The sequence below is a fragment of the Marinovum algicola genome, assembly GCF_900109145.1.
GTDB classification, from domain to species: Bacteria; Pseudomonadota; Alphaproteobacteria; order Rhodobacterales; family Rhodobacteraceae; genus Marinovum; species Marinovum algicola.
This window is the reverse complement of record NZ_FNYY01000031.1, coordinates 1-47569: the sequence shown is the minus strand read 5'-3', so window position 1 is coordinate 47569 and position 47569 is coordinate 1. Positions and strand designations below refer to the sequence as shown.

At 66.6% G+C, this 47569-nt stretch carries 47 protein-coding genes, 1 tRNA gene and 1 riboswitch; of the genes, 31 read left to right on the top strand and 17 right to left on the bottom strand.

The annotated features are described in order from the left end of the window. From BMW90_RS24130 to BMW90_RS24085, 10 genes are all read left to right on the top strand, one after another. The coding region (locus BMW90_RS24130; protein WP_074837180.1) for an IS5/IS1182 family transposase at window positions 1-316 on the top strand (316 nt) is incomplete at its 5' end. A gap of 369 nt (window positions 317-685) precedes the next feature. Then, window positions 686-1174 (top strand): hypothetical protein, encoded by a 489-nt coding sequence (locus BMW90_RS24125; protein WP_074840085.1) that lies wholly within the window; start codon window positions 686-688, stop codon window positions 1172-1174. Between the two features lie 77 nt (window positions 1175-1251). Then, on the top strand, window positions 1252-1803 hold the full coding sequence (locus BMW90_RS24120) for a hypothetical protein (protein ID WP_139211537.1): 552 nt from the start codon (window positions 1252-1254) through the stop codon (window positions 1801-1803). Window positions 1804-2324: 521 nt separating this feature from the next. Continuing rightward, on the top strand, window positions 2325-3089 hold the full coding sequence (locus BMW90_RS24115) for a FadR/GntR family transcriptional regulator (protein WP_083416194.1): 765 nt from the start codon (window positions 2325-2327) through the stop codon (window positions 3087-3089). A gap of 18 nt (window positions 3090-3107) precedes the next feature. Continuing rightward, on the top strand, window positions 3108-4079 hold the full coding sequence (locus BMW90_RS24110) for a tripartite tricarboxylate transporter substrate binding protein (RefSeq protein WP_074840081.1): 972 nt from the start codon (window positions 3108-3110) through the stop codon (window positions 4077-4079). 10 nt (window positions 4080-4089) lie between these two features. Next, window positions 4090-4572: a tripartite tricarboxylate transporter TctB family protein gene (locus tag BMW90_RS24105; protein ID WP_074840079.1), complete on the top strand. Its 483-nt coding sequence runs from the start codon at window positions 4090-4092 to the stop codon at window positions 4570-4572. 9 nt (window positions 4573-4581) lie between these two features. Next, window positions 4582-6081, top strand: coding sequence for a tripartite tricarboxylate transporter permease (locus tag BMW90_RS24100; protein WP_048533065.1), 1500 nt, complete (start codon window positions 4582-4584; stop codon window positions 6079-6081). A gap of 19 nt (window positions 6082-6100) precedes the next feature. Continuing rightward, the gene (locus BMW90_RS24095) at window positions 6101-6640 is read left to right on the top strand and encodes a 2,4'-dihydroxyacetophenone dioxygenase family protein (protein ID WP_048533064.1); all 540 of its coding nucleotides are present in this window, start codon (window positions 6101-6103) and stop codon (window positions 6638-6640) included. A gap of 62 nt (window positions 6641-6702) precedes the next feature. Continuing rightward, window positions 6703-7410 (top strand): SDR family NAD(P)-dependent oxidoreductase, encoded by a 708-nt coding sequence (locus BMW90_RS24090; protein ID WP_244526610.1) that lies wholly within the window; start codon window positions 6703-6705, stop codon window positions 7408-7410. 18 nt (window positions 7411-7428) lie between these two features. Beyond that, a complete protein-coding gene (locus BMW90_RS24085; protein ID WP_074840077.1) occupies window positions 7429-8442 on the top strand; it encodes a zinc-dependent alcohol dehydrogenase in 1014 nt (337 codons plus the stop codon). Between the two features lie 12 nt (window positions 8443-8454). Here the strand turns inward: BMW90_RS24085 and BMW90_RS24080 are convergent, their stop codons facing one another. Continuing rightward, window positions 8455-9363, bottom strand: a complete 909-nt coding sequence (locus tag BMW90_RS24080) for a LysR family transcriptional regulator (protein ID WP_074840075.1) — start codon at window positions 9361-9363, stop codon at window positions 8455-8457. A gap of 165 nt (window positions 9364-9528) precedes the next feature. Between BMW90_RS24080 and BMW90_RS24075 the strand changes: the two genes are divergently transcribed. From BMW90_RS24075 to egtD, 3 genes are all read left to right on the top strand, one after another. Beyond that, window positions 9529-10212 carry a type 1 glutamine amidotransferase domain-containing protein gene (locus tag BMW90_RS24075; protein WP_074840073.1) on the top strand — a complete coding sequence of 228 codons (684 nt, stop codon included), beginning with the start codon at window positions 9529-9531 and terminating at the stop codon, window positions 10210-10212. 221 nt (window positions 10213-10433) lie between these two features. Next, a complete protein-coding gene (egtB, locus tag BMW90_RS24070; protein ID WP_074840071.1) occupies window positions 10434-11696 on the top strand; it encodes an ergothioneine biosynthesis protein EgtB in 1263 nt (420 codons plus the stop codon). Next, the gene (gene egtD / locus BMW90_RS24065; protein ID WP_074840069.1) at window positions 11696-12646 is read left to right on the top strand and encodes an L-histidine N(alpha)-methyltransferase; all 951 of its coding nucleotides are present in this window, start codon (window positions 11696-11698) and stop codon (window positions 12644-12646) included. The genes egtB and egtD overlap by 1 nt, the downstream gene beginning before the upstream one ends. Window positions 12647-12686: 40 nt before the next feature. Here egtD and BMW90_RS24060 read toward each other — a convergent pair whose 3' ends face one another. After that, window positions 12687-14342, bottom strand: a complete 1656-nt coding sequence (locus BMW90_RS24060) for a mechanosensitive ion channel family protein (protein WP_074840067.1) — start codon at window positions 14340-14342, stop codon at window positions 12687-12689. A 109-nt stretch (window positions 14343-14451) separates the two neighbouring features. Further along, window positions 14452-14527, bottom strand: a tRNA-Lys gene (locus BMW90_RS24055). A gap of 107 nt (window positions 14528-14634) precedes the next feature. On the opposite strand from BMW90_RS24055, the gene dapF reads away from it, so the two are divergent. From dapF to BMW90_RS24020, 7 genes are all read left to right on the top strand, one after another. Further along, entirely contained in the window at window positions 14635-15471 is an 837-nt protein-coding gene (gene dapF / locus BMW90_RS24050; RefSeq protein WP_074840065.1) for a diaminopimelate epimerase, read from the top strand. Continuing rightward, window positions 15468-16721, top strand: a complete 1254-nt coding sequence (gene mtaB, locus BMW90_RS24045; protein WP_074840063.1) for a tRNA (N(6)-L-threonylcarbamoyladenosine(37)-C(2))-methylthiotransferase MtaB — start codon at window positions 15468-15470, stop codon at window positions 16719-16721. Before dapF ends, mtaB begins: the two co-directional genes overlap by 4 nt. Continuing rightward, window positions 16722-17351 carry an FMN-binding negative transcriptional regulator gene (locus BMW90_RS24040; RefSeq protein WP_074840061.1) on the top strand — a complete coding sequence of 210 codons (630 nt, stop codon included), beginning with the start codon at window positions 16722-16724 and terminating at the stop codon, window positions 17349-17351. Between the two features lie 43 nt (window positions 17352-17394). Then, window positions 17395-18000 carry a glutathione S-transferase gene (locus BMW90_RS24035; RefSeq protein ID WP_048533052.1) on the top strand — a complete coding sequence of 202 codons (606 nt, stop codon included), beginning with the start codon at window positions 17395-17397 and terminating at the stop codon, window positions 17998-18000. Window positions 18001-18281: 281 nt separating this feature from the next. Beyond that, complete coding sequence (gene petA, locus BMW90_RS24030; protein ID WP_048533050.1) at window positions 18282-18845, top strand: ubiquinol-cytochrome c reductase iron-sulfur subunit; 564 nt, start codon at window positions 18282-18284, stop codon at window positions 18843-18845. Between the two features lie 12 nt (window positions 18846-18857). Further along, window positions 18858-20201, top strand: a complete 1344-nt coding sequence (gene petB / locus BMW90_RS24025) for a cytochrome b (protein WP_048533049.1) — start codon at window positions 18858-18860, stop codon at window positions 20199-20201. Between the two features lie 18 nt (window positions 20202-20219). Beyond that, the gene (locus BMW90_RS24020; RefSeq protein ID WP_074840059.1) at window positions 20220-21014 is read left to right on the top strand and encodes a cytochrome c1; all 795 of its coding nucleotides are present in this window, start codon (window positions 20220-20222) and stop codon (window positions 21012-21014) included. Window positions 21015-21158: 144 nt separating this feature from the next. On the opposite strand, the gene BMW90_RS24015 is transcribed toward BMW90_RS24020, so the two are convergent. The 3 genes from BMW90_RS24015 to thiB are packed head-to-tail and all read right to left on the bottom strand — an operon-like array spanning window position 21159 to window position 24335. Beyond that, a complete protein-coding gene (locus tag BMW90_RS24015; RefSeq protein ID WP_074840055.1) occupies window positions 21159-21851 on the bottom strand; it encodes a thiamine ABC transporter ATP-binding protein in 693 nt (230 codons plus the stop codon). Beyond that, window positions 21844-23373, bottom strand: coding sequence for a thiamine/thiamine pyrophosphate ABC transporter permease ThiP (locus tag BMW90_RS24010; protein WP_074840053.1), 1530 nt, complete (start codon window positions 23371-23373; stop codon window positions 21844-21846). The genes BMW90_RS24015 and BMW90_RS24010 overlap by 8 nt, the downstream gene beginning before the upstream one ends. Further along, window positions 23349-24335 carry a thiamine ABC transporter substrate binding subunit gene (gene thiB / locus BMW90_RS24005; protein WP_074840051.1) on the bottom strand — a complete coding sequence of 329 codons (987 nt, stop codon included), beginning with the start codon at window positions 24333-24335 and terminating at the stop codon, window positions 23349-23351. Before thiB ends, BMW90_RS24010 begins: the two co-directional genes overlap by 25 nt. 35 nt (window positions 24336-24370) lie before the next feature. Next, a riboswitch (TPP riboswitch) is annotated at window positions 24371-24479 on the bottom strand. Window positions 24480-24571: 92 nt separating this feature from the next. Here thiB and aroC point away from each other — a divergent pair. Next, on the top strand, window positions 24572-25687 hold the full coding sequence (gene aroC / locus BMW90_RS24000) for a chorismate synthase (RefSeq protein ID WP_074840049.1): 1116 nt from the start codon (window positions 24572-24574) through the stop codon (window positions 25685-25687). 151 nt (window positions 25688-25838) lie between these two features. On the opposite strand, the gene BMW90_RS23995 is transcribed toward aroC, so the two are convergent. Both BMW90_RS23995 and BMW90_RS23990 read right to left on the bottom strand, forming a co-directional pair. Then, window positions 25839-28571, bottom strand: a complete 2733-nt coding sequence (locus BMW90_RS23995) for a [protein-PII] uridylyltransferase (RefSeq protein WP_083416193.1) — start codon at window positions 28569-28571, stop codon at window positions 25839-25841. Between the two features lie 28 nt (window positions 28572-28599). Next, entirely contained in the window at window positions 28600-29793 is a 1194-nt protein-coding gene (locus BMW90_RS23990) for a penicillin-binding protein activator (RefSeq protein WP_048533040.1), read from the bottom strand. 92 nt (window positions 29794-29885) lie between these two features. Between BMW90_RS23990 and rsmI the strand changes: the two genes are divergently transcribed. From rsmI to BMW90_RS23970, 4 genes are all read left to right on the top strand, one after another. Next, window positions 29886-30761, top strand: a complete 876-nt coding sequence (gene rsmI, locus BMW90_RS23985) for a 16S rRNA (cytidine(1402)-2'-O)-methyltransferase (RefSeq protein ID WP_244526612.1) — start codon at window positions 29886-29888, stop codon at window positions 30759-30761. Window positions 30762-30778: 17 nt separating this feature from the next. Next, window positions 30779-31183 (top strand): YraN family protein, encoded by a 405-nt coding sequence (locus BMW90_RS23980; RefSeq protein WP_074840047.1) that lies wholly within the window; start codon window positions 30779-30781, stop codon window positions 31181-31183. Window positions 31184-31253: 70 nt separating this feature from the next. Then, window positions 31254-32189 (top strand): glutathione synthase, encoded by a 936-nt coding sequence (gene gshB / locus BMW90_RS23975; protein WP_048533038.1) that lies wholly within the window; start codon window positions 31254-31256, stop codon window positions 32187-32189. Between the two features lie 5 nt (window positions 32190-32194). Next, on the top strand, window positions 32195-33085 hold the full coding sequence (locus BMW90_RS23970; protein WP_244526608.1) for an alpha/beta hydrolase: 891 nt from the start codon (window positions 32195-32197) through the stop codon (window positions 33083-33085). Here the strand turns inward: BMW90_RS23970 and BMW90_RS23965 are convergent. After that, on the bottom strand, window positions 33051-34565 hold the full coding sequence (locus BMW90_RS23965) for a YifB family Mg chelatase-like AAA ATPase (protein ID WP_074840043.1): 1515 nt from the start codon (window positions 34563-34565) through the stop codon (window positions 33051-33053). The genes BMW90_RS23970 and BMW90_RS23965 overlap by 35 nt on opposite strands. Window positions 34566-34644: 79 nt before the next feature. Then, window positions 34645-35517 (bottom strand): glutathione S-transferase, encoded by an 873-nt coding sequence (locus BMW90_RS23960; RefSeq protein ID WP_074840041.1) that lies wholly within the window; start codon window positions 35515-35517, stop codon window positions 34645-34647. A gap of 198 nt (window positions 35518-35715) precedes the next feature. Here BMW90_RS23960 and BMW90_RS23955 point away from each other — a divergent pair, with 198 nt between their 5' ends. The 6 genes from BMW90_RS23955 to BMW90_RS23930 all read left to right on the top strand — a co-directional run bounded on the left by BMW90_RS23955 (window position 35716) and on the right by BMW90_RS23930 (window position 42201). Then, a complete protein-coding gene (locus BMW90_RS23955; RefSeq protein ID WP_048533982.1) occupies window positions 35716-36594 on the top strand; it encodes an RNA polymerase factor sigma-32 in 879 nt (292 codons plus the stop codon). Beyond that, the gene (locus BMW90_RS23950; protein WP_074840040.1) at window positions 36591-37364 is read left to right on the top strand and encodes a ChaN family lipoprotein; all 774 of its coding nucleotides are present in this window, start codon (window positions 36591-36593) and stop codon (window positions 37362-37364) included. Before BMW90_RS23955 ends, BMW90_RS23950 begins: the two co-directional genes overlap by 4 nt. A gap of 71 nt (window positions 37365-37435) precedes the next feature. Next, entirely contained in the window at window positions 37436-38629 is a 1194-nt protein-coding gene (gene coaBC / locus BMW90_RS23945; RefSeq protein ID WP_074840038.1) for a bifunctional phosphopantothenoylcysteine decarboxylase/phosphopantothenate--cysteine ligase CoaBC, read from the top strand. A 61-nt stretch (window positions 38630-38690) separates the two neighbouring features. Next, window positions 38691-39128: a dUTP diphosphatase gene (gene dut, locus BMW90_RS23940; RefSeq protein ID WP_048533032.1), complete on the top strand. Its 438-nt coding sequence runs from the start codon at window positions 38691-38693 to the stop codon at window positions 39126-39128. After that, a complete protein-coding gene (locus BMW90_RS23935) occupies window positions 39128-40192 on the top strand; it encodes a HesA/MoeB/ThiF family protein (RefSeq protein ID WP_048533031.1) in 1065 nt (354 codons plus the stop codon). The genes dut and BMW90_RS23935 overlap by 1 nt, the downstream gene beginning before the upstream one ends. Beyond that, window positions 40189-42201: a M3 family metallopeptidase gene (locus BMW90_RS23930; protein WP_074840037.1), complete on the top strand. Its 2013-nt coding sequence runs from the start codon at window positions 40189-40191 to the stop codon at window positions 42199-42201. Before BMW90_RS23935 ends, BMW90_RS23930 begins: the two co-directional genes overlap by 4 nt. 10 nt (window positions 42202-42211) lie before the next feature. Here the strand turns inward: BMW90_RS23930 and BMW90_RS23925 are convergent, their stop codons facing one another. From BMW90_RS23925 to BMW90_RS23895, 7 genes are all read right to left on the bottom strand, one after another. Continuing rightward, window positions 42212-43189 (bottom strand): TraB/GumN family protein, encoded by a 978-nt coding sequence (locus BMW90_RS23925; RefSeq protein ID WP_074840035.1) that lies wholly within the window; start codon window positions 43187-43189, stop codon window positions 42212-42214. 21 nt (window positions 43190-43210) lie between these two features. Beyond that, a complete protein-coding gene (locus BMW90_RS23920; protein ID WP_074840033.1) occupies window positions 43211-43654 on the bottom strand; it encodes a hypothetical protein in 444 nt (147 codons plus the stop codon). A gap of 26 nt (window positions 43655-43680) precedes the next feature. Continuing rightward, complete coding sequence (locus BMW90_RS23915; protein ID WP_074840031.1) at window positions 43681-45162, bottom strand: protein adenylyltransferase SelO; 1482 nt, start codon at window positions 45160-45162, stop codon at window positions 43681-43683. 242 nt (window positions 45163-45404) lie between these two features. Next, window positions 45405-45920, bottom strand: a complete 516-nt coding sequence (gene msrA, locus BMW90_RS23910) for a peptide-methionine (S)-S-oxide reductase MsrA (protein ID WP_048533025.1) — start codon at window positions 45918-45920, stop codon at window positions 45405-45407. Beyond that, on the bottom strand, window positions 45917-46366 hold the full coding sequence (gene msrB / locus BMW90_RS23905; protein WP_074840029.1) for a peptide-methionine (R)-S-oxide reductase MsrB: 450 nt from the start codon (window positions 46364-46366) through the stop codon (window positions 45917-45919). Before msrB ends, msrA begins: the two co-directional genes overlap by 4 nt. 181 nt (window positions 46367-46547) lie before the next feature. Further along, on the bottom strand, window positions 46548-47345 hold the full coding sequence (locus BMW90_RS23900) for an ATP-binding cassette domain-containing protein (protein ID WP_244526607.1): 798 nt from the start codon (window positions 47343-47345) through the stop codon (window positions 46548-46550). Continuing rightward, the coding region (locus tag BMW90_RS23895) for an ABC transporter permease subunit (RefSeq protein WP_139211511.1) at window positions 47321-47569 on the bottom strand (249 nt) is incomplete at its 5' end. The genes BMW90_RS23895 and BMW90_RS23900, both read right to left, overlap by 25 nt.

Genomic DNA, 47569 nt, shown 5'->3' with positions numbered 1-47569 from the left:
CAGCGACTATATCGGTGCCCGCGCCTTGGTGAGCAGTTTGCCAAAGGTGGAATGGCTGCTCGGAGATCGAGGGTATGACGCCGACTGGTTCCGAGAAGCGTTGAAAGACAAAGGGATACGCGCCTGCATCCCCGGTCGCAAGCAGCGCAAGAAAACCGTCAAGTACGACAAGCGCCGCTACAGACGCCGCAATCGGATCGAAATCATGTTCGGCAGGCTGAAGGATTGGCGGCGTGTGGCGACCCGATACGACCGGTGCCCGAAGGTCTTCCTGTCAGCCATCGCTCTCGCCGCACTCGTCATTTACTGGCTATGAGTCCTGACCCTAAGATACCGCCGGTCGTAGCGGACGCCAATGCCCACCTCTTGCTTTTGAGGAAGTCTGGCAGGGTTCGCGCGGGACAGATTCCCTGACGATAAAGGTCATTTCAGTTTTAAGTTCAAAATCGTCCTGATAGTTTTCAATGGCTTATCCGAAGCCAAAAGGACAAAATCGGTGACTCTCGACAACAAGGCGCCCTTGCGGCGCCTTTTTTGCGCTTCGTGGTGCAGGTGAGCGAGACTTGGGCCCAAGGTGCACTCTCCGCTTCGAGCCCGAGGCAGACCTGCCTCGGCGACCAAATCGTTACATTTGTTGCGCACACAAGGTTTGCTGTTTAGCTTGCAGGCTGCAGGAGTGAGGGAATTGTTCAGACGAATTGTCATCTCATTAGCCGCAACGCTATTCGTCACGTTCACCGGGCCAGGCGGTGCGAACGCCGAGGGCGTCCTTGATGGCCGTTCCTTTTCAGGCATGATCGGGCCGATTGAAAATCCCGACATGGAAGACAGCTTGTTTTTCAACGACGGCCAATTCTGGTCCGATATCTGTACGCGTTGCGGTTTCGTTCCGGGACCCTACCACACGGAAGAGACCGCCGAGGGCGTTCGCTTCACCGGTATGCTTGAAAGCGAAAGCCGTGGCCGTTTCGACTACGATGGGCTGGTAAAGGGAGACGGGTCAATCCGCGTTTCGATCACCTGGGAGCGTCGTCGATGGTACTGGACGTCCCGACGCGAGATCGTCTTCATCGGAGAATCTGCGTCAGCGTTCGAGACGGCTTCGCCTGCGGACATCCTTCAGGATATGCAGTTGATGGACCCGGACGGCAATCCGTTGTGCGGGCGGTTTTGAAAGGTTTTTGGGCAAGGCGAAGAGCAATTGCATTTTACGGCCTGCTTTTGCTGGGGGGCTGGTATCTGGGTGACCTGTTGAAGGACCTGACCGTTCCAGACATGCGCCCGATGAATGAGCCATTGATCCATCGGATTGTGATGACGGCATTCGTGGCATTCATCCTTCTCGCTGCTATCCCCTTTGTTCCGGGCGCGGAAATCGGATTCGCAATGCTCTTGTTGTTTGGTGGGCAAGTTGCACCGCTTGTTTACCTTGGGATGGTCAGCGCGCTGGTCCTGTCATTCGCTGTCGCGCGGTTGATACCCGCAACGATCCTCGCAGGTCTGCTGAACTGGCTTAGACTGACCAGGGCCGCGGACTTCGTCGCCGAATATGACGCCGCCGCCCCGGTTGACCGAATGGAAGCGCTCTCCGGGATCATTCCGTCGAACCTCGGTCGAAGACTGATTGGCAACAGGCACTTGCTGCTCGCCATAGCGCTCAACACACCGGGAAACTCGCTCCTCGGCGGCGGAGGTGGACTGGCGTTCATCGCGGGTGCCTCGCGGCTATATTCCTTTTGGCCTTTTCTGGCGGTCGTCATCTGTGCCGTTGCCCCGGTGCCATTGTTCTTCTACGTGGCCTGAAACTTCTGTCCGGCATGGTCCGATTGCGAACCTTTCGGCCCAATCCCACGCAACGGCAGCTTTGTCCGGCTTAGCTGACATCGAACAGAGGCTCCCGAGGATTTTTCGGGCGCCTCTGCTGGACATGCCTTCGCACTCATAAAGGCCTTCTTCGGAGGCTGCGCCGCGAATCGCGAAGGGCTGGCCCTTGCGGCGTCGTTTGTTTTTTCGGGCCCCGGTTTCCGCCGCAGCTTGCGCAGGCGATGGCCTCTGCCTCGGCTGCCCTGCCGTTGGTCAGGCCCTTTTCCTGATCGAACTCCCTGATTTGCTGAGCGGCGCTCTGCGGTGCGTCACAGGCCCGGCGCTTGTTGGCCTGGGCCGGGGTGCGGGGTCTGGGCGCCGCCGTCGCCGCGTTTTTCGATATATGGTGTGATAAATGAAAACCATTAATCGTACCATTGACTGCGCTGGCGATTCGTCATACCAATCACCAAGAAGCATGGCGGCCCCTTCGCCGGGGCGAGTTGAAGAGGGAGGTGAAAATGGAAAAACCGAACATCACCGCTCAGAGCGCCATGCGTGCGGCCGGAGGCCGGCCGGCCAAGGTCTCGGAGGTGCTGGAGCTTCTCGGCCGGCGCGTCGTGACCGGCGACTACGCCGTCGGCGAAACGCTTCCGGTCGAGAAAGAGTTGATCGAAGAGCTGTCGGTCAGCCGAACCACGTTGCGGGAGGCGATCAAGACGCTGACGGCGCTGGGTCTGCTCGAGGTGCGCACGCGCCACGGCACGCGGGTCCGGCCACGGCAGGACTGGAGCCTGCTCAGCCGCGACGTGCTGCGCTGGATGCAGCCGGTGGAGGGGGTCAACGTCGAGCTGTCCTCGGCCATCGACGAGGCCCGCGAGGTGTTCGAGCCGGCAGCCTGCGCGCTGGCCGCTGTCCGCGCCGACCGGCGCGAGATCACCCGCATCCGGCTGGCCTATGAAGCGATGGAGCGGGCCGCCGAAAACGACGACGTGGAAGCGGCCATTCAGGCAGACAAGGATTTCCACCTCGCGATCCTGGCTGCCACCGGCAACCCGATCCTCGAGGCATTCGACACTGCCATCGATGCGGTACTGGGGCTGTTGTTCAAGGCCGCGATCGAACGGCACATGGAAAGTTTTCGCAAGAACCTGGCCAATCACCTGCGGGTTCTCGAAGCGATCGAACAACGCAGGCCGGAGGAGGCGCGACAGGCGATGCTCGACATGATTGGCTTTACGCGCCGAAACCTGGAGAATTACCAGATCATAAAACCAATCAGCTGAAATCAGGAGGAATTTTACATGCTGAAGAACACCCTGTTGGCGATGGCCGCAGCGGTGGCCACCACGACGATGGCCGCTGCACAATATCCCGAGAAACCCATCACCCTGATCGTGCCGTGGAATGCCGGCGGCGGCACCGACGCGATTGCGCGCACCCTGGCCAACGGTCTCGAGGCCGAGCTGGGCGTGCCGGTCTCGGTGGTCAACCGTTCGGGCGGCGCCGGCGTCGTCGGCCACAACGCGATGGTTACCGCGCCGACCGACGGCTACACCATCGGCTTTGCCACCGCCGAGATGCTGACCTATTACTGGACCGGCAATGCCGAGTTCCAGGCCGAGGATTTCACGCCGATCGCGCTGATCAACTTCGACCCGGCGGCCTTTCACATCGCCGCCGGCAGCGACTGGCAGAACGTCGAGGAGGCGGTGGCCGCGATCAAGGCCGATCCGCAGGGCACCTACAAGATGTCTGGCACCGCCGTGGGCGCGGCCTATCACCTGGCCTTCGCCGGCTTCCTGCAACAGCAGGGCATCGATCCGCTGAAGGTCACCATGGTGCCGTCACAGGGCGCCGCGCCCGGGTTCCAGGAACTGGCTGCCGGGGGCGTGCAGATCATCCCGTCCTCGCTGCCCGAAGGCAAGACGATGATGGATGCGGGCCTGTCGCGCGCCATCGCGGTCTTCTCGGAAGAGCGCAATGCCTCCTTCCCCGAGGTGCCGACCGCCTCCGAACAGACCGGCGAGCCGTTTGCCGGCGGCACATGGCGCGGGGTTGTCGGCCCGGCGGGCATGGATGCCGAGGCGGCAGCGCGGCTGGAAGAGGCGACCCAGGCGGTGTTTGACAGCGAGGCGTTTCAGGGCTTCATGTCCAAACAGGGCTTTGGCGCCGACTACCGCGGGTCCGAGGCCTTCGAGACCTTCCTGGCCGAAACCCAGCAAAGCGTTGGCGCGGTCATGAAGTCCATCGGCCTGTCGCAGCGCGAAAACTGAGGCCGGACAGATGCGGCTCCCCGATATCTGGACAGGATTGGGCTTCGCGTGTCTGGGCGGGTTCGTGGTGCTGCGCGCCACGACCTTCCCGGAACCGGCCGGAGCCGCATCCCCACGACTGTTCCCCTACATGATCGGCAGCGCCTTTGTGCTGCTGGGACTGGCCGTCGTCGCGCGCAGCCTGCGCGCCCGCCGGCATGACGACGGCCGCCTGTTCCGGCCCGTGGCCGAAGACTGGATGCGGTCGCCAAGGCGGATGGTCCGGGTTCTTCTGATCCCGCTGACCATCGTCGCCTTCGGCCTGCTCTCGCCGGCCTTCGGCACGCTTCTTGTGGCGACGCCGCTGATCTTTCTCAACGCGCTGGCCTGGCAGGAAAAACCGGTGCCGGCGCTGGTGTCGGCGGTGGTCATCTGCGTGGTGGTCACCGTGTTCTTTACGCGGGTGATGCGCGTTCCGCTTCCCACTGGGCCGTTTTTCGGCCCCTGGTTCTGAGGTTTCGCCATGGATGTGTTCCTGTCATCGCTTCAGATGGTCTTCACCTATCAGGTCATCGGCGTGATCCTTCTGGGCGCGGCCTTCGGCCTCTTTGTCGGCGCCACTCCGGGGCTGAGCGCGACGATGGCCGTCGCGCTGCTGGTTCCGGTCACCTTCTTCCTGTCGCCGGTCGCGGCCATCGGCGCCATCGTCGCCTGTTCGGCCATGTCGATCTTTGCCGGCGACATTCCGGGGGCTTTGTTGCGCATCCCCGGCACCCCGGCCTCGGCCGCCTACATGCGCGAGCTGGATGCGCTGACGCAGAAAGGGCGGCTTGACCTGTCGCTCGGGCTTTCGATGTGTGTCTCGGTCATGGGGGGGCTGGTCGGCACCGCGGTGCTGGTGATCGCCGCGCCGCAACTGGCGCGGGTGGCGCTCCGCTTCTCGAGCTACGAATATTTCTGGCTGGCGCTGCTCGGTCTGTCCTGTGCGACGATGGTGGCCGGCAAGGACAGGCTGAAGGGCACGCTGTCGCTGCTGCTCGGGCTGGCGCTGACGATGGTCGGGCTCGACGTGACCACCGGCCTGCCGCGGTACACCTTCGGGGTGATCGATCTTCAGGCCGGCGTCTCGCTGATCGCCGTCATGATCGGCGCCTTCGCGGTCGCGGAGATCCTGCGCTCGGCCGCGGCACCGCTGACGCAGCCCAGAAAGCCCGCCGCCGCCGGGTTCTCGATCCTCAAGGGACAGTTCGGCAACCTCTGGCGCTTCAAGCTGCCGGTGCTGCGCGGCAGCCTGATGGGCACGGTGATCGGTGCCTTGCCCGGGGCAGGGGCCGATATTGCCGCCTGGATCGCCTTTGCGGTCAGCCAGCGGTTTTCCAAGGTCAAGGCCAACTACGGCAAGGGCGAGCCCGAAGCCATCGCCGGCTCCGCCTCGGCCAACAACGCCGCGCTCTCGGGCAGCTATGTGCCGGCGCTGGTCTTTGGCATCCCCGGCGATTCGATCACCGCCATCGTCGTCGGCGTGCTGGTGCTCAAGGGCATCCAGCCGGGGCCGATGGTCTTTGTCACCTCGCCCGATCTGGTCAATGCGATCTACATCGTCTTTGTCCTGGCAAACCTGCTGATCATTCCGCTGGGGCTGGCGGCGGTCATGGGCGGGCGGCACGTGCTGGGGCTGCGGCCCGGCCTGCTCTATCCGGCGATCCTTCTGATGTGCGTATTGGGCACCTTCGCCACCAACAACGCGCTTTTCGACCTCTGGACGCTGGCCGCCATCGGCGTGCTGGTCTGGATCATGGAGGCCAACGATTATCCGGCCGCGCCGCTCGTTCTGGGCCTGGTGCTGGGCAAGATCGTCGAAGAGAGCTTCATGTCCAGCATGATCAAGGCAGACGGCAACCTGCTGACCTTCTTCGAACGCCCCATTGCCGGAACGCTGGGCGTGATCACCATCCTCGTCTGGATCCTGCCGCCCCTTGTCGCCATGTGGCGGCGGAGACGGCGCACCCCCGAGCTCACGTAATTCGACAAAGGAGACCCCCATGCCCGTCGAACCCGATAAAGTGGAAGCGCAGGACGATGCGCGTACCCCCTATCAACTGCCTTTTCCCAAGGATGCCGCGGAAGAGATCGTCGTTCCCGAGGCGATCGCCAGTGATGAACGCGTCTGGGTGCCGCAGACCGAAACGGTGTCCTTCCGGCCGCTCTGCCTCAATGCCTCGCAGGGCTACTGGATGAACCTGCTGCGGGTGCGCCAATCCGGCGTGCTGTCGCGTCACCGCCATCCGCAGCCGGTGCATGGCTTTGTCCTCAAAGGCCGCTGGCACTATCTGGAGCATGACTGGGAGGCCCGCGAAGGCGGCTATGTCTACGAGCCGCCGGGCGAGACCCATACGCTTGTGGTGCCCGAAGATGTGACCGAGATGATCACCTTCTTCCAGGTCAACGGCGTGATGCTTTATGTCGATCCCTACGGCAAGACCATGGGGTTCGAAGACGTCTTCACCAAGATCGAGATGTGCCGAAACCATTATGAAGAGGTGGGGCTGGGGGCGGATTACGTCGACCAGTTCATCCGCTGATGTCGGGGGCGGCAGACACCGGCGCCTGGGCGGCGCCTTTCCTTTCGGGCCGGCAAGTCCTGGTGACCGGAGGCTCCTCGGGCATCGGCCGCAGCATTGCGCAGGCCTTCGCCCAGGCCGGCGCCGAGGTGGTGGCGACCGGTGTGGCCGAAGCCGACGTCACGGCGGCTCGCGACTGGGCCGAGGCGGAGGGGCTGGGCGCCAGTCTCTCTTTCCGCCAGCTTGACGTGCGCGACGATGCGGCAGTGGCCCGAGAGGTCGGCGGCATTGCGGATCTCTTCGCATTGGTCTGTTGCGCCGGGGTGATCCGGCGGGGCGCCGAATTGGAGCCGGAGGTTTTCGCCCAGGTGGTCGACGTCAACCTCAACGGCGCGATGCGCTGTGCCCATGCGGCGAAACCGGCGCTGGCGCGCACCGGCGGCTCCGTGGTGATGACCGCCTCGATGCTGTCGTTCTTTGGCGGCGGGCTGGTGCCGGGCTATTCCGCGTCCAAGGGCGGTGTGGCGCAGCTCACCAAGTCGCTGGCCATCGCCTGGGCGGCAGAGGGCATCCGCGTCAACGCCATCGCGCCGGGCTGGATCAGGACACCGCTGACAGCCGGCTTGCAGGAAGACGCGGCGCGCGCCGAGGCGATCCTGTCGCGGACCCCGATGGGCCGCTGGGGCGAGCCGGGTGATCTGGCCGGTCCCTCGCTGTTCCTGACCACGCCGCTGGCCGGTTTCATGACCGGCACGATCCTCCCCGTGGACGGCGGCTATGCGGTCGCCTGACGTCAGAAGGCAAACCCCGTGAAAGCTCTTGTCTACACCGGCCCGAAATCGGTCGAGATCCGGGACACCGCCCTGCCCAGGCCGAAGCCGGGCGAAGTGCTGCTGAAGATGCAGCTCTGTGGCGTCTGCGGCACCGATATCGGCATCCATTCCGGCACCCATCCACGCGCCGCCGCGCCGCTGATCCTCGGGCATGAGTTCGTCGGCGAGGTTGTCGAAGCCGGCGCCCGCTTTGCCAGGGGGCAACGGGTCGTGGCCTATCCGCTGCTGTCCTGCGGCGTCTGCCACCCCTGCCGCACCGGCAGCCCGCATGTCTGCACCGGCCTGCGCTTGATAGGCATCGATCAGGCGGGCGGACTGGCGGAATACCTGTCGGTGCCCGAGGATATGCTCTTTGCGGTGCCCGAGGATATGGACAATCGCATCGCCGCGCTGGTCGAGCCTCTGGCGGTGGCGCTGCGGGCGGTCGAGCAATCGGGCCTGGGGCTTGCCGACCGGGTGGCGGTGCTGGGCGCCGGGCCCATCGGGCTGTTGACGGCGCTTGCGGCGCGCCAGGCCGGCGCGGCCGAGGTGCTCGTCTCCGATATCGATCCGGCGAGGCTGGCGCTGGCCGGGGCGCTCGGCTTTCGGCCCGTCGATCTGCGCCAGGACGACCTGTCCGAGCAGGTTCAGACGGCGACCGATGGCGACGGCGTCGATGTGGTCTTTGAATGCGCCGGGGTCGGCCCCGCCGCGCGCGACATGACCCGGATTGCCCGGCCGGGCGGCACGATCTGTTTGACGTCGCTGCACAAGGCGCCCTGTCCGGTGGCGCTGCTCGACATTGCCTTCAAGGAGCTGCGCCTGATCGGCTCGCGGGTCTATACCCGCGAACAATTCCGCCGCAGCATTACTCTGGCACAGGCGATGGCCGAGGATCTGGAGCGGGTGATCACCCGGACGCTGCCGCTGAGCGGGTCTGCCCATGTCTTTGACCTGATCGCCGCGCCGGAGGAGGCGGATGTGAAGATCCTGATCGATTGCACCGCCTAGCGCCTTTCCGGCTCAGCGGCCCGTGGTGAAGCCGGCAACAAGCTCGGCGATCAATGCGCGCAGCCAGGCATGGCCGGGATCGCGACGCAGCCGGGGATGCCAGGCGATTTGGCTGGGGAATGCACCAAGTTCCACCGGCACGGCGACATCGCGCAGCCCGTAGGGGGCGGCGGTCATCGTGGCCACCCGCGTGGGCACGGTGGCGATGCCGCCCAGCCGGGCGACAGCCGGCGGCGCCGAGAGAAAGTGCGACACCACCACCGCCGTGTTGCGGCGCAGCCCGGTGCCCTCCATCCGCTTGTGCAGCCCGGTGCGCCACTTGCCGGGCGGCGCCACCACCACATGCGGCAACCGTTCATAGAGCGCCCGGTCGAGTGTCGCGCCCGGCGGCAAGGCCCGGGGCGCGACGAGGCAGCGGAAGCCGTCTTCGAACAGATCCGAGACCACGAGATCCTCTGGCGGCGCATGAAACCTTCCAATCGCCAGGTCGAAGGCCCGCCCGGCCAGGCTGCGCGGATCGAGATCGGGGCCGAGCGGGGCGATCTCCAGCGCTGCTCGCGGTGCCTTTTCGGCAAAGGCCGCCGCCAGATCCGGCACCAGCACGATCTCGGCGTAGGGCCCCAGCAACAGCCGAAACCGCCGTGTGGTACGGGCGGGATCAAACGGTTCGGCGGCGCGAAAGGCCTGTTCCAGCTGCGCCAGCCCGGCGGCGATCTCGGGGGCGAGTGCCAGCGCCTTTTCGGTCGGCTCGACGCCGTAGCGGGCGCGCAGGAACAACTCGTCCCCCAGCGCCTCGCGCAGCCGCGACAGCGCCGCGCTGACCGTGCTTTGCGATTGGCCGAGCCGTTCGGCGGCGGCGGTGACATTGCGCTCTTCCATGACGGCATGAAAGACGCGGAGAAGCGAAAGATCCGGGGTCATATGTCCAGGATATCGATTTCTGACCTTGCCTGCATCAATTTCTCAAACGACTGAGGCGCCCCTATCTGCTGTCCAAGAGGCGCTTAGCCGCCCCGAGTGACTGGCCGGAGCAAGGAGCTCTTTGGTTCGGCCCCGACAAAACCAACGACCACTGGAGACAGCAACATGGCACGTATTCTGATCCTCTCGACCGCATCTGACGCCCTGGGCGAGACCGGCAAGCCGACCGGCGTCTGGTACGAAGAACTGGCGACGCCTTATTACGCCTTCACCGACGCCGGGCACGAGGTGACGCTGGTCACTCTCGGCGGCAAGCCGGTGCCGATCGATCCGAACTCGGATGTCGCCGGCGACGAGGCCCCGGCCTCGGTCTCGCGCTTCCGGGACGATGCGGCGGCAACCGCGCTGCTTGCCGCGCCGGGGCGGCTCGAAGCGGAGGATATCGCGGAATTTGACGCGCTCTACATTCCCGGCGGTCATGGCGCGATGTACGATCTGGCCGAAAGCGATCTGGTGGCCGAGGTCATCGGCAAGGCCTGGGATCAGGGCAAGATCGTCGCTTCGGTCTGCCACGGCCCGGCAGCCTTTTCCAAGGCGGTCGACGCCGAGGGCACGCCCATCGTCAAGGGCCGCAAGGTCTCGGCCTTTACCGACAGCGAAGAGCGCGGCGTGGGACTGGCCGAGGCGATGCCCTTCCTGCTCGAGACCCGCCTGCGCGAGCTGGGGGCGGATTTTGACGGTGTCGCCGACTGGCAGCCGCATTCGGTGGTCGACGGCCGGCTGGTGACCGGCCAGAACCCTGCCTCTTCCGACGGCGCTGCCGAAAAGGTGCTGGCACTGCTGGGCTGAGGTCGGAATCCCTGCAAACCGAGACCGTCGCGCCAGGCGCGGCGGTTGCGGGCGTTGCGCAACCCAGGGGTTATGGGGTGAGCCTGCCGTGCAGCTCAGGCGGATTTTTGCGTCAATCTTCACACCCTTGTCAAATCTCGGAATGCAGACTTGATCTGACCGGTCTGCCTCTATGTCTTTGCGGACGACCGTTTGGCCTGTTTCGACCCAAGGACGATTTCATGACCCCAGCACTTGCGCCGCTGACGCCGAATGAGGCGATCGCGCTTTTCACCCGGACCCGCGCGCGCAGCGATGCGCTGGCGGCGCCGCTCAGCCCCGAAGACACCATGCTGCAAAGCATGGAGGATGCCTCGCCCGTCAAATGGCACCTGGCCCATACCACCTGGTTTTTCGAGGAATTCATTCTCAAGCCACGGGTGCCCGACTACCGCTCGCCCGACGACCGTTTCGCCTTTCTGTTCAATTCCTATTACACTCAGGCCGGCCCGCGTCACGCACGCGACAAGCGCGGGCTGGTTTCGCGCCCCGGCGGCCAGGCAGTGCGCGATTACCGCGCCCATGTGGAAGACAGCCTTGCCACCCTGCTGATGCAGCGCCGCGAGGACGGCGACGAGATCGCCGGCCTGGTCGAGCTTGGCTGTCACCACGAAATGCAGCATCAAGAACTGCTGGTGACCGATCTGCTGCACGGGCTGAGCTTCAATCCGCTGCTGCCGGTCTACAAGGAACCCGAGCCGCTCGAAGTGACCGCCGGCACCGAACTGCGGTTTGACAGCCACGAAGGTGGTCTGGTCGAGATCGGCCATGATGGCGCGGGATTTGCCTATGATTGCGAAGGACCGCGGCACAAAACCTTTCTCAGCCCCTACGAGATCGCCAATCGGCCGGTCACCAATCGCGACTGGATCGGCTTTATCGAGGATGGCGGCTATGGCGACGCCCGGCACTGGCTGATGGAAGGCCTGGCCGTGGCGCAACGCGAAGACTGGCAGCATCCGCTCTATTGGTGGCAGCAGGACGGCACCTGGTGGACCTTCACCCTGCGCGGCCCGCAGCCGGTGGCGCTGGAGGCGCCGGTAGTGCATGTGAGCTATTACGAGGCCGATGCCTTTGCCCGCTGGGCCGGCGCGCGGCTGCCCACCGAGGCCGAGCACGAGCTGGCCTTTCGCGACCGGCCCATCGCAGGCAACCTGATGGGCGATGGCGACGATATCGGCATGTTGCGGCCCATGCCCGGCGCAGGTGTTTGGGGCGATGTCTGGGAATGGACAGCCTCGGATTTCGCGCCCTATCCCGGATTTCGCCCGCCCGAGGGCGCGCTTGGCGAATACAACGGCAAGTTCATGGTCAACCAGCGGGTGCTGCGCGGCGGCTCCTGCGCCACACCGCGCGAACAGATGCGGGCGACCTACCGGACGTTTTTCTATCCGCATCAACGCTGGCAGATGATGGGGCTGCGGCTGGCGCGGGACGTGGCCTGATGGACGGTTCGCTTCAGGCCCGCTCCGCCACTGCTGCCGCCCTGCGCGACGATGCCCTGCGCGGGTTGCGACAGCCCCAAAAGGTGCTGAGCCCCAAGTGGCTTTATGATCAGCGTGGCAGCGCACTCTTCGAGCAGATCACCGCCCTGCCGGAATATTACCTGACCCGGACCGAGGCGGCGATCCTGAAGGACAACGCCGCGCGGCTGGCCGGGCTGGTGCCCGAGGGCGGCGCGCTGGTCGAATTCGGCTCCGGCGCCTCGGTCAAGACCCGTCGGCTGCTCGATGCCGGCGGTCATTTCGCGGCCTATGTGCCGATCGACATTTCCGCGGTGTTCCTGGCCGAAACCGCGCAGGATCTGCGGCGCCGCTACACCGAGATCGAGATTGCGCCGGTGGTGGCCGATTTCACCGCCGCGGTCGCCCTGCCGGAGCATCTGGAGGCCACGCCCAAAGTGGGCTTCTTTCCCGGCTCGACCATCGGCAACCTGCCGCCGGAAACCGCCACGGCGCTGATGGCCCATGCCCGTGCCTGGCCGGGGGTCGAAGGCTTCATCCTCGGGGTCGATCTGGTCAAGGACAGCGAGACGCTGGTGGCGGCCTATGACGACAGCCAGGGGGTGACGGCGGATTTCATCGCCAACATCCTGCACCGGCTCAATCGCGAGTTGGGCGCCGATTTCGACCTGTCGCACTTCGCCTATCGAGCCCGCTGGAACGCCGCGGCGGCGCGGATCGACATGGAGCTGGTCTCGCGCCGTGCCCAGAACGTGGCGCTGGGCGGGGCGACCATCGGTTTCGACGCCGGCGAGGCCATTCACGTCAGCGCCTCGCGCAAATACACCGAGGCCTCGCTGGCGCGGCTGGTGCAGCCCGCCGGCTGGCGTGTCGAAACGCTGCTGACCGATGCGGCGCGGCGTTTTGCCGTGGCGGTTCTCGCCCCCGTGTGACCCCGGGTGCGGCAGGGCGCCAGAGGCCGCGCCCTGCCTGTCAGTCGCTGTCCGGCACGTGGCGGCCGCCAATGACCCGTTCGCGCGGCCACCAGTCGGGATGGTTCGCGCGGATGAAGGCCAGAAGCTGTTCGCGCAGCCGCATTTCGACTTCCCAGCCGGTCGAGGGATCGGGGGTCATGACGTAGCAGGTGATTTCCTGGCCATGTTCGTTGTGATCGGTCACGAAACACGCCAGCGATTCGGGTTCGATCACGCCGTCCAGGTCTTTGGCCAGCGTCTCGAAGGTCTCGCGCAGAACCTCGGCGTCGGCGGCATGGTCGAGCCAGAGCCGGACGGTCTTCATCAACCGCGCATCCTTGACCGACCAGTTCTCGAACGGCCTGGAGACGAAATATTTCACCGGCACGATGATCCGCCGCTCGTCCCAGGTGCGCAGCCGCATGAAGGTGTAGAAAATGCTTTCGACATAGGCCCAGTGACCTTCGAATTCGACGCTGTCGCCGATCCGCACCGGCTTGGCCAGGGCGATCTGGAGCGAGGCGAGGATATTGCCCAGCACGGCCTGCCCAGCGATGCCGAGCAGCACGGTCAGCACCCCGGCCGAGGCCAGCAGGGTGATGCCGAGCGATTCGAACAGGTTGAGCTGCACCAGAACGAAAATCGCCGCGAAGCCGACCATCAACAGTACGATGACCCGCCGCAGCGCGTAGATCGAGGTGTAAAGCTCGCGCTTGTCGAGATTGCGCGCATCGTCGATCTCGCCCACGTAGCGCTGGGTCACGCGGTCGAGGACGGCGTCGATCACCCGCAGGATGGCGATGCCCACCGCGGTGGTCATGACCACCACGAAAAGTGGCTGCACCACCGCCGTGACCGGCCCCGAGAAGGACACCGCCAGCTCCAGCACCGTCTGCGCCACCAGCGCCACGACGAACAGCGCAAGCGGCACGCTGGCGCGTTCGGCGGCGGTCTTGAGAAAGGGGCGCCGTAACCGGCCCGAGGCCGCGTCCAGCGTGTTCTTGACCGCCCAGCCCAGCGCGAGCAGCGTGACGACCATCACCGGAAGGCCGATCCACTCCCATATCCGCAGGGCGCCCAACTCGCGTTGCAGGCTGTCGGGAATGTGGCGCTCGAAGGCGCGCGGCCCATAGGCATCGTGCAGCGCCGGCACGTCCTCGACGGTCTGCGGGGTGAACAGCCAATGCGCCTCCTCGCCGGTTGGCGCCTTGTACCGGGCTAGGCGAATCTCGTAGGCGCGACCATTGAGCTGAAACAACTTGATCCCGAGGTCGCGGCGCACCTGGCCGGCCTGCGGATTGCTGCTGCTGCCACTTTCGACCAGCGCATCGGGCCGCGCCGGCAGCCCCGACCAGTCCAACCAGACCCGCCGGTCGATCACCTGATAGAGCTGTTGGGCAAAGCGTTCGCCCGCTTCGGCCTGGCGCTCCGGGGGCAGGGCGTTGAGGTTGAGCATATGCTGCGCCGCCGCGAAATTGCCTTCGTCGGACAATTCGACAAAGGCCCGCATCGCCGAGCGCGGCGTCGACCGGTCAAGTTCTTCCGGCGCCGGGCCCAGCCCGGCATTGAGCGCATCGACCTCATACCACGACTGGCTTTCCTCTTCCTGGGCCACGAGGGGAAGCGCGAGGCCGATCAGGACCGCGAGGAGAAGAAGCCGGATACGGTGAAGCATACCACCAAACGCCGCGCTGCCGGGTTGGTTCCACGCTGCTGTGCGCACAAGGTCTCGGCGCCCCGGTCCCCGGAGGGGGTGGCATGGAATTTTCGGCGATTTGGTGCAGTGGTGAGCCGTGCAGGATTCGAACCTGCGACCCACTGATTAAAAGTCAGTTGCTCTACCAACTGAGCTAACGGCCCACTGTGTTCGCGGCTTCTAGAAACTGCGGCCGATAGGGTCAACCCCGAAAACGCGAAAAATCGTCAGCCTCTGGAATAAGTTCTGTCAGAGGCGTATATGCGCGCCCATGAACACCATGGATCAGACAGATCGCACCTTCATGAAGATGCACGGTCTGGGCAACGATTTCGTTGTCCTCGACGGTCGTGCGCGCAAGCTTGCGATGACCCCGGCGCTGGCCACGGCGCTGGCCGACCGGCATCGTGGCGTCGGCTTCGATCAACTGGCGGTCATCGTGCCGGGCGCGGAGGTCGATGCCGAGCTGATTTTCTACAACGCCGATGGCTCGATTTCCGCCGCCTGCGGCAATGCCACCCGCTGCATCGCGCGGCACCTGATGGACGAGACCGGCAAGACCCGGCTGCGCCTGAAGGCCGGCGCGCGCGTGCTCGAGGCGCGGGATGCGGGGCAGGGGCTCACCTCGGTCAACATGGGCCCGCCCGAGACCCATTGGCAGGGGGTGCCACTGGCGCGCGCGATGGAGACGCTGGAGCTGCCGATCGAAGGCGGCCCCACCGCCACCGGCATGGGCAACCCGCATTGCACCTTCTTTGTCGCCGACGCCGAGGCGGTGGATCTGGAGAGCCGAGGCCCCGAGATCGAAAATCACCCGCTGTTCCCCGAACGCACCAATGTGCAGTTTGTCAGCGTGACCGGCGAAAACATCCTGCGGATGCGCGTCTGGGAGCGGGGCACCGGGGTGACACTGGCCTCGGGCTCGTCGTCCTGCGCCACCGCCGTGGCGGCGCATCGCCGCGGGCTGACCGGGCCGGAGGTGACGATCCACCTCGACGGCGGCGAAATCCGCATCCGCGTCACCGACGAAGGCGTCTGGATGACCGGGCCGACGGCGCATGTCTTTACCGGCACCCTGACCGATGCCTTTCTGGAGAGCCTGACATGAGCGCGCCGGTGTTTTCGACCATGGGTTGCCGCCTGAACGCCTATGAGACCGAGGCGATGAAGGAGCTGGCCGCCGAGGCCGGCCTTGATGGCGCCGTGGTGGTCAACACCTGTGCCGTCACCGCCGAGGCGGTGCGCAAGGCGCGGCAGGAGATTCGCAAGCTTCGGCGCGAGAACCCGCAGGCCCGGCTGATCGTCACCGGCTGTGCCGCGCAGACCGAGCCCGAGACCTTTGCCGCGATGGACGAGGTCGACCTGGTGGTCGGCAATACCGAAAAGATGCAGCCCGAGACTTGGCAGGGCCTGGCGGCGGATTTTGTCGGCGAGACCGAGAAGGTCAAGGTCGATGACATCATGTCGGTCACCGAGACCGCCGGCCATCTGATCGATGGTTTCGGCACCCGCTCGCGCGCCTACGTGCAGGTGCAGAACGGCTGTGACCACCGCTGCACCTTCTGTATCATCCCCTATGGCCGGGGCAATTCCCGCTCGGTGCCGGCGGGGGTCGTGGTGGACCAGATCAAGCGGCTGGTGGATCGCGGCTACAACGAGGTGGTGCTGACCGGGGTCGACCTGACCTCCTGGGGCGCCGACCTGCCGGCGACGCCGCGACTGGGCGATCTGGTGCGGCGCATCCTCAAGCTGGTGCCCGATCTGGCGCGGCTCAGGATCTCGTCGATCGATTCGATCGAGGCCGACCCGGCGCTGATGGAGGCGATTGCCACCGAGCCCCGCCTGATGCCGCATCTGCACCTCAGCCTTCAGGCCGGCGACGACATGATTCTCAAGCGGATGAAGCGCCGCCACCTGCGCGACGACGCCATCGCCTTCTGCGAAGAGGCGCGGCGGCTGCGGCCCGACATGACCTATGGTGCCGACATCATCGCCGGTTTCCCGACCGAGACCGAAACGATGTTCGACAATTCGCTCAAGCTGGTCGAGGAGTGCGGGCTGACCTGGCTGCATGTCTTCCCCTACAGCCCGCGTCCGGGCACCCCGGCGGCGCGGATGCCGCAGGTCGATGGCCGGGCGATCAAGGACCGGGCCGGGCGGCTGCGTGCGGCTGGTGCGAGACAGGTCGCGGCGCATCTGGCGGCGCAGCAGGGCCGCGTTCATCATATGTTGATGGAAAACCCGCATATGGGACGGACCGAACAATTCGCCGAAGTGCGCTTTGCCGCGGCCCAGCCCGAAGGCGAGATCGTGACCGCAACCATCTCCGGCTTCGACGGCCAGCAGCTGGTGGTCTGAATGCATCCCAATCCGGCGTTCCGCCGCGAGGATGCGGCGCGCAATCTGGCTTTCGCCCGCGCGCGCGGCTTTGGCGTGCTGGCGATGTCGGGGGGCAGCGGTGCGCCGCTGTTGTCGCATGTGCCCTTCCTGCTGAACGCCGAGGGGACCGAAGCCGATCTGCACCTCGTCCGCTCCAATCCGATTGCACGGGCCTGCACCGGCGCGATGGCCGGGCGGATCGCGGTGAGCGGTCCTGATTCCTACATCTCTCCCGATTGGTACGAGCTCGCCGATCAGGTGCCGACATGGAATTATGTCGCCGTGCATCTCACCGGCGAATTGCGCCCGCTGCCGCCCGAGGCGCTCTGGGATCTGCTCGACCGGCTGACCGCAAAGTTCGAGGAACAACTGCTGCCCAAGCCGCCCTGGACCTCGGGCAAGATGTCGGCCGGGGTGATGGACAAGATGATGCGGATGATCCGGCCGTACCGTTTCGAGGTTACCGGTGTCGACGGCACCTGGAAGCTGAGCCAGAACAAGCCCGGGCCCGTGCGCGCCCGCGCCGCCGAGGGGGTCGCAGCCTATGGCCAGGGGCAGGAGCTGGCTCTGCTCGCCGCCCTGATGCGGGGCGTGGACACCGGCGGATAGGCTGCTAACCTGCCGCAAATTCCGCAATGGAAAGGACAGCGGCATGAAACTTCTGATGGCGGGGCCGTCGCCCTTTGTCCGCAAGGTCATGGTCACCCTGCATGAGACCGATCAGGTCGATGCGGTGGAATACGAAACCGTCGTGGCCTCGCCCACCGGCCCCTCGCCCGAGCTGATCGCGGCCAATCCGGTGGGCAAGATCCCGGCGCTGATCCGGCCCGATGCGCCGACGATCTACGACAGCCGGGTGATCTGCCGCTTTCTCGATGCGCGGGTGCAGGGCGGGCTTTATCCCGAGCGCCGTCAATGGGATACGCTGACCCTCGAGGCGACGGCGGACGGCATGATGGATGCCGCGGTGCTGATGGTCTACGAGGCGCGCTTCCGCCCCGAGGAAAAGCAATCGGCGGAATGGGTCGAGGCGCAATGGGCCAAGATCGACCGTGCGGTCTCGGCGCTCAACACCCGCTGGATCAGCCATCTGCGCGGACCGCTGGACATCGGCCAGATCGCGGTGGGCTGCGCGCTCTCCTATCTCGACTTCCGCCATGCCGCGCGGGTCTGGCGCACCGGCAACCCGGCTCTGGCCGATTGGTATGCCGAATTTGCCGAGCGGCCCTCGATGCAGGCCACCGCACCGAAGGACTGAACGGCCAAAGATTCGTCCGAGTCGCCGAACGGTCGGGAATTCGGCTCCAAGCGCTTCGCCGGGTTGGCGAAATTTCGGCCCTCGGCCGGCTCATGGGCGTCGGGAACGCGATTTCAATGCTTTTTTGGCGCGACAATACGGCGCGATGGCCCCTGCGCGCTTTTGAACGCTGGACGCCATTTTGAGGCTTGGTTACATACCGCACCAGGAAAGCTGCATTCGGTCTCGTGTGCGGCCATGATTTTATAGCCAGTCATCTGGCGCTGAAATGGAGATCACTCGTGTCCCACGCAGACGATCACGAAGGCACCCGCAGAGATTTTCTCTACTATGCCACCGCCGGCGCGGGCGCCGTTGCGACCGGTGCAGCGGTCTGGCCGCTCGTCAATCAAATGAACCCCTCAGCCGACGTGCGCGCGCTCAGCTCGATCCGGGTCGATGTCTCGGGTGTCGAGCAGGGCACGCAGCTGACGGTCAAATGGCTCGGCAAGCCGGTCTTCATCCGTCGCCGCACCGCGGCCGAGATCGAAGAGGGCCGCGCCGTGGATCTGGACGACCTGATCGATCCGATCGCGCGCAACCCCAACATCTCGGGCGAGACCGCGGCCACCGATGAGAACCGCACCCTGGACGAAGCCGGCGAATGGCTGGTTCAGATGGGCGTCTGCACCCACCTCGGCTGTGTGCCGCTGGGCGATGGTGCCGGTGAGTTCGGCGGCTGGTTCTGCCCCTGCCACGGCTCGCACTACGACACCGCGGGCCGCATCCGCAAAGGTCCGGCGCCGGAAAACCTCCATGTGCCGCCTGCCGTCTTCGAAGACGAAACCACTCTGCTGCTGGGATAAGGAGCGTAAGATATGGCTGGTATTCCTCACGACCATTACGAACCGAAGACCGGTGGCGAGCAGTGGCTGCACAAGCGGCTGCCGATTGTCGGGCTGCTGTATGACACGATCATGATCCCCACCCCCAAGAACCTCAACTGGATGTGGATCTGGGGCATCGTTCTGACCTTCTGCCTTGTATTGCAGATTGTCACCGGCATCATTCTGGTGATGCATTACACGCCGCATGTCGATCTGGCCTTCGCCTCGATCGAGCACATCATGCGCAACGTCAACGGCGGCCATTTCATCCGCTATCTGCACATGAACGGCGCCTCGCTGTTCTTTGTCGCGGTCTATATGCACATCTTCCGCGGTCTCTACTACGGATCGTACAAGGCCCCGCGTGAAGTGACCTGGATCATCGGCATGCTGATCTACCTGGCGATGATGGGCACCGCCTTCATGGGCTACGTTCTGCCCTGGGGTCAGATGTCCTTCTGGGGCGCGACGGTGATCACCGGCCTGTTCGGCGCGATCCCCTTCATCGGCGAGCCGATCCAGACCTGGCTTCTGGGCGGGCCGGCGGTCGACAACGCGACGCTGAACCGCTTCTTCTCGCTGCACTACCTGCTGCCCTTCGTGATCGCGGCGCTGGTCGCGGTGCACATCTGGGCCTTCCACACCACCGGCAACAACAACCCCACCGGTGTCGAAGTGCGCCGCACCTCGAAGGCGGAAGCCGAAAAGGACACGGTGTCGTTCTGGCCCTATTTCGTGATCAAGGATCTCTTTGCCCTGGCGGTGATCCTGGTTGTGTTCTTTGCCATCGTCGGTTTCATGCCGAACTACCTCGGCCACCCCGACAACTACATCGAGGCCAACCCGCTGGCGACGCCCGCGCATATCGTGCCGGAATGGTATTTCCTGCCGTTTTACGCGATCCTGCGCGCCTTCACCTCGGAAGTCTGGGTCGTGCAATTCGCCTCTTTCGTGACCGGCGGCATCGTCGATGCGAAATTCTTTGGCGTGCTGGCCATGTTCGGTGCCATCGCGGTGATGGCGCTGGCACCTTGGCTTGATACCTCCTCGGTGCGCTCGGGCCGTTATCGCCCGATGTTCAAGTGGTGGTTCTGGCTGCTGGCGCTCGACTTCATGCTGCTGATGTGGCTGGGCGCCATGCCGGCGGAAGAGCCCTATGCCACCTTCTCGCTGATCGCCTCTGCCTATTGGTTCGCCTATTTCCTGGTGATCCTGCCGCTGCTCGGCGTGATCGAGAAACCGCAGACCCCGCCCGCCACCATCGCGGATGACTTCGACGCGCATTATGCCCCCAAGACCGGCGGCACCAAGACCGTCGTGTCCCCCGGCGAATAATCGAGAGGCAAGAGACAGATGACCATCAAGACCCTCACGATCTCGGCCGTCACCGCGCTTGCGCTGACGGCGACCGGGGCCCTTGCCGCCGTCGCGGAAGGCCCCAAGGAAGATGTGGACTTTTCCTTCGAGGGCCCGTTCGGCGCCTTTGACGAGTTCCAGCTTCAGCGCGGCCTTCAGGTCTATACCGAGGTCTGCGCCGCCTGCCACGGGTTGCAATATGTGCCGATCCGCACGCTTGCGGACGAAGGCGGCCCGCACCTGCCCGAAGATCAGGTTCGCGCCTATGCGGCCCAGAACTTCGAGGTGTTCGACGCCGAGCTGGATGATTTCCGCCCGGCGAAACAGACCGACAACTTCCCGGCCAACACCGCCGTTGGCGCGCCCGACCTGTCGCTGATGGCCAAGGCGCGTGCCGGCTTTCACGGCCCCTATGGCACCGGCCTGAGCCAGCTCTTCAATGGCATGGGCGGCGCGGAGTACATCACCTGGATCCTCACCAGCTATACCGGCGAGGAAAAGACCGAGGCTGGCGTGACGCTGTATGAAAACACCGCCTTTCCGGGCGGCTGGATTTCCATGGCGCCGCCGCTGGACGACGGGCTGGTGGATTACGCCGACGGTCATTCCAATGACCAACAGGCCCTGGCCGAAGACGTCTCTGCCTTCCTGATGTGGACGGCGGAGCCGAAGATGATGGCGCGCAAGCAGGCCGGTCTGACTGGCGTCCTGTTCCTCGTGCTGCTTTCGGTGCTGCTCTACCTGACCAACAAGCGCATCTGGAAGCCGGTCAAGAACCGCACCAAGGCCTGAGGCTCGGCCGATATCATTCCGAAAGGCCCCGCTTCGGCGGGGCTTTTTTTGTTGTCGCCGTGCCTGCGCACGCCGACCGGGGTGGGGGCTTTGCCCCCACACCCCCAGGCGTCTTTTCAAAGAGAAAAAGCCTTGGAAAGGGGCTCAGCCGTCGCCGAGATAGGCTTGCAGCTGTTTGCTCGGCGTGGCGAAGAAGCCCTGGGTGGGCTGCGGCGGGTGCAGCGCGCCCTGCGAGACCAGCGCCACCTCATCGGCGACCCGGCGGGCGTCTTCGGGGGCGTGGCTGACCATCAGCACCCGGATGCCCTGCTCTGCCGCCAGCCGGGCGACCAGATCCAGCATCTCGCTGCGCAGCGCCGGACCCAGAGCCGAGAACGGCTCGTCCAGGAGCATCAGCGGGCGGTCCTGAAGCAGCACCCGCGCCAGCGCCGCACGGCCCTGCTGGCCACCCGAGAGCGCCGCCGGCCTGCGCCCGCCCATGCCGCCGAGGCCGACCTGCGCCAGCGCCGCCTCGATGCGCGCGAGCTGGTCCGCGTCGGGGCGGCGGGTGGTCATCGCAAGCGCCAGATTGGCGCGGACAGTGAGATGCGGAAAGAGATTGTTGTCCTGGAACAGGATGCTCACCGGACGTTTCGCCGGCGGCAGGCCGGAAATCTCCTGCCCGTCCCAGAGCACCTGGCCGGAGGTCGGCGCGAGAAAGCCCGCGATCATGTTGAGCAGGGTGGACTTGCCGGCGCCCGAGGGGCCGATCAGCGCGGTGAACCCGGCGCTGATGCGGGTGTCGGCGGTGAGGTGGAAATCCTCCTGGTGATAGGCGATCCGGCGCAGCTCAAGCATTGGCGCGCCCGCCCTTGTCGAACAGCCAGAACAGCCCGAGGCTGAGGGTCAGAAGCAGCAGGGCCGCGCCTTGGGCGGCCTCCATCCGGTAGGCGGCCATCAATCGGTAGAGTTGCAGCGGCAGGGTGGCGTGTTCGCCATCGGCAAACAGCGCAATGACCCCGAGATCGCCCATCGACAGCGCCGCCGTCAGCCCGGCGGCAAAGCCCAGCGGCCGGCGCAGGCGCGGCAGCAGCACGATGCGCCACAAAGCGAAGCCGGTGATGCCCAAGGTGGCGGCCAGGCGGCCGAAATCGGCGCGGGCGGCGTCGAGTTCCGGGCGCAGGATGCGCAGGACGAAGGGCAAGGCCATCAGCGCATTGACCAGCAGGGTGACAGGCAGGGCGGCCTCGGCCGGCCGCATCAGCGGCTGGACGATGAGGAACAGCCCGGTGCCCAGCACCAGACCCGAGACCGCGACGCCGAGCAGGCCGGCCAGTTCGCCGGCCCTTGTGGCCAGCGGCAGGGCCAGCACCAGGGTGAGCGCGGTGGCGCCAAGGGCCACCGAGACCGAGCGCAGAGCGGCCTGCCAGGTCTCGACCGGCAGGACCATCAGGCCGGGCAGCCCGGCCAACACGATCATCGCCAGCGGGGTCAGCAGGAAGAGCGCGGCGAAACCGATCCAGAGCGCGTCGCACAGCCCGGCGGGCCGGCTCCGGCCGTCCCAGCGGGCCTGGAGGCGGTCGAGGCCGGCGCCGAAACCGTCGGGCGGCGAGAGCAGCAACAGCGCCAGCGCCGAGCCGATTCCCAGCGCCAGCTGCACCAGCGCCAGCGTCGCCGCCTTGGCGAGATCGAAGTCGAACTTGAAGGCCTGGTAGATCGCCAGTTCCACCGTGGTGGCGCGCGGCCCGCCCCCCAGGGTCAGTGCGACGGCAAAGGAGGTCAGGCAGATCACGAAGATCACCGCGAAGGCGCCGGGCGCGATGCGGCGCAGCATCGGACGTTCCAGAAGGCGCCCGACCGGCGCGCCGAGCGAGGCGGCGAGGCGGAAGCGCTCGGCCGGGATGGCAAGCCAGCCTTGCAGGATCAGCCGGGTGGCCAGCGGCAGGTTGAAGAAGACATGCGCCAGGATCACGCCGTGATAGCCATAGATGTCGATGCGCGGCAGGCCGAGCGCGCCGGTGAGCTGGTTGACCAGACCGTTGCCGCCGAACACCGCCAGAAGGCCCAGCACCGCGACGATCACCGGCAGAATGAAGGGCGCGCCCAGCAGGGCGATCAGCGCCCCGCGACCGGGGAAGCGCTGGCGCGACAAGGCGCGCGCCACCGGCACCGCCAGCGCCACGCTGAGCCCGGCCGAGACCGCCGCCTGCCAGAGGGTGAACCAGAGCGCGTCGAAATCGGCCGGTCCGAGCGCGCCGAGCCCGCCGGCGCGCCAGATCACCGCGGTCACCGGGCCGATCACCAGCCCTGCGACCAGGAGCGCCCAGAGCCCCGCCCCGGACCGGGGCAAAGAGCTCAGCGGGAGAGCGCGCTGCGCCATGCCTCGATGGCCTCGTCACGCAGCGCGGCGGCCTCGTCCTCGTTGTAGAACAGCACCTTTTCCGGCATCGGCAGCGCGCGGAACCCTTCGGGCCATTTCTCCTGCGGCAGCGCCGAGGGGAGCGACCAGTTCGAGGTCGGGATCATCGACTGGAAGTCTTCGGTCAGGACATAGGCCATGAATTGATCGGCGAGTTCGGGGTTGTCGGTGGTGGCCAGCTTGGCGGCGAGTTCGACCATGAAGTAATGGCCTTCGGGAAAGATCGCCGCCGCCTTGGTGTCATCCTCTTCCGCGATGATGTGATACGCCGGCGAGGTGGTGTAGCTCAGCACCATGTCGGCCTCGCCATCGGTGAACAGGCCGTAACTCTCGGACCAGCCCTTGGTGACGGTGACGATCTTGGGGGCGAGCTTGGCCCAGGCGGCCTCGGCCTCGTCGCCATAGACCGCATGCACCCAGAGCACCAGCGCAAGGCCCGAGATCGAGGACCGCGGATCCTGGATCACCAGCCGCAGGTCGTCGGGGGCATTCAGCAGATCGTCGAAGCTGGCCGGGGGGGTGGCCACCTTCTCCTTGTTGTAGACAAAGGCGGTGTGGCCGTAGTTGAACGGCAGGAAGGTGTCGTCCTGCCAGGCGACCGGCAGGGTCAGGGCCGAGGTGTCGAGGCCATGCGGCGCAAAGAGGCCGCTTTCGCGCGCCTTCTTGGTGACGTCGGAGGTGAGGCCGATCACCACGTCGGCTTCGGTGCGTTCATCTTCGAGCAGGATGCGGGGCAGCAGTTCGCCGGTCTTGTAGACCAGATCGCAGCCACAGCGCGCCTCGAACCCCGCCTCAATGCCGGGGCCGGGGCCCCATTCGGATTTGAAGTAATCGCCTGCGTAAACGGTCAGCACGGGGGTCTCGGCCGCCGCCATCGTGGCGGTGGCGGCGATCATGCCCGCGGCAAGGGTGCGTCCCAGCATGGGTCTCTCCACAGTTCGGGGCGGAGTGGGGGAGCGCCGGGGCGGTCGACCTTCCCTCCGCCGGTTCTAGCCGGTTCAGGTTCAACGGGTTCGCGATTTGCATCTCAGCTGGTTTGAACTGCGCCAGCACCCCGAGGTGGCCTCATACCTAGGGTGCGGGCCGGGCCGCATCAAGCCAATAGTGCTTGAGCGTCGCCGGGCGGGGCCTTAGGGAAGGAGCAAATGGAGGGTCTGACATGAGCTACAATACCTTTGGCCGCATGTTCCGCATCACCACTTGGGGCGAGAGCCACGGGCCGGCGCTGGGGGCGACGGTGGATGGCTGCCCTCCGGGGATCGAGATCGATCCGGACTTCCTTCAGCGCTGGCTGGACAAGCGCAAGCCGGGGCAGAACAAGAACACCACCCAACGCAAGGAACCCGACGCGGTGGAAATCCTGTCGGGCGTCTTCGAGGGCAAGTCGACCGGCACGCCGATCCAGCTGATGATCCGCAACACCGACCAGCGGTCGAAGGATTACGGCGATATCGTCGAGAAGTTCCGCCCCGGTCATGCCGACATCACCTATTGGCAGAAATACGGCATCCGCGATTATCGCGGCGGCGGCCGGTCCTCGGCCCGCGAAACGGCGGCGCGGGTGGCGGCCGGTGGCGTGGCGCGGGCGGTGCTGAACCAGATGCTGCCGGGGCTGAAGATCACCGGCTACATGGTGCAGATGGGCGAGAAACACATCGATCGGTCGCGGTTCGACTGGGACGAGATCGGCAACAACGATTTCTGGCTGCCGGATGCCGCGGCCGTGCCGGAGTGGGATGCCTATCTGGGCCATCTGCGCAAGGATGTGCATAATTCGGTGGGCGCGGTGATCGAGGTGGTGGCGCAGGGCGCGCCGGCCGGTTTGGGCGCGCCGGTCTATGGCAAGCTGGACACCGATCTGGCGACCGCGATGATGAGCATCAACGCGGTCAAGGCGGTGGAGATCGGCGACGGCATGGCGACGGCGGCCCTGACCGGGTCGGAGAATGCCGACGAGATCTTCATGGGGCCGGACGGGCCGGTCTATTCCTCGAACCACGCCGGCGGCATCCTGGGTGGCATCTCCACCGGCCAGGAGATCGTGGTGCGGTTTGCGGTGAAGCCGACCTCTTCGATCCTGACCACGCGCAAGACGATCACCAAGAGCGGCGAAGAGACCGAGATCATCACCAAGGGAAGGCACGACCCCTGCGTCGGCATCCGCGCGGTGCCGGTGGGCGAGGCGATGATGGCCTGCGTTCTGCTCGATCACATCCTGATGCATCGCGGCCAGATCGGCGGCGCCGTGGGCGACACCCTGGGCCGCATCGGCTGAGCCATGTGACACCGTCCCGGGCCTGATCCGGGACCTCATGGCCGGCTGGCTTGCGCGCGGTTTCGACGTGCCGGCGTGGCTGCGGAGGCCCCGGATCAGGTCCGGGGCGCGGGCCGCGACGTGCCGGCGGTGGCGCGGTTTGCCTTTGGGCTCAGGACGCGGCCCGTTCCGCGCCTTTCTCGATCGCCTCGCGCAGCTTCCGTTCCAGCGCCTTCTGTTTTGACGGCGCGTGGAACTTCAGGCCGAACATGTCCTTGACGTAGAAGCTGTCGACCACCTGCTCGCCATAGGTCGCGATCACCGCCGAAGAGATATAGACGTTGTTGTTGGCCAGCGTCCGGGTCAGGTCATAGAGCAGCCCGGGCCGATCGCGAGTGTCGACCTCGATGATCGTGTAGATCTCGGAGCCGTCGTTGTCGAAGGTGATATGCGTCGGCACCCGGAAGGCGCGTTCGCGTTTCTTGATCTTGTCGCGCGACTTGATCGCCTCGCCGGTGACCACTTCGCCCATCAGCGTCTTGTGGATCATCGAACGCATGCGCGGCAGCTTGCTGGCCTCGTAAGGCGCGCCCTCGGCGTCCTGGATCCAGAAGGCGGCGGTGGCGAAACCGTCCTTGGTGGTAAAGGTCCGCGCATCGACCACATTGGCCCCGACCAGAGACAGCGCGCCGCACATCCGGCTGAAGATGCCGGGGTGATCGGCCATGGCAAAGCAGACGCGGGTGGCGTCGCGCTCCTCGTCGGGATGGACGTCGATGGCGATGGCGTCATCCTCGAGCCCGCGCAGCAGATTGGCAAAGACCACATGCGCGGTGATGTGAAGACCCTGCCAATATGGCGGATAATGCCGTCCGGTCTCTGTCTTGATGTCCTTGGGGGGCCAGTTGGTGAGCGCCCGGCGCAGGTGCTTCTTGGCCTCGGTGCCGCGGTTCTCGCGGTTGAGCGCCTCCATTCCGTCCTCGAGCGCCCGCCGGGTCTGGCGATAGAGTGCGCGCAGCAGTGCCGCCTTCCAGTTGTTCCAGGTGCCGGGGCCGACGCCGCGGATGTCGCAGACCGTCAGGACGCAGAGCAGGTTGAGCCGATCCACCGACTTCACCGCCTTGGCGAAATCGCGCACCGTGCGGGGATCGGCGATGTCGCGTTTCTGCGCCATATCCGACATCAGCAGGTGATAGCGTACCAGCCATTCGACGGTTTCGCTGTCTTTCCGGTTCAGCCCCAGCCGCGGTGCCACGATGCGGGCGATCCGTGCCCCGAGGATCGAATGATCCTCGTCCCGGCCCTTGCCGATGTCATGCAGCAGCAGGGCCACATAGAGCACCCGGCGGTCGATGCCCTTCTCGATGATCTCGGTCGAAACCGGCAGCTCCTCACCTAGCTCGCCGCGCTCGATCTCGGCCAGGTGGTGGATCACCTGGATGGTGTGTTCGTCCACCGTGTAATGATGGTACATGTTGAACTGCATCATTGCCACGATCGGCGCGAACTCGGGGATGAAGGCCGAGAGCACGCCCAGCTCGTTCATCCGTCGCAGCGCCCGCTCGGGGTTGCCGTGTTTCAGCAGCAGATCGAGAAACAGCTTGTTGGCCGCCGGGTCGCGGCGCATGCCGTCGTCGATCAGTTGCAGGTTGGATTTCACCAGCCGCATGGCATGCGGATGGATCAGCAGATCCGAGCGCAGCGCCTCTTCGAACAGCCGCAGCATGTTGAGCTTGTCGGACAGGAACGCCGCTTCGTCGGCAATCGCCAGCCGGCCATGGGTGACGGTATAGCCGGTCTTGACCTTGGTCTTCCGGGTGAAAATCCGTTCGAGCAGGGCCGGCCCCTTGGTGTGGTCGGCCTCCAGCGCGGTCAGGAAGATACGGGTCAGGTCGCCGACCTCGGTGGCATGCAGGAAGAAATCCTGCATGAAATGCTCGACCGCGCGGCGCCCGCCGGTGTCCTGATAGCCCATGGCGGCGGCGACTTCGACCTGAAGGTCGAAGGTCAGTTGCTCCTGCGGTCGACCGGAGACGAGGTGCAGGTGGCAGCGGGTGGCCCAGAGAAAGGTTTCGGCCTTGACGAAGCCCTCGTATTCCTCGGGCTCGAAGACGCCGAGCCGGACCAGTTCGCTGGAATGGGCGACGTGATGGACGTATTTGGCGATCCAGTAGAGCGATTGCAGGTCGCGCAGCCCGCCCTTGCCCTCCTTGACGTTGGGTTCGACCATGTAGCGCTGGCCGCCTTGCTTTTCGTGCCGGGTGTCGCGCTCTTCGAGCTTGGCCTCGACAAACTCCCGCTCGGACCCTTTGAAGAGATCATTGTTTAGCCGCCGCGACAGATCGGCGGCCAGCGCCGCGTCGCCGGCCAGAAGCCGGTGTTCGAGCAGGGCGGTGCGGATGGTGAAATCCTCGCCGCCGAGCCGGATGCAATCGCGGATCGTGCGCGAGGAATGGCCGACCTTGAGCCGCAGATCCCAGAGGATGTAGAGCATCGATTCGATCACGCTCTCGGCCCAGGAGGTGATCTTGTAAGGCGTCAGGAACAGCAGATCGACGTCGGAATAGGGCGCCATCTCGCCCCGGCCATAGCCGCCCACGGCAATCAGCGCGAGCCGTTCGCCATCGGTGGGGTTGGACAGCGGGTGCAGATATTCGGTTGCCGCGCGCCAGGCGCTCAGGACAAGTTCGTCGGTCAGCCAGGTATAGCTGCGCTTGGCGGCCTCGGCCTCGAGCGGGCGGGCGCGCAGGGCCTCGGCAATGGTGGCCATGCCGGCCTTGCGGGCCTGAAGCAGCTGCCCGACCAGCGCCTTGCGAAAGGCGGCCGGATCGGTCCTGTCGAAGTCCTCCATCAGATCCGCAACCGCGGCGGCATCGAAGATGCGCGCCGCGGGGCAGATCAGCATGGTCTCAAGTAGGGTCGTATCAACCGGTTCAGAAACCGGCAGTGCCAAATCGATTGGGCGCTGGGTCAAGTATCACCACCTTGTTGTCGCGCACGGTGGCGACTGCCAGCGCGCGTTCGTTCGTGCCATCCGCGCGCAGCCGGAAAATGCCGCCGGTGCCCTGGAAGCCCGAGGATTGGGTCAGCGCCGTCGCGGTCAGCGCGTCGGATTTGCCCGCGCCGACCAGCGCGCCGATGGCGGCGATGCCGTCAAAGCCGAGGCCCGCGAGCGGATGCGGCGCGGTGCCATAGGCGCCCTGGTAACGCGACGCGAAATTCGCCGTGCGGGTCTGATCGGGCAGCGCGAACCAGCCGCCCTGGACACCGGGCAGCGACAGCGTTTGCGCCGGCACGTCCCAGCGGGCGAGGCCGATGTATTGCGTGGCGTCCGGGCTGATGCCGTTTTCGGGCAGCAGCTGCACCAGCAACGGCAGCGCGCCAGCGGCGTTCGAGGTCAGGAAGACCGCGTCGGACTGCCGGGCGGCGGCCGCGATGCGCGGCATTGCGGCGATCACGCCCTGCTGCGAGAAATCAAAGCCTTCGGCAGCCACGACCCGCACGCCATTGGCGCCGGCGGCGGCTTCGATGGCGCCCTTGCCGAACTGGCCCTCGACATTGTCGGGGTAGACGACGGTCACCGACTGTTTGCCCTGGCGCGCGGCAAAACCCATCAGGCGGTCGGCCGTGTTGCGGAAGGTCGGGCCAAGCACAAAGACATTGCCGCCGGCGATCGAGGGGTTGTTGGAAAAGCTCAGCACGTTGACGTTGTCATCGGCCACCTGCACGCCCACGGCGTTGGCGGCTTCGCCGAACAACGGCCCGAGAATGATCTTGGCGCCGGCGTCCACCGCCTGTTGCGCCTGGGCGGCGGCAGTGGCGGCATTGCCGGCGGTGTCATAGACCCGCAGGTCGATCTGGACCCCGTCGAGATCGGCGACGGCGAGCCTGGCTGCGTTTTCCAGCGCGCGGGCCACCGCGCCGGCGCCGGCGTCGCTCTTGGGCACCAGCAGCGCCACTGGCACCGGCCGGCTGGTGTTGATGCGCGGTCCCGTGCCGCCGCCGACTCCGCCGATCTGCACCGGCTCACAGGCGGCGAGAGCGATCAGGCCGAGCGTGGCGGCAGCACCGCGGGCAAAACGCGGCAGGCGCAGCCGCTTGCGGGCGGCAGACAAAACGGCAAACATGGTCTATCTCACTTCGCGGTTGGGTGGCGCGGCCGGAGCCGTGCGGTTCGCCGCGATAATAAACACAGAGCGAGGCGGGTCCAGTGGCGAATGTGACAGAGGGGCGGAACTGGCAGAGAGACGCCCGCAAACTGCCGGGCGGGCTCTATTTCGTGGCGGTGCCGATCGGCAACGCCCGCGACATTACCCTGCGCGCGTTGGATGTGCTGGCCGGGGCCGATGTGCTGGCGGCCGAGGACACCCGCGCCTTACGCCGGCTCATGGAGCTGCACGGGGTGGCGCTGAACGGACGCCAGATCCGCGCCTATCACGAGCACAACGGGGAAAAGATACGCCCCGGGTTGCTTGCGGCGCTCTCCGAGGGGCAATCGGTGGCCTATGCCTCCGAGGCCGGAACGCCGCTGATTTCCGACCCGGGATTTGACCTGGCGCGGGCCGCCAGCGAGGCCGGCGCGGCGGTGACGGCGGTACCGGGCGCCTCGGCGGTGCTGGCGGCGCTCAATGTCGCCGGATTGCCCACCGACCGGTTCTTTTTTGCCGGTTTCCTGCCGTCGTCCGGTGCGGCCCGGCGCAAGGCGCTGGAAGAGCTTTCGAGCGTGGCGGCAACGCTTGTGTTCTACGAATCACCGCGCCGGGTGGCGGCGATGCTGGCCGATGCCCGCGATGCGCTTGGTGCCGACCGCCCGGCGGCGGCTTGTCGGGAATTGACCAAGAAATTCGAAGAGGTGCAGCGCGCGCCGCTGGGCGAGCTGGCGGATCGCCTGGCCGAAACCGAGCCGCGCGGCGAATTTGCCGTGGTGATCGGCCGGGGCGCGGCCCAGGCAGAGAGCGCGGAAGACATCGAAACCGCGCTGCGTCAGGCACTGGAAACCATGTCGGTGCGCGACGCGGCGGATGTGGTGGCCAAGGGATACGGGCAAAAGAAACGGATTGTTTATCAGATGGCCCTAGGCTTGGCGAAGGATTGACGCCGGAGGGGCCGGCAATGCCACCGGAACTCGAAAATGACGACATCGGCGCCGCGCGCGCCCGGCGCGGAGAGCGCAATCACCGCGCGGGGACCTGCGCCGAAGAGGCCGTCGCGCGGCGCTATCTTGCGGCGGGCTATACCGCCGTCGCCCGCCGCTGGCGCGGCAAGGGCGGTGAGATCGATCTGGTGTTTGGCGATGGCGCCGGTGGTTTCGTCTTTGTCGAGGTCAAGACCGCCCGCGATCTCGACGGCGCGCTGGCCCGCATTTCGCCGCGACAGGTGGCGCGCATCCACGCCGCCGCGGCGGAATTTCTGGCCGATTGTCCGGCCGGGCTCGACAGCGCGGCGCGCTTTGACGCGGCGCTGATGGACGGCCAGGGCCGGATCGAGATCATGGAGGGTGCGCTGCTGGGCTACTGATGGGGGCTGCGGCATTGAACCCGCCCCGGCCTTGGGCCATGTAAGGGGCGGACATCAGCAGGAACAGCCCATGAAAATCGCCTTTCAGATGGACCCGATCGGGGCCGTGGACATCAATGCCGACAGCACTTTCCGGCTTGCCGAAGAGGCGCAGGCGCGGGGACATGAGCTGTTCTTCTACCTGCCGGACCAGCTGGCCTATCAGGAGGGGCGGATCACCGCCCGGGGCCATGATCTCACGGTGCGTCGGGTGCAGGGCGACCATGCCGATCTTGGCCCGCTGCGCGAGGTCGATCTGGCCGAGTTCGACGTGGTCTGGCTGCGTCAGGATCCGCCGTTCGACATGCATTACATCACCTCGACCCATCTGCTCGACCGGTTGAAGGGCAAGACGCTGGTGGTGAACGATCCTTTCTGGGTGCGCAACTACCCCGAAAAGCTGCTGGTGCTCGACTTCCCCGAGCTGACCCCGCCCACCGCCATCGCCCGCGATCTGCAAACCCTGCGCGAGTTCCGCGACCGGCATGGCGACATCATCCTCAAGCCGCTCTACGGCAATGGCGGCGCCGGCGTGTTCAAGCTTGCCCAGGCCGATGGCAACCTGGCTTCGCTGCACGAGCTTTTTGCCAGTTTCTCGCGCGAGCCGCTGATCGTGCAGAAATATCTGCCCGACGTGACCAAGGGCGACAAGCGGGTGATCCTGGTCGACGGCAGGCCGGTCGGGGCGATCAACCGGGTGCCGGCCAAGGGCGAGACCCGGTCGAACATGCATGTCGGCGGTCGCCCGGAAAAGATCGGGCTGAGCGCCCGCGATCAGGAGATCTGCGAGAAGATCGGGCCGCTGCTGCGTGACAAGGGGCAGGTCTTTGTCGGCATCGACGTGATCGGCGACTACCTGACCGAGATCAACGTCACCTCGCCCACCGGAATTCAGGAGCTCGAGCGCTTCGACGGGATCAACGTCGCCGAGAAGATCTGGCAGGCGATCGAGGCCAAGCTGGCGTGAGCCTGATGCGCCGCCTCCTCAATCCCTGGTTGCGGGTGACGGAGCGGCGGCGCCTGGCACGGGCCACCGACCCCGAGACCCTGCGCCGGGCCTTCGAGGTCAATGCGCGGCTGTTTTTCTGGCCGCCGCGCGGTGCGGCCTTTGACGCGGCCGAGATCGCCGGATGCCCGGCCACCTGGGTCGACCGGGGCCGACCCGGGCCGCTGCTGCTCTATTTTCACGGCGGCGGCTATGTCTTTGGCGCGCCGCGCACCCACCGTGCCATGCTGGCGCATCTGGCGCGGCGCACCGACGGCCCGGCGCTGCTGCCGGGCTATCGCAAGGCACCGGAACATGCCTTTCCCGCCGCTTTTGACGATGCGCTGGCCAGCTACCGGGCGGTGATGGATCATCCCGGTGGCGTGGTGCTTGGCGGTGACAGCGCCGGCGGCGGGCTCGCCCTGGCGGTGCTGGCCGGAATATTGGCGCAGGGCCTGCGCAAGCCGCTGGGGGTGTTTGCCTTTTCGCCCCTGACCGACATGACCTATTCCGGCAACAGCATCGTCGGAAATGCCGGCAGCGACGTGATCCTGCCGGCGGAACGCTGTCATGAGATCGCCGAGATGTACCTTCAGGGCGCCGATCCCGCAGACCCGCGCGCCTCCCCGCTGTTTGCAGAATTCACCGGCGCGCCGCCGGTCTGGCTGACCGCCGCCGACCGCGAGATCCTGCTCGACGACACCCGCCGGATGACGGCGTCGCTGCGCGCGCAGGGAGTCGAAGTCTCCGAGACGATCACCCGGGATCTGCCGCATGTCTGGCCGATCCTGCACAGCTTGCTGCCCGAAGGCCGGGCCACGCTGGGCGATCTGGCGCAGTGGATCAGACGTCTTTCGCCCCGAGAAGCCGGTAGCTGAGCGCCTCGGCGATATGTGGACGGCGCAGGTCGTCGGCGCCGCCGAGATCGGCAATCGTCCGCGCCACCCGCAGCACCCGGTGATAGCCCCGTGCCGAGAGGCCGAAACGCTCTGCGGCCGTCAACAACAGCGCCCGGCCCTCGGTGTCGGGCGTGGCAAAGGCCTCGAGCGCCTTGCCCTGGATGTCGGCATTGACGCGGGTGTCTTCGAGCGCGGCATATCGCGCCGATTGCACCGCGCGGGCAGTGGCGACGCGGGCGGCGACCTCGGCCGAGCTGTCGCCGCCCTCGGGCAGGTCGAGATCGGCGAAGGACACCGGCGGCACGTCGACGCGCAGGTCGAACCGGTCCATCAGCGGGCCGGAAATGCGGCCCATGTACTCTTCGCCACATTGCGGCACCCGGGCGCAGGCGCGGGCCGGATCGGGCAGATAGCCGCATTTGCAGGGGTTGGCGGCGGCCACCAGCATGAAGCGGCAGGGGTATTTCACATGGGCATTGGCGCGGGCCACCATGACCTCGCCGGTCTCGATAGGCTGGCGCAGGGTTTCAAGCACCATGCGGGGAAATTCGGGAAACTCGTCCATGAAGAGCACGCCATTGTGGGCCAGGCTGATCTCGCCCGGTTTGGCGCCGCGGCCGCCGCCGACGATGGCGGCCATCGAGGCGGTGTGATGCGGCTCGCGAAAGGGGCGGGCGCGGGAAATGCCGCCCTCGTCGAGCAGCCCGGCGAGAGAATGGATCATCGAGGTCTCGAGCGCCTCGGCGGCGGAGAGATCGGGCAGGATGGTGGGCAGGCGCGCGGCCAGCATCGACTTGCCAGAGCCGGGCGTGCCGACCATCAGCAGGTGATGGCGACCGGCGGCGGCGATTTCCAGCGCCCGTTTGGCCCGTTCCTGGCCGCGCACGTCGCGCAGATCACGGCCCTCCGGGACGGCATGGACTTCGCCGGGTTCGGCCGGGGGCAGGGGCGACTGGCCGGTGAAATGGCGCACCACGTCTGCCAGCGTGGCGGCACCGATCACCTGGGTCGCGCCGACCCAGGCGGCCTCTGGCCCCGAGGCGCGCGGGCAGAGCAGGGCGCGGTCATCCTCGGCGGCGGCCATGGCGGCGGGCAGGGCGCCGATCACCGGCACCAGCCCGCCATCGAGCGACAGCTCGCCCAGGGCCACGATCCCGGCAACGGCGTCCTCGGGGATGATCTCGAGCGCCGCCAGAAGCCCCAATGCGATCGGCAGGTCGAAATGCGAGCCTTCCTTGGGCAGGTCGGCGGGCGAGAGGTTGACGGTGATTCGCTTGGACGGCAGGGCGATCGACATCGACGACAGCGCCGTGCGCACCCTGTCGCGGGCCTCCGACACCGCCTTGTCAGGCAAGCCGACGATGGAAAAGGCGGGCAGCCCCGGGGTGACGGCGCATTGCACCTCGACCGGGCGTGCCGTCACGCCTTCGAATGCCACCGTATAGGCGCGCGCAATCATGCCACCTCCTCAACCTTTCACGCCTTGACCAAGGTGCCGCGCGAAGGGTTGAGGAAGGGTTAACAGGGGCGAGAGAAGGTTACCGCGCGGCCGCGACCAAGGCGGCAAAGGCGGGCCAGGCGGTGGGGTCGGCCAGGGTCTTGTCGCGGCAGAAGGCGTTGCAAAACCCCCAGGTCCGGCCGCGAAATCCCAGGAAATGCGCCACCGGCGCGCCGGAATAGGGGCAGATGTCATTGACCGAAGACCCCCTGTCCACCGCCTGCGCGGCCTCTGGCGCGGGTCCGGGCCATTGGGTGGTGGCATGTTCCTGGGCATAGCGCGCGAGGGTCTCGCCCCGGACCAGCCCCATGGCGCGAAAGCGGCGGAAGGCCGGATCGGACAGGTGGCGTGCGACATACCGGGCGGCGGTTTCGCCCACCGGCAGACCGTAGCCGGCGATGCGTGCGGCGACCGGTGCGAAAAACGCGTCGGCCACGCAATATTCGCCACAGAGCCAGGGGCCGCCGGATTGGGCGAGGGCAAAGCTCCAGATCTCCTCGATGCGGGCGAGATCGGCGGCCAGTGGTGCCGGCACCGGCACGCCGGCATAGGCCAGCCGCAGGTTCATCGGGCAGAGCGTCCGCAAAGTGGCAAAGCCCGCATGCATTTCGGCGGCGAGGGATCGGGCGGTGGCCCGCCGCACCGGATCCGTGGGCCAGAGCCCGGCCTCGGGACGGCGGCAGGCCAGCTCTTCTGCGAGCGCCAGAGAATCCCAGGCCAGCCCGCCGCCCGACAGCTCGGCACAGGGCACAGTGCGGGCCGGCGGCAGGGCCAGCTGGGCGGCCACACTCTCTGCTCGGTTGAAGTCGACCACCGCGATCCGGCAGGGAATGTCGAAGCGGTGATAGAGCAGCCAGCCGCGCAGCGACCAGCTGGAATAGGCGTAATCGCCGATATGAAGCGTATCTGTCATCAGAGCAGGTTAGAAACGCGGATTTTTCTTGTCCAACAAAGTTTTGTTCGCATCCGCATCAGCATTGGTGACGCCATGCGGCTAGGGCCGCGCGGCTGAAAATCGAATGTTTTTTCAAGTATTTTTGGTCCGCACCGGAACCGGACCCGTACCTTTGGTGTTTGAAACCAGACATCTACGGAATTGTGGGGAATGGAAATGGCACTCGACGCACTGGATGACAGAACACTGTCCCGCGCCGCCATGAAAGCCGAATTGCTGGACGCGGACACCGAACGCAGGCTCGCCTATGCATGGCGGGACGAGCGAGACGAGGTTGCGCTGCACCGGCTGATCACGGCCTACATGCGGCTGGCGATTTCCATGGCCTCGAAGTTCCGGCGCTACGGCGCACCGATGAACGATCTGATTCAGGAAGCGGGACTTGGGCTGATGAAAGCGGCCGACAAGTTCGACCCCGACCGCGGGGTACGCTTTTCGACCTATGCGGTCTGGTGGATCAAGGCTTCGATCCAGGATTACGTGATGCGCAACTGGTCGATGGTGCGCACCGGCTCCACCTCGTCGCAGAAGTCGCTGTTTTTCAACCTGCGCCGGGTCCAGGCCCGGATCGAACGCGAAGCGGCGGCCGAGGGCGGCGAGTTGGATCGCAACCAGATGCGTCACAAGATCGCCTCCGAGATCGGCGTGCCGCTGGCGGATGTCGAGATGATGGAAGGCCGGCTGTCGGGCTCGGATTTCTCGCTCAACGCCACCCAGTCCACCGAGGACGAGGGCCGCGAATGGATCGACACCATCGAGGACGAAGGCCCGCAGGCCGCCGAGCAGGTCGAGCTTGAGCATGATATGGAGCAGCTGCGCAACTGGCTGGTGGCCGCGATGGGCGATCTGAACCAGCGCGAGCGTTTCATCGTGCAGGAGCGCAAGCTCCGTGACAAGCCGCGCACGCTCGAGAGCCTCGGCAGCGAGCTGAGCCTGTCGAAAGAGCGGGTTCGCCAACTCGAGGCGGCGGCGTTTCAGAAAATGCGGAAATCGCTTGAAGGCCAGAGCAAGGAAGTTCACGACTTCCTCGCATGAGGATTCTGTTTTTCGTCTGGTTGATGAGTTTGACCCCGGTCGCCCTGGCGGCCGGGGCTTTTGATGTGCATGTCCTGGGCGAGGTGCACGACAATCCGACGCATCATGCCGAGCAGGCCCGGCGGGTGACCGAGATCGTCCCGGCGGCGCTGGTGTTCGAGATGCTGACCGAGGCACAGGCGGCTCGCGCCCTGCCGGAACTACGCGGCGATCCGACGGCCCTGGAAGAGGCGCTGGGCTGGGCCGAGAGCGGCTGGCCCGATTTCACGATGTATTACCCGGTGTTTGCGGCGGCGCCCGAGGCGCGGATCCTTGGCGCGGCGGTGCCCCGCGCGGCGGCGCGCGCGGCGATGCGTGACGGTCTGGCTGCCACCTTTGGCGATGAGGCCGGGCGGTACGGGCTGACAGAGGCGTTACCCCCGGCCGAGCAGGCGCAGCGCGAGACCCTGCAACAGGAGGCGCATTGCGGTGCGCTGCCCGACGAGATGCTGCCGGCGATGGTGGCGGTGCAGCGGCTGCGCGACGCGGCGCTGGCGCGGGCGGTGGTCCGGGCGCTGGCGGCGACCGGCGGGCCGGTGGCGGTGATTACCGGCAACGGCCATGCGCGCCGCGACTGGGGCCTGCCGCGCGTACTGGCGCGGGTGGCGCCCGAGGCACGGGTGCACGTGCTGTTGCAGGACGAGGAGGACGTGGTGCCCGAGGGCGGCCATGACGAGGTGGTTTTTGCCCCGGCGGCGCCGCGCGAGGATCCCTGCGCGGCCTTCCGGTAGCGGGTTCTTCCGCCCTTGCGGGTCTCATTGCAAAGGCCGTAGGGTCGGCGCGATGTTTTTGGAGGCCGGGAATGTTGGCGGGCAAGCGGATACTTCTGATTATCGGCGGCGGAATCGCGGCTTACAAGGGCCTCGACCTGATCCGGCGGCTGCGCGAGCGCGGTGCGACGGTGACCCCGGTGATGACCCGCGCGGCCGAGCAATTCGTCACCCCGCTCAGCGTCTCGGCGCTGGCCGGAGAGGCGGTGCACCGCGATCTCTTCGACCTGACGAAAGAGGCCGAGATGGGCCATATCCAGCTCAGCCGGGTGGCCGATCTGGTGCTGGTGGTGCCGGCGACGGCGGACTTGATGGCCAAGATGGGCTCCGGGCTGGCCGGCGATCTGGCGACGACGCTGCTGATGGCGACCGATACGCCGGTGATGATCGCCCCGGCGATGAACGTGCGGATGTGGCAGCACCCGGCGACGCAGCGCAATCTTGCGGTGCTAAAAGCGGACGGCGTGACCGTGGTGGGCCCCGATGACGGCGACATGGCCTGTGGCGAATTCGGCCCCGGGCGGCTCTCGGAAGTGCCGGATATCCTGGCGGCGGTAGAGCGGCATTTCGCGGCGGGGCCGCTGGCGGGCCAGCGGGTGCTGGTGACCTCGGGGCCGACGCATGAGCCGATCGATCCGGTGCGCTATATCGCAAACCGGTCCTCCGGCGCGCAGGGCACGGCAATCGCCGAGGCGCTGTTGCGGCTGGGGGCGGAGGTGATCTTTGTCACCGGTCCGGCGGATGTGGCGCCGCCCGATGGTGTTGCGCTGCACCGGGTCGAGACCGCGCGGCAGATGCTGGACGCGGTGCAGGCGGCCTTGCCGGTGGATGCGGCGGTGTTCGCGGCGGCGGTGGCGGATTGGCGCGTCCGCGAGGCGTCGGACCGCAAGATCAAGAAACAGGCCGGCACGCTGCCGGCGCTGCATTTCGACGAGAACCCGGACATCCTGGCCACGGTGGCGCAGATGGCGACCGGGCGGCCCGGGCTGGTGGTGGGCTTTGCCGCCGAGACAAATGACGTGGTGGAAAATGCCACTGCGAAACGGGCACGCAAGGGCTGCGACTGGATCGTCGCCAACGATGTGCGGCCCGAGACCGGGATCATGGGCGGGGCCGAGAATGCCGTTACGCTGATCACCTCCGAGGGCGCCGAGGCCTGGCCGCGCATGGGCAAGCGCGCGGTGGCGGAGCGACTGGCAGAACGGCTGGCGGCGGCGCTGGGCTGAGACGGCGGGATGGCGTATTTTTGAAAGAGAAGAAGGACAGGGCGTGGTTGCTTTGAACATCATGTGGGACCAAGGCGCGGATGTGTCGCTGGGGCTGCCGCGATATGAAACCGCGGGGGCGGCGGGGGCGGATCTCCGGGCGCATTTGCCGGAGCAGCGGCCCCTGGTGCTGGCGCCGGGCGCAAGGGCGCTGGTGCCCACCGGGCTGCGCCTGGCCGTGCCTTTGGGGTACGAGGTGCAGATCCGGCCGCGCTCCGGACTGGCGTTGAAGCATGGCGTAACCCTGGCCAATGCGCCCGGCACGATCGACAGCGATTATCGCGGCCCGCTGGGGGTGATCCTGCTCAATGCCGGGCAGGCGGATTTCGAGGTCACCCACGGAATGCGGATCGCGCAGATGGTGCTGGCGCCGGTGGTGCAGGCCGATTTCGCGCTGGTCGAGACCCTGGACGAGACCGTGCGCGGGGCGGGGGGCTTTGGCTCTACCGGGGCCGGCTGATGCTGCTGGTTCTGGCGCTGGCGGCGGCGATCTGGGGCCTGGGCTGGGCGCTCGGCCTGCCCCGGGCGGCGCGCTGGCCGCTGATCGGGCTGCTGTTTGTCGCCGTGCTGGGCATCCAGTTCCTGTTTCCCCAGGGGCATGCGTTGCGGGCGGCCACCGGCGGCGAGCCGGCGCTCTGGCTCTTGCTGGCGGGCTTTGTCGCGGTCATCCTGGCCTATCGCCACCTGCTGGGACGGGTGCGGGCCCGGGCGCAGGGGCAGGAGGCGCCGCCTCCGCCGGCGGCGGCGCAGGAGGGGCCGATGGGCGAGGCGGAGCTGGAGCGTTATGCCCGCCACATCGTGCTGCGCGAGTTGGGCGGACCGGGCCAGCAGCGGCTGCGCCGGGCGCGGGTGCTGGTGATCGGCGCCGGCGGGCTGGGCGCCCCGGCGCTGCAATATCTGGCGGCGGCCGGGGTCGGCACGCTCGGGGTGATCGACGACGACGTGGTCGAGAATGCCAACCTGCAACGCCAGGTGATCCACCGTGACGGCGATATCGGCACGCCCAAGGTGTTCAGCGCCCGGGCCGCGATGATGGCGCAAAATCCCTATGCCCGGGTGCTGCCCTATCACCGGCGGCTGACCGAAGAGGTGGCCGATGACCTGTTCGCCGAATTCGATCTGGTGCTCGACGGCACCGACAATTTCGACACCCGCTACCTGGCCAATCGGGCGGCGGTGCGGGCCGGCATCCCGCTGATCTCCGGCGCGCTGTCGCAATGGGAGGGCCAGCTTTCGGTGTTCGATCCGGCGCGCGGCACCCCCTGTTACCAATGCCTCTTTCCCGAGCCGCCCGCCCCCGGCCTTGCGCCCTCCTGTGCCGAGGCCGGGGTTCTGGGGCCGTTGCCCGGCGTGGTCGGCGCGATGATGGCGGTCGAGGCGGTCAAGGTGCTGGCCGACGCCGGCGCGCCGCTTCGGGGCGAGATGCTGATTTATGATGCGCTGTGGTCCGAGACCCGCAAGATCGCCCTGAAACGGCGCGCGGAATGTCCGGTCTGTGGCGGAGCAAAAGGAACCACATCATGACAAATCCCCTGCTGGCCGAGTGGACGGGCCCCTTCGGCCTGCCGCCCTTCGACGCCATCGAGGACGCCGATTTCGGCCCCGCCCTGGAGGCTGCGCTGGCCGAGGATCTGGCCGAGGTCGCAGGAGTTGCAGATGCCGCCGAGCCGCCGACCTTCGCCAATACCATCGAGGGGCTGATACGCTGTGGCGCGACGCTCGACCGGGTGACCGGGGTGTTCTTCAACCTTGCCGGCAGCGACAGCACGCCCGCGCGCGAGGCGCTGATGCGGGAGTATTCGCCGAAACTGGCCGCCCATGCGGCGGCGATCTATGGCAACCGGCCGCTGTTCGACCGCATCCGCAGCCTCTGGGAGCGCCGCGAGACGCTTGGGCTGAACGACGAGCAGGCGCGCGTGCTGATGCTGGTGCACCGCAATTTCATCCGCGCCGGGGCCGCGCTGGAGGGCGACGACGCGGCGCGGATGACCGCGATCAAGCAGCGGCTGGCGGTGCTGGGCACCAGCTTTACCCAGAACCTGCTGGCGGATGAGCGCGACTGGTCGATGCCGCTGTCCGAGGCCGATCTGGAGGGTTTGCCGGGCTTTGTCGTGGCTGCGGCCCGCGCGGCCGGAGAGGAGCGCGGCGCCGCCGGCCCGGTGCTCACCCTGTCGCGTTCGCTGATCGTGCCGTTCCTGCAATTCTCGCCGCGGCGTGACCTGCGCGAGCGGGCCTACAAGGCCTGGGTGGCGCGCGGCGCCGGTGGCGGGGCGACCGACAACCGCGAGATTGCCGCCGAGATCCTCGGGCTGCGGCAGGAGCGGGCGGCACTTCTGGGCTACGCCGATTTCGCCAGCTACAAGCTCGAAACCGAGATGGCCGGCACGCCTGCGAAGGTGCGCGCGCTGCTCTCGGCGGTCTGGGCGCCGGCCCGGGCCCAGGCGGAGGCCGATGCGCAGCTGCTCGAAGAGCGGATGCACGCCGATGGGGTCAACGCTGCGTTGGCACCCTGGGACTGGCGCTACTACGCCGGGAAACGGCGCAAGGCCGAACATGATCTCGACGACGCGGCGCTCAAGCCCTATCTGCAACTGGACCGGATGATCGAGGCCGCTTTCGATTGTGCCAACCGGTTGTTCGGGCTGGAGTTCCGGGCGCTCGATCTGCCGCTCTATCACCCCGACGCCCGGGCTTGGGAGGTGACGCGGGGTGGTGCGCATGTGGCGGTGTTCATCGGCGATTACTTTGCCCGTGGCTCCAAGCGTTCGGGCGCCTGGTGTTCGGCGATGCGGATGCAGGGCAAGTTCCCGAAGGTGCAGCACCCGGTGGTCGTCAACGTCTGCAACTTTGCCAAGGGCACCCCGGCACTGCTGTCTTATGACGATGCGCGGACGCTGTTCCACGAGTTCGGCCATGCGCTGCACCAGATGCTGTCGGATGTCACCTACGACATGGTTGCCGGCACCTCGGTGGCGCGCGATTTCGTCGAACTGCCAAGCCAGCTCTTCGAGCATTGGCTCGAGGTGCCCGAGGTGCTGCGCCGTTTTGCCACCCATGTCGAGACCGGGGACGCCATGCCGCAGGAAATGCTCGACAAGGTGCTCAAGGCCGCAAACTTCGATCAGGGGTTCCAGACGGTGGAATATGTCGCCTCGGCCTTGGTCGATCTGGCCTTTCACGAAGGCGCGGCGCCGGCGGTTCCGATGGCGAAACAGGCCGAGGTGCTGGCGGCGCTCGAGATGCCCGCCGCCATCGGCATGCGCCACGCCACGCCGCATTTCGCCCATGTCTTTGCCGGCGACGGCTATTCCAGCGGCTATTACAGCTACATGTGGTCCGAGGTGATGGACGCCGACGCCTTTGCCGCCTTCGAAGACGCCGGCGGCGCCTTTGATCCCGAAATGGCGCGGAAACTGGAAAAACACATCCTCTCGGCCGGCGGTTCGCAGGAGGCCGAGGCGCTCTATCTCGCCTTCCGTGGTCGCATGCCGGGCGTCGAGGCGCTGCTCAAGGGGCGCGGCCTGGCCAGCTGATCCCCGGCCCTCAGAATTCCAGACGTTCGAGGCTGTAGCCCCGGCGCTGCAACTGGTTGAGCAGCCCGCTCTCGCCCATCAGATGCGCCGCGCCCACCGCCACCATCAGGCGGTCTTCCGGCGCCGCTTCGATCACCTCGATCCAGGCCAGGTTGCGGTCGGTCAGCAGCTTGTCCTCCATCTCGTCGAGCATCGCTTCGGTCTGCGCTTCCGGCAGATCGAGATGGGCAAAGGTCATCATCCGCGACACTTGCCAGTTGTCGGAATGCGCCTCGTCGAAATAGCCGTTGACCGTGGTCACCAGCAGATCGGCGCCGGTGGCCTCGGGAAAGACGCCAAGCCGCAGCATGTCGAGCTGTTCTTCCAGCGGCTCTTCGTTGAACACCCGGAAGACCGTGTCATAAGCCTCGATCGAGCTGCGCGGCACCCCGGCCTCGGTGGCGACCGCTTCGATCCGCGCATCGAGCCCGCCACCGTCCTTCATCAGATCCATCGCGCAGCCCGGCAGCGCCAGCACCAGCGACAGATACCAGGGCTGCATCTTGGCCGCCATCACCGGCGGGATGCCGCGGCTGCGGGCGGCTTCGGCCAGCGCCTGCCAGTCGTCTTCCGCAAGCAGGTCGGGCAGCGAGGTCTCCTGCAACAGCAACAGCGAGGTATCGGCTGCCAGATTGCGCTCCAGCGCCTTGCGGTCTTCGGCGTTGGCCTCGAGAAACAGGCGCTCGGCGCGTTCGATATCGGGTGTCAGCCGGTCCATCACCGGGTCGAGCCGCGGGTCGGGGATGTGGATCGTGCCAACCAGATCGATCACCCGGTCGCCGCGACTTGCGCGCCAGCGGTTGCCCTCGGGAAAAGGCGTCTGTTCCGCCGCCTGCGTCAGCGCCGCCTGTTGGGCCGGCGAGAGGCCGGCGCGCAGGTCGGTGCCTTCGCAACCGGCCCAGAGGGCCTGCGGCAAGAGCGCGATCAGGGCAGAGATGAGCAAGCGCAAACCGGATACTCCTGGTCGGGGTCAGTAGACGGCGGTGATCTCGTGGCGGGTGTCGTTGAATTCGAAACTGTCGCCGGCGCCCAGGCCCCGCATGGCGCGAAAGATCGGCGCGGCGGGGGAAATGCCCATCACCTTGCGGCCATCGAGATCAAACTCGGGTGTCGCCACGCAGACCACCAGCATGCGGCCATCGAGCTCGACGGCGGCACCGGCGGTGACCTCGTCCTTGGCGCCGAAATCGATCTCGTTCAGCCGGCGCAGCCGCGCCTCGTCGTCATGCATTGCCTCGTCCCAGGCGGCAGCCAGCTCGCCGTTCGATTCCGCCCGGCTCTGCTGATCGTGATCCAGCGGCTCGTCACCGGTGACACGGGCCTCGGCGACGAGGGTTTCGTATTTCTCGCGCGCGGCTTCGTAATCGGCGCGGGTGAGTTCGAGAAGGCGGGTCTTGAGCACGGATTTGTCCATGGTGTCTCCGTTCTTTCATCGGGGTGTCAGGTGCCGCAATAGGTCTTGTAGGGGCCGAAATCCCGAGGCGCCGGGCGGGCGTAATCCTCGAGCCCGGCGCGCTCCTGGTACGGCGCGCGCAACACCTCGAGCAGCCGGGTGATCGGCCCCATGTCGCCCTCGGTCTCGGCCGCGGTCAGCGCCTCTTCGACCTTGTGATTGCGCGGGATATAGATCGGATTGACCGCCGCCATCGCCGAGCGGCGATCCGCCGGATCGCGGCCCTCGCGCGCCAGCCGTTCGCGCCAGTGCGGCAGCCATTCGCGGATCGCCGAGGCGTCGTCGAAAAGATCGGTCACCACCGTCTCATCGCCTGCGATGGCGTCGGGCAAGTGGCGGAAAAACAGCGTATGGTCCACGGATTGCCCCGACATCGCGGCATAAAGCGCGTTGACGAAGCCGATGTCGCTGTCGTCGCCCTCGGTCAGCCCGATCTTGGCACGCGCGCCGTCGAGCCACTGCGCGGAGTAGATCTCGGGAAACTCCTCGAGTTCTTCTGTGGCCAGACGCACCGCCTCTTCCTGATCTTCGTGCAGCAGCGGCACCAGCGTCTCGGCCAGCCGCGCCAGGTTCCACTGCGCGATGACCGGCTGTTTGCCATAGGCATAGCGCCCGCCATGGTCGATCGAGGAGAACACCGCCTTGGCATCGAAAGTATCGATAAAGGCGCAGGGGCCGTAATCGATGGTCTCGCCCGAGATTGTCATGTTGTCGGTGTTCATCACCCCGTGAACAAAGCCCACATGCATCCACTGCGCGATCAGCGCCGCCTGGCGCCGGATCACCGCGCGCAGAAAGCCGAGATAGCGGTCGTCCGTGCCGGCCAGCGCGGGATCGTGGCGCGCGATGGCGTACTCGGCCAGCTGGCGCACCCGGTCACGTTCGCCCCGGGCGGCAAAGAACTGAAAGGTGCCGACGCGCAGGTGTGAGGCGGCCACCCGGGCCAGCACCGCGCCGGGCTTGGCACTTTCGCGCCAGACCGTCTCGCCGGTGGTCACCGCCGAGAGCGCGCGGGTGGTGGGGATGCCCAGCGCATGCATCGCCTCGCCGATGACGAATTCGCGCAGCACTGGACCGAGCACCGCCTTGCCATCGCCGCCGCGCGAAAACGGCGTGCGGCCGGACCCCTTGAGATGCAGGTCGCGGCGATTGCCGTCGCGGTCGATCACCTCGCCCAGAAGGATCGCCCGCCCATCGCCGAGCCGCGGCGAGAAGCCACCGAACTGGTGCCCGGCATAGGCCTGCGCCAGCGTCTCGGCGCCGTCGGGGGCGCGGGCGCCGGCGAGGATCGCCGCGCCTTCGTCGCTGTCGAGCGCATCGGCGTCGAGGTTCAGCGCCTCGGCCAGCTCGGCATTCAGCAACACGATGCGCGGTTCCGGCACCTTGTCGCCCTCCCAGGGGACATAGAAGCCGTCAAGCTCGCGCGCGTAGCTGTTGTCGAAGGTGAAATCCGGCGTGTGATGTGTCATATCTGTAAGGTGTGTCGGTTGCGGCGGATTTCCAAGGGGCGATCGCGCTTTCCGCAGCGCGGCCGACAGCAATGCAGCCGCGGCGGCCCTGCGCGGGCGCGGTCGAGGTGCCGGGGCGCCGGCCGGGTCCGCAGGGCCGAGCTCGGGCCGCCTGTGGCGAGAGGCCCCGGGTCGCGCCCGGGGCGGGGGTGGACACCGACGCCTGTCCCGGGCGTGCCCCGGGACCTCGCCGTCAGACCGGCTTATTCCGCCGCAGAGCGCCGGGGCAGTACCCAGTGCTTGCGCGGGAAGTGGCAGGTATAGCCGCCGGGGAAGCGTTCGAGGTAATCCTGATGCTCCGGCTCGGCCTCCCAGAAATCGCCCACCGGCTCGACCTCGGTCACCACCTTGCCGGGCCAGATGCCCGAGGCGTCGACATCGGCAATGGTATCGAGCGCCACCTCTTTCTGCGCCTCGTCCACGTAGTAGATTGCCGACCGATAGCTCATCCCGCGGTCATTGCCCTGCTGGTTCAGGGTCGACGGGTCGTGAATCTGGAAAAAGAACTCCAGCAGCGCGCGAAAGGAAATCTGGTCGGGATCATAGCTGATCTCGATCCCTTCGGCATGGGTGCCGTGGTTGCGATAGGTGGCATTGGGCACGTCGCCGCCGGTATAGCCGACGCGGGTGGATGTCACCCCCGGCAGCTTGCGGATCAGATCCTGCATCCCCCAGAAGCAGCCGCCGGCCAGCACGGCGCGTTTCACTGTCTCACTCATTGGGTCACCTCCTCGACCTGATCGAGATATTTGCCATAGCCCTCGGCTTCCATGTCATCGCGGTGGATGAAACGCAGCGAGGCGGAGTTGATGCAGTAACGCAGCCCGCCCCGGTCGCGCGGACCATCGGGAAAGACATGACCGAGGTGGCTGTCGCCATGGGTCGAGCGGACCTCGGTGCGGATCATGCCATGGGTGGTGTCGCGCAGCTCGTTGACATGGGCAGGCTCGATCGGCTTGGTGAAGCTGGGCCAGCCGCAGCCGGAGTCGAACTTGTCGGTGGAGGCAAACAGCGGCTCGCCCGACACGATGTCGACGTAGATCCCCAGCTCCTTGCTGTCGTTGTACTTGCCGGTGAACGGCCGCTCGGTGCCATTCTCCTGCGTCACCCGGTATTCCTCGGGGCTGAGCGCGGCGATCGCGTCAGCGGATTTGTCATATGTCACGTCGGACCCCTCCAGTTTTCTCCGTTGCAGCGAATGTGGGGTGGCGGGGTCGGTTTGTCCAATATCTGTCACTGCCGTCACGGCGGCGTGAGCGGGGGCGGTATCGAGGCGGGCGGTCCCGGGGAAAACCGGGGCCGCGCCATTTGGGGCCGCGAGGCCCCGGGGCAGGCCCGGGGCGGGGTCAGGCGGCCTGGGCCCCGTCCGGCACCTTGGCGCCGGTCATGTAGGCGACGGCGTCGGACATGCTGTGATCCTTGGGGTTGATCACGCAGAGCCGCTTGCCCAGCCGGTGGACGTGGATCCGGTCGGCGACCTCGAAGACATGCGGCATGTTGTGGCTGATCAGGATGATCGGGATGCCGCGCGACTTCACGTCCTGGATCAGCTCCAGCACCTTGCGGCTCTCCTTGACGCCGAGCGCCGCCGTCGGCTCGTCGAGGATGATGACCTTGGATCCGAAGGCCGCCGCGCGGGCCACCGCCACCCCCTGACGCTGGCCGCCCGAGAGCGTCTCGACCGCCTGGTTGATGTTCTGGATCGTCATCAGGCCCAGCTCCGACAGCTTCTCGCGGGCGAACCGCTCCATCTCCTTCTTGTCGAGCTTTCGGAACCACTTGCCCATGAAGTCCTGGCGCACGATCTCGCGGCCCATGAACATGTTGTCGGCGATCGACAGGGCGGGCGACATGGCCAGCGTCTGGTACACGGTCTCGATCCCGGCGTTGCGGGCGTCGATCGGCGAGTGGAAGTTGACCGGCTTGCCGTCCAGCTCCACCGTGCCCTCGTCGGGGATCACTGCGCCCGAGACCGCCTTGATCAGCGTCGATTTGCCGGCGCCGTTGTCGCCGATCACGGCGAGGATCTCGCCCGGATAGAGGTCGAAGTCGCAGCGGTCGAGCGCCGTCACCTTGCCGTAGCGTTTGGTGAGGTTGCGTCCTTTGAGTATGGGTTGGGTTATGCTGTCACCTTTCTGATCCACTGGTCCACGGCCACGGCGGCGATGATCAGCGCACCGATGAGCAGGAAGGTCCATTGCGGGTTGGCGCCGGCCATCCGGAGCCCCAGTTCGAAGACCCCGACGATCAGCGCCCCGAAGAACGCGCCGAGGATCGAGCCGCGCCCGCCAAAGAGCGAGATGCCGCCGATCACCACGGCGGTGATCGCCTGGATGTTGCCGATCACGCCGGTCGTGGCCGAGGGCGA

Coding starts and splice junctions, on each gene's coding strand:
- petB (WP_048533049.1), top strand. CDS start 18,858: ATGGCTGGTATTCCTCACGACCATTACGAACCGAAGACCGGTGGCGAG.
- BMW90_RS23920 (WP_074840033.1), bottom strand. CDS start 43,654: ATGGACAAATCCGTGCTCAAGACCCGCCTTCTCGAACTCACCCGCGCC.
- dut (WP_048533032.1), top strand. CDS start 38,691: ATGTGGGACCAAGGCGCGGATGTGTCGCTGGGGCTGCCGCGATATGAA.
- BMW90_RS24020 (WP_074840059.1), top strand. CDS start 20,220: ATGACCATCAAGACCCTCACGATCTCGGCCGTCACCGCGCTTGCGCTG.
- BMW90_RS24015 (WP_074840055.1), bottom strand. CDS start 21,851: ATGCTTGAGCTGCGCCGGATCGCCTATCACCAGGAGGATTTCCACCTC.
- mtaB (WP_074840063.1), top strand. CDS start 15,468: ATGAGCGCGCCGGTGTTTTCGACCATGGGTTGCCGCCTGAACGCCTAT.
- egtD (WP_074840069.1), top strand. CDS start 11,696: ATGGACGGTTCGCTTCAGGCCCGCTCCGCCACTGCTGCCGCCCTGCGC.
- coaBC (WP_074840038.1), top strand. CDS start 37,436: ATGTTGGCGGGCAAGCGGATACTTCTGATTATCGGCGGCGGAATCGCG.
- aroC (WP_074840049.1), top strand. CDS start 24,572: ATGAGCTACAATACCTTTGGCCGCATGTTCCGCATCACCACTTGGGGC.
- BMW90_RS24010 (WP_074840053.1), bottom strand. CDS start 23,373: ATGGCGCAGCGCGCTCTCCCGCTGAGCTCTTTGCCCCGGTCCGGGGCG.
- BMW90_RS24040 (WP_074840061.1), top strand. CDS start 16,722: ATGCATCCCAATCCGGCGTTCCGCCGCGAGGATGCGGCGCGCAATCTG.
- BMW90_RS23990 (WP_048533040.1), bottom strand. CDS start 29,793: ATGTTTGCCGTTTTGTCTGCCGCCCGCAAGCGGCTGCGCCTGCCGCGT.
- BMW90_RS23935 (WP_048533031.1), top strand. CDS start 39,128: ATGCTGCTGGTTCTGGCGCTGGCGGCGGCGATCTGGGGCCTGGGCTGG.
- thiB (WP_074840051.1), bottom strand. CDS start 24,335: ATGCTGGGACGCACCCTTGCCGCGGGCATGATCGCCGCCACCGCCACG.
- BMW90_RS24095 (WP_048533064.1), top strand. CDS start 6,101: ATGCCCGTCGAACCCGATAAAGTGGAAGCGCAGGACGATGCGCGTACC.
- BMW90_RS23930 (WP_074840037.1), top strand. CDS start 40,189: ATGACAAATCCCCTGCTGGCCGAGTGGACGGGCCCCTTCGGCCTGCCG.
- BMW90_RS24115 (WP_083416194.1), top strand. CDS start 2,325: ATGGAAAAACCGAACATCACCGCTCAGAGCGCCATGCGTGCGGCCGGA.
- msrA (WP_048533025.1), bottom strand. CDS start 45,920: ATGAGTGAGACAGTGAAACGCGCCGTGCTGGCCGGCGGCTGCTTCTGG.
- BMW90_RS24035 (WP_048533052.1), top strand. CDS start 17,395: ATGAAACTTCTGATGGCGGGGCCGTCGCCCTTTGTCCGCAAGGTCATG.
- BMW90_RS23965 (WP_074840043.1), bottom strand. CDS start 34,565: ATGATTGCGCGCGCCTATACGGTGGCATTCGAAGGCGTGACGGCACGC.
- BMW90_RS23955 (WP_048533982.1), top strand. CDS start 35,716: ATGGCACTCGACGCACTGGATGACAGAACACTGTCCCGCGCCGCCATG.
- BMW90_RS23995 (WP_083416193.1), bottom strand. CDS start 28,571: ATGCTGATCTGCCCCGCGGCGCGCATCTTCGATGCCGCCGCGGTTGCG.
- egtB (WP_074840071.1), top strand. CDS start 10,434: ATGACCCCAGCACTTGCGCCGCTGACGCCGAATGAGGCGATCGCGCTT.
- BMW90_RS24075 (WP_074840073.1), top strand. CDS start 9,529: ATGGCACGTATTCTGATCCTCTCGACCGCATCTGACGCCCTGGGCGAG.
- BMW90_RS24080 (WP_074840075.1), bottom strand. CDS start 9,363: ATGACCCCGGATCTTTCGCTTCTCCGCGTCTTTCATGCCGTCATGGAA.
- BMW90_RS24105 (WP_074840079.1), top strand. CDS start 4,090: ATGCGGCTCCCCGATATCTGGACAGGATTGGGCTTCGCGTGTCTGGGC.
- BMW90_RS23960 (WP_074840041.1), bottom strand. CDS start 35,517: ATGACAGATACGCTTCATATCGGCGATTACGCCTATTCCAGCTGGTCG.
- BMW90_RS23915 (WP_074840031.1), bottom strand. CDS start 45,162: ATGACACATCACACGCCGGATTTCACCTTCGACAACAGCTACGCGCGC.
- BMW90_RS23970 (WP_244526608.1), top strand. CDS start 32,195: ATGCGCCGCCTCCTCAATCCCTGGTTGCGGGTGACGGAGCGGCGGCGC.
- BMW90_RS24060 (WP_074840067.1), bottom strand. CDS start 14,342: ATGCTTCACCGTATCCGGCTTCTTCTCCTCGCGGTCCTGATCGGCCTC.
- dapF (WP_074840065.1), top strand. CDS start 14,635: ATGAACACCATGGATCAGACAGATCGCACCTTCATGAAGATGCACGGT.
- BMW90_RS24100 (WP_048533065.1), top strand. CDS start 4,582: ATGGATGTGTTCCTGTCATCGCTTCAGATGGTCTTCACCTATCAGGTC.
- BMW90_RS23980 (WP_074840047.1), top strand. CDS start 30,779: ATGCCACCGGAACTCGAAAATGACGACATCGGCGCCGCGCGCGCCCGG.
- BMW90_RS23950 (WP_074840040.1), top strand. CDS start 36,591: ATGAGGATTCTGTTTTTCGTCTGGTTGATGAGTTTGACCCCGGTCGCC.
- gshB (WP_048533038.1), top strand. CDS start 31,254: ATGAAAATCGCCTTTCAGATGGACCCGATCGGGGCCGTGGACATCAAT.
- BMW90_RS24110 (WP_074840081.1), top strand. CDS start 3,108: ATGCTGAAGAACACCCTGTTGGCGATGGCCGCAGCGGTGGCCACCACG.